58 protein-coding genes, 1 rRNA gene and 1 riboswitch (1 of these 60 cut by a window edge) are annotated in these 55,225 nt (G+C 70.3%); of the genes, 20 read left to right on the top strand and 39 right to left on the bottom strand.

What is annotated here, in order from left to right; translation table 11 throughout:
- On the bottom strand, positions 1-50 hold the 5' end (the start) of the coding sequence (locus ACZ69M_RS37730; RefSeq protein WP_470057145.1) for a thiolase family protein. It extends 1,120 nt beyond the left edge of the window; only the first 50 of its 1,170 coding nucleotides appear in the window; it begins with the start codon at positions 48-50; the stop codon falls past the left edge of the window.
- Between the two features lie 101 nt (positions 51-151).
- Here ACZ69M_RS37730 and ACZ69M_RS37725 point away from each other — a divergent pair, with 101 nt between their 5' ends.
- Complete coding sequence (locus ACZ69M_RS37725; RefSeq protein WP_470057143.1) at positions 152-613, top strand: winged helix-turn-helix transcriptional regulator; 462 nt, start codon at positions 152-154, stop codon at positions 611-613.
- Positions 614-680: 67 nt separating this feature from the next.
- Here the strand turns inward: ACZ69M_RS37725 and ACZ69M_RS37720 are convergent, their stop codons facing one another.
- From ACZ69M_RS37720 to ACZ69M_RS37710, 3 genes are read right to left on the bottom strand one after another with little or no spacing between them, the layout of a single operon-like run.
- Complete coding sequence (locus ACZ69M_RS37720) at positions 681-1,412, bottom strand: cupin domain-containing protein (RefSeq protein WP_470057141.1); 732 nt, start codon at positions 1,410-1,412, stop codon at positions 681-683.
- On the bottom strand, positions 1,409-2,350 hold the full coding sequence (locus ACZ69M_RS37715) for a DUF6807 domain-containing protein (RefSeq protein WP_470057139.1): 942 nt from the start codon (positions 2,348-2,350) through the stop codon (positions 1,409-1,411). Before ACZ69M_RS37715 ends, ACZ69M_RS37720 begins: the two co-directional genes overlap by 4 nt.
- Positions 2,347-3,549: a Gfo/Idh/MocA family protein gene (locus tag ACZ69M_RS37710; RefSeq protein ID WP_470057137.1), complete on the bottom strand. Its 1,203-nt coding sequence runs from the start codon at positions 3,547-3,549 to the stop codon at positions 2,347-2,349. The genes ACZ69M_RS37715 and ACZ69M_RS37710 overlap by 4 nt, the downstream gene beginning before the upstream one ends.
- Before the next feature lie 379 nt (positions 3,550-3,928).
- On the opposite strand from ACZ69M_RS37710, the gene ACZ69M_RS37705 reads away from it, so the two are divergent.
- A complete protein-coding gene (locus tag ACZ69M_RS37705; protein WP_352051839.1) occupies positions 3,929-4,804 on the top strand; it encodes an undecaprenyl-diphosphate phosphatase in 876 nt (291 codons plus the stop codon).
- Positions 4,805-5,003: 199 nt separating this feature from the next.
- On the opposite strand, the gene ACZ69M_RS37700 is transcribed toward ACZ69M_RS37705, so the two are convergent.
- Complete coding sequence (locus tag ACZ69M_RS37700; RefSeq protein ID WP_470057134.1) at positions 5,004-5,855, bottom strand: IS5 family transposase; 852 nt, start codon at positions 5,853-5,855, stop codon at positions 5,004-5,006.
- Between the two features lie 220 nt (positions 5,856-6,075).
- Here ACZ69M_RS37700 and ACZ69M_RS37695 point away from each other — a divergent pair, with 220 nt between their 5' ends.
- On the top strand, positions 6,076-6,858 hold the full coding sequence (locus tag ACZ69M_RS37695) for a TIGR03084 family metal-binding protein (RefSeq protein ID WP_470057133.1): 783 nt from the start codon (positions 6,076-6,078) through the stop codon (positions 6,856-6,858).
- A 160-nt stretch (positions 6,859-7,018) separates the two neighbouring features.
- Here ACZ69M_RS37695 and ACZ69M_RS37690 read toward each other — a convergent pair whose 3' ends face one another.
- Positions 7,019-7,594: a carboxymuconolactone decarboxylase family protein gene (locus ACZ69M_RS37690; RefSeq protein WP_470057131.1), complete on the bottom strand. Its 576-nt coding sequence runs from the start codon at positions 7,592-7,594 to the stop codon at positions 7,019-7,021.
- Between the two features lie 281 nt (positions 7,595-7,875).
- On the opposite strand from ACZ69M_RS37690, the gene ACZ69M_RS37685 reads away from it, so the two are divergent.
- Positions 7,876-8,160 carry a winged helix-turn-helix transcriptional regulator gene (locus ACZ69M_RS37685; protein ID WP_470057405.1) on the top strand — a complete coding sequence of 95 codons (285 nt, stop codon included), beginning with the start codon at positions 7,876-7,878 and terminating at the stop codon, positions 8,158-8,160.
- Positions 8,161-8,320: 160 nt separating this feature from the next.
- Positions 8,321-8,500, top strand: coding sequence for a hypothetical protein (locus ACZ69M_RS37680; RefSeq protein ID WP_470057129.1), 180 nt, complete (start codon positions 8,321-8,323; stop codon positions 8,498-8,500).
- Positions 8,501-8,560: 60 nt separating this feature from the next.
- On the opposite strand, the gene ACZ69M_RS37675 is transcribed toward ACZ69M_RS37680, so the two are convergent.
- The 4 genes from ACZ69M_RS37675 to ACZ69M_RS37660 all read right to left on the bottom strand — a co-directional run bounded on the left by ACZ69M_RS37675 (position 8,561) and on the right by ACZ69M_RS37660 (position 11,887).
- The gene (locus ACZ69M_RS37675; protein ID WP_470057127.1) at positions 8,561-9,301 is read right to left on the bottom strand and encodes an SDR family NAD(P)-dependent oxidoreductase; all 741 of its coding nucleotides are present in this window, start codon (positions 9,299-9,301) and stop codon (positions 8,561-8,563) included.
- Positions 9,302-9,433: 132 nt separating this feature from the next.
- A complete protein-coding gene (locus tag ACZ69M_RS37670) occupies positions 9,434-9,979 on the bottom strand; it encodes a hypothetical protein (RefSeq protein WP_470057125.1) in 546 nt (181 codons plus the stop codon).
- A gap of 201 nt (positions 9,980-10,180) precedes the next feature.
- The gene (locus ACZ69M_RS37665; RefSeq protein WP_470057124.1) at positions 10,181-10,882 is read right to left on the bottom strand and encodes a maltokinase N-terminal cap-like domain-containing protein; all 702 of its coding nucleotides are present in this window, start codon (positions 10,880-10,882) and stop codon (positions 10,181-10,183) included.
- A gap of 3 nt (positions 10,883-10,885) precedes the next feature.
- A complete protein-coding gene (locus tag ACZ69M_RS37660; RefSeq protein WP_470057122.1) occupies positions 10,886-11,887 on the bottom strand; it encodes an LLM class flavin-dependent oxidoreductase in 1,002 nt (333 codons plus the stop codon).
- A 116-nt stretch (positions 11,888-12,003) separates the two neighbouring features.
- Here ACZ69M_RS37660 and ACZ69M_RS37655 point away from each other — a divergent pair, with 116 nt between their 5' ends.
- Entirely contained in the window at positions 12,004-12,489 is a 486-nt protein-coding gene (locus ACZ69M_RS37655; RefSeq protein ID WP_470057120.1) for a nuclear transport factor 2 family protein, read from the top strand.
- A 126-nt stretch (positions 12,490-12,615) separates the two neighbouring features.
- Positions 12,616-14,223 (top strand): apolipoprotein N-acyltransferase, encoded by a 1,608-nt coding sequence (gene lnt, locus ACZ69M_RS37650; RefSeq protein ID WP_470057118.1) that lies wholly within the window; start codon positions 12,616-12,618, stop codon positions 14,221-14,223.
- Here lnt and ACZ69M_RS37645 read toward each other — a convergent pair.
- Positions 14,144-15,052 carry a Gfo/Idh/MocA family protein gene (locus ACZ69M_RS37645; protein ID WP_470057117.1) on the bottom strand — a complete coding sequence of 303 codons (909 nt, stop codon included), beginning with the start codon at positions 15,050-15,052 and terminating at the stop codon, positions 14,144-14,146. The two genes, lnt and ACZ69M_RS37645, sit on opposite strands and share 80 nt — an antisense overlap.
- A gap of 134 nt (positions 15,053-15,186) precedes the next feature.
- Here ACZ69M_RS37645 and ACZ69M_RS37640 point away from each other — a divergent pair, with 134 nt between their 5' ends.
- Positions 15,187-15,699, top strand: coding sequence for a DinB family protein (locus ACZ69M_RS37640; RefSeq protein ID WP_470057115.1), 513 nt, complete (start codon positions 15,187-15,189; stop codon positions 15,697-15,699).
- A 132-nt stretch (positions 15,700-15,831) separates the two neighbouring features.
- Positions 15,832-16,314, top strand: coding sequence for a hypothetical protein (locus ACZ69M_RS37635; protein ID WP_470057113.1), 483 nt, complete (start codon positions 15,832-15,834; stop codon positions 16,312-16,314).
- 22 nt (positions 16,315-16,336) lie between these two features.
- Here ACZ69M_RS37635 and ACZ69M_RS37630 read toward each other — a convergent pair whose 3' ends face one another.
- The 7 genes from ACZ69M_RS37630 to ACZ69M_RS37600 all read right to left on the bottom strand — a co-directional run bounded on the left by ACZ69M_RS37630 (position 16,337) and on the right by ACZ69M_RS37600 (position 22,561).
- Positions 16,337-16,936, bottom strand: coding sequence for a tetratricopeptide repeat protein (locus tag ACZ69M_RS37630; RefSeq protein ID WP_470057111.1), 600 nt, complete (start codon positions 16,934-16,936; stop codon positions 16,337-16,339).
- A 164-nt stretch (positions 16,937-17,100) separates the two neighbouring features.
- Positions 17,101-17,784 (bottom strand): uracil-DNA glycosylase, encoded by a 684-nt coding sequence (locus ACZ69M_RS37625; protein ID WP_351311953.1) that lies wholly within the window; start codon positions 17,782-17,784, stop codon positions 17,101-17,103.
- 113 nt (positions 17,785-17,897) lie between these two features.
- Positions 17,898-19,478: an ABC transporter substrate-binding protein gene (locus ACZ69M_RS37620; RefSeq protein WP_470057109.1), complete on the bottom strand. Its 1,581-nt coding sequence runs from the start codon at positions 19,476-19,478 to the stop codon at positions 17,898-17,900.
- A gap of 209 nt (positions 19,479-19,687) precedes the next feature.
- The gene (locus ACZ69M_RS37615; RefSeq protein WP_470057107.1) at positions 19,688-20,449 is read right to left on the bottom strand and encodes an SDR family oxidoreductase; all 762 of its coding nucleotides are present in this window, start codon (positions 20,447-20,449) and stop codon (positions 19,688-19,690) included.
- 16 nt (positions 20,450-20,465) lie between these two features.
- Positions 20,466-21,227, bottom strand: coding sequence for a 3-oxoacyl-ACP reductase FabG (gene fabG / locus ACZ69M_RS37610; RefSeq protein ID WP_054229082.1), 762 nt, complete (start codon positions 21,225-21,227; stop codon positions 20,466-20,468).
- A gap of 189 nt (positions 21,228-21,416) precedes the next feature.
- On the bottom strand, positions 21,417-21,800 hold the full coding sequence (locus tag ACZ69M_RS37605) for a DUF3037 domain-containing protein (protein ID WP_470057105.1): 384 nt from the start codon (positions 21,798-21,800) through the stop codon (positions 21,417-21,419).
- A complete protein-coding gene (locus ACZ69M_RS37600; protein WP_470057104.1) occupies positions 21,797-22,561 on the bottom strand; it encodes a HipA family kinase in 765 nt (254 codons plus the stop codon). Before ACZ69M_RS37600 ends, ACZ69M_RS37605 begins: the two co-directional genes overlap by 4 nt.
- Positions 22,562-22,758: 197 nt before the next feature.
- Between ACZ69M_RS37600 and ACZ69M_RS37595 the strand changes: the two genes are divergently transcribed.
- Positions 22,759-23,262 (top strand): Rieske (2Fe-2S) protein, encoded by a 504-nt coding sequence (locus ACZ69M_RS37595; protein WP_470057102.1) that lies wholly within the window; start codon positions 22,759-22,761, stop codon positions 23,260-23,262.
- An 18-nt stretch (positions 23,263-23,280) separates the two neighbouring features.
- Here ACZ69M_RS37595 and ACZ69M_RS37590 read toward each other — a convergent pair whose 3' ends face one another.
- Complete coding sequence (locus ACZ69M_RS37590) at positions 23,281-23,919, bottom strand: cysteine hydrolase family protein (protein WP_470057100.1); 639 nt, start codon at positions 23,917-23,919, stop codon at positions 23,281-23,283.
- A gap of 153 nt (positions 23,920-24,072) precedes the next feature.
- On the opposite strand from ACZ69M_RS37590, the gene ACZ69M_RS37585 reads away from it, so the two are divergent.
- Complete coding sequence (locus ACZ69M_RS37585) at positions 24,073-24,540, top strand: pyridoxamine 5'-phosphate oxidase family protein (RefSeq protein WP_470057098.1); 468 nt, start codon at positions 24,073-24,075, stop codon at positions 24,538-24,540.
- Between the two features lie 381 nt (positions 24,541-24,921).
- Here the strand turns inward: ACZ69M_RS37585 and ACZ69M_RS37580 are convergent, their stop codons facing one another.
- Positions 24,922-25,824 (bottom strand): LysR family transcriptional regulator, encoded by a 903-nt coding sequence (locus ACZ69M_RS37580; protein ID WP_470057096.1) that lies wholly within the window; start codon positions 25,822-25,824, stop codon positions 24,922-24,924.
- A 74-nt stretch (positions 25,825-25,898) separates the two neighbouring features.
- On the opposite strand from ACZ69M_RS37580, the gene ACZ69M_RS37575 reads away from it, so the two are divergent.
- Positions 25,899-26,834 (top strand): DMT family transporter, encoded by a 936-nt coding sequence (locus ACZ69M_RS37575; RefSeq protein ID WP_470057094.1) that lies wholly within the window; start codon positions 25,899-25,901, stop codon positions 26,832-26,834.
- Between the two features lie 52 nt (positions 26,835-26,886).
- On the opposite strand, the gene ACZ69M_RS37570 is transcribed toward ACZ69M_RS37575, so the two are convergent.
- Positions 26,887-28,218: an aminotransferase class I/II-fold pyridoxal phosphate-dependent enzyme gene (locus tag ACZ69M_RS37570; RefSeq protein WP_470057092.1), complete on the bottom strand. Its 1,332-nt coding sequence runs from the start codon at positions 28,216-28,218 to the stop codon at positions 26,887-26,889.
- A gap of 35 nt (positions 28,219-28,253) precedes the next feature.
- Between ACZ69M_RS37570 and ACZ69M_RS37565 the strand changes: the two genes are divergently transcribed.
- The gene (locus ACZ69M_RS37565; RefSeq protein WP_470057090.1) at positions 28,254-28,943 is read left to right on the top strand and encodes a pyridoxamine 5'-phosphate oxidase family protein; all 690 of its coding nucleotides are present in this window, start codon (positions 28,254-28,256) and stop codon (positions 28,941-28,943) included.
- Positions 28,944-29,024: 81 nt separating this feature from the next.
- Here ACZ69M_RS37565 and ACZ69M_RS37560 read toward each other — a convergent pair whose 3' ends face one another.
- From ACZ69M_RS37560 to ACZ69M_RS37550, 3 genes are all read right to left on the bottom strand, one after another.
- Positions 29,025-30,005: a DMT family transporter gene (locus ACZ69M_RS37560; protein ID WP_470057088.1), complete on the bottom strand. Its 981-nt coding sequence runs from the start codon at positions 30,003-30,005 to the stop codon at positions 29,025-29,027.
- A gap of 229 nt (positions 30,006-30,234) precedes the next feature.
- Positions 30,235-31,245, bottom strand: coding sequence for an EamA family transporter (locus ACZ69M_RS37555; protein ID WP_352053080.1), 1,011 nt, complete (start codon positions 31,243-31,245; stop codon positions 30,235-30,237).
- A gap of 46 nt (positions 31,246-31,291) precedes the next feature.
- Entirely contained in the window at positions 31,292-31,918 is a 627-nt protein-coding gene (locus ACZ69M_RS37550) for a peptidase (RefSeq protein WP_470057086.1), read from the bottom strand.
- A 209-nt stretch (positions 31,919-32,127) separates the two neighbouring features.
- Here ACZ69M_RS37550 and ACZ69M_RS37545 point away from each other — a divergent pair, with 209 nt between their 5' ends.
- Together ACZ69M_RS37545 and ACZ69M_RS37540 are read left to right on the top strand one after the other, a co-directional pair.
- Positions 32,128-32,316: a hypothetical protein gene (locus tag ACZ69M_RS37545; RefSeq protein WP_470057084.1), complete on the top strand. Its 189-nt coding sequence runs from the start codon at positions 32,128-32,130 to the stop codon at positions 32,314-32,316.
- Positions 32,317-32,426: 110 nt separating this feature from the next.
- Positions 32,427-32,855, top strand: a complete 429-nt coding sequence (locus tag ACZ69M_RS37540; protein WP_470057082.1) for a type II toxin-antitoxin system Rv0910 family toxin — start codon at positions 32,427-32,429, stop codon at positions 32,853-32,855.
- A 101-nt stretch (positions 32,856-32,956) separates the two neighbouring features.
- On the opposite strand, the gene ACZ69M_RS37535 is transcribed toward ACZ69M_RS37540, so the two are convergent.
- On the bottom strand, positions 32,957-33,610 hold the full coding sequence (locus tag ACZ69M_RS37535; RefSeq protein ID WP_470057080.1) for a PadR family transcriptional regulator: 654 nt from the start codon (positions 33,608-33,610) through the stop codon (positions 32,957-32,959).
- A 175-nt stretch (positions 33,611-33,785) separates the two neighbouring features.
- Here ACZ69M_RS37535 and ACZ69M_RS37530 point away from each other — a divergent pair, with 175 nt between their 5' ends.
- On the top strand, positions 33,786-34,601 hold the full coding sequence (locus ACZ69M_RS37530; RefSeq protein ID WP_470057078.1) for a PhzF family phenazine biosynthesis protein: 816 nt from the start codon (positions 33,786-33,788) through the stop codon (positions 34,599-34,601).
- Between the two features lie 96 nt (positions 34,602-34,697).
- Here ACZ69M_RS37530 and ACZ69M_RS37525 read toward each other — a convergent pair whose 3' ends face one another.
- Positions 34,698-35,498: a CPBP family intramembrane glutamic endopeptidase gene (locus ACZ69M_RS37525; RefSeq protein WP_067379079.1), complete on the bottom strand. Its 801-nt coding sequence runs from the start codon at positions 35,496-35,498 to the stop codon at positions 34,698-34,700.
- A gap of 199 nt (positions 35,499-35,697) precedes the next feature.
- On the opposite strand from ACZ69M_RS37525, the gene ACZ69M_RS37520 reads away from it, so the two are divergent.
- Positions 35,698-37,467: a substrate-binding and VWA domain-containing protein gene (locus ACZ69M_RS37520; protein WP_470057075.1), complete on the top strand. Its 1,770-nt coding sequence runs from the start codon at positions 35,698-35,700 to the stop codon at positions 37,465-37,467.
- A gap of 212 nt (positions 37,468-37,679) precedes the next feature.
- Here ACZ69M_RS37520 and ACZ69M_RS37515 read toward each other — a convergent pair whose 3' ends face one another.
- Positions 37,680-39,200 (bottom strand): glutamate-cysteine ligase family protein, encoded by a 1,521-nt coding sequence (locus ACZ69M_RS37515; protein ID WP_470057074.1) that lies wholly within the window; start codon positions 39,198-39,200, stop codon positions 37,680-37,682.
- A 537-nt stretch (positions 39,201-39,737) separates the two neighbouring features.
- Here ACZ69M_RS37515 and ACZ69M_RS37510 point away from each other — a divergent pair.
- Both ACZ69M_RS37510 and ACZ69M_RS37505 read left to right on the top strand, forming a co-directional pair.
- On the top strand, positions 39,738-40,322 hold the full coding sequence (locus ACZ69M_RS37510; protein ID WP_470057073.1) for a hypothetical protein: 585 nt from the start codon (positions 39,738-39,740) through the stop codon (positions 40,320-40,322).
- Between the two features lie 392 nt (positions 40,323-40,714).
- Positions 40,715-40,921 (top strand): DUF5999 family protein, encoded by a 207-nt coding sequence (locus ACZ69M_RS37505; protein WP_054229126.1) that lies wholly within the window; start codon positions 40,715-40,717, stop codon positions 40,919-40,921.
- A gap of 99 nt (positions 40,922-41,020) precedes the next feature.
- On the opposite strand, the gene gcvP is transcribed toward ACZ69M_RS37505, so the two are convergent.
- A complete protein-coding gene (gene gcvP, locus ACZ69M_RS37500; RefSeq protein ID WP_470057071.1) occupies positions 41,021-43,906 on the bottom strand; it encodes an aminomethyl-transferring glycine dehydrogenase in 2,886 nt (961 codons plus the stop codon).
- 180 nt (positions 43,907-44,086) lie between these two features.
- A riboswitch (glycine riboswitch) is annotated at positions 44,087-44,182 on the bottom strand.
- Positions 44,183-44,296: 114 nt separating this feature from the next.
- Between gcvP and ACZ69M_RS37495 the strand changes: the two genes are divergently transcribed.
- A complete protein-coding gene (locus ACZ69M_RS37495) occupies positions 44,297-44,668 on the top strand; it encodes a PRC-barrel domain-containing protein (RefSeq protein ID WP_054229128.1) in 372 nt (123 codons plus the stop codon).
- A gap of 91 nt (positions 44,669-44,759) precedes the next feature.
- On the opposite strand, the gene ACZ69M_RS37490 is transcribed toward ACZ69M_RS37495, so the two are convergent.
- The 11 genes from ACZ69M_RS37490 to rrf form a co-directional block, all read right to left on the bottom strand.
- Positions 44,760-46,154: a DNA polymerase IV gene (locus ACZ69M_RS37490; RefSeq protein WP_470057069.1), complete on the bottom strand. Its 1,395-nt coding sequence runs from the start codon at positions 46,152-46,154 to the stop codon at positions 44,760-44,762.
- A gap of 44 nt (positions 46,155-46,198) precedes the next feature.
- Positions 46,199-46,882, bottom strand: coding sequence for a MerR family transcriptional regulator (locus ACZ69M_RS37485; RefSeq protein ID WP_470057067.1), 684 nt, complete (start codon positions 46,880-46,882; stop codon positions 46,199-46,201).
- 291 nt (positions 46,883-47,173) lie between these two features.
- Positions 47,174-47,647 carry a bifunctional nuclease family protein gene (locus tag ACZ69M_RS37480; RefSeq protein WP_006123076.1) on the bottom strand — a complete coding sequence of 158 codons (474 nt, stop codon included), beginning with the start codon at positions 47,645-47,647 and terminating at the stop codon, positions 47,174-47,176.
- An 85-nt stretch (positions 47,648-47,732) separates the two neighbouring features.
- Positions 47,733-48,497 (bottom strand): transcriptional regulator FtsR, encoded by a 765-nt coding sequence (ftsR, locus tag ACZ69M_RS37475; RefSeq protein WP_470057065.1) that lies wholly within the window; start codon positions 48,495-48,497, stop codon positions 47,733-47,735.
- A gap of 42 nt (positions 48,498-48,539) precedes the next feature.
- A complete protein-coding gene (locus ACZ69M_RS37470) occupies positions 48,540-49,505 on the bottom strand; it encodes an FHA domain-containing protein (RefSeq protein ID WP_382246080.1) in 966 nt (321 codons plus the stop codon).
- Between the two features lie 61 nt (positions 49,506-49,566).
- Positions 49,567-50,409 (bottom strand): DUF881 domain-containing protein, encoded by an 843-nt coding sequence (locus ACZ69M_RS37465; RefSeq protein WP_470057062.1) that lies wholly within the window; start codon positions 50,407-50,409, stop codon positions 49,567-49,569.
- A gap of 5 nt (positions 50,410-50,414) precedes the next feature.
- A complete protein-coding gene (locus tag ACZ69M_RS37460; RefSeq protein ID WP_003988855.1) occupies positions 50,415-50,747 on the bottom strand; it encodes a small basic family protein in 333 nt (110 codons plus the stop codon).
- Positions 50,744-51,640: a DUF881 domain-containing protein gene (locus tag ACZ69M_RS37455; protein ID WP_470057060.1), complete on the bottom strand. Its 897-nt coding sequence runs from the start codon at positions 51,638-51,640 to the stop codon at positions 50,744-50,746. The genes ACZ69M_RS37460 and ACZ69M_RS37455 overlap by 4 nt, the downstream gene beginning before the upstream one ends.
- Before the next feature lie 107 nt (positions 51,641-51,747).
- The gene (locus ACZ69M_RS37450; RefSeq protein WP_352053065.1) at positions 51,748-54,243 is read right to left on the bottom strand and encodes a mannose-1-phosphate guanyltransferase; all 2,496 of its coding nucleotides are present in this window, start codon (positions 54,241-54,243) and stop codon (positions 51,748-51,750) included.
- A gap of 116 nt (positions 54,244-54,359) precedes the next feature.
- Positions 54,360-54,968: a CDP-alcohol phosphatidyltransferase family protein gene (locus ACZ69M_RS37445; protein ID WP_470057058.1), complete on the bottom strand. Its 609-nt coding sequence runs from the start codon at positions 54,966-54,968 to the stop codon at positions 54,360-54,362.
- A 166-nt stretch (positions 54,969-55,134) separates the two neighbouring features.
- Positions 55,135-55,225 (bottom strand): 5S ribosomal RNA (rrf, locus tag ACZ69M_RS37440); the annotation flags it as partial.

The raw sequence follows: 55,225 nt of genomic DNA, 5'->3' as shown, positions 1-55,225 counted from the left end.
CCCTTGCCGATGGGAGTGCGTACGGCTTCGACGATGACGGCGTCACGCATGGCTGATCTCCAAACTCACCGAGTTTGTTTTCCAAACCCACTAGGTGACTCAAGAGTAACTCAGTGGGTTGGACAAACCAACCCACCCCTAGACTGGTGGCATGAAGGACGCCCGCCCCTGTTCGATCGCCGACACCCTCGCTCTCGTCGGCGAGAAGTACTCCCTGCTGGTACTGCGCGAGGTGTCGCTCGGCGCCACCCGCTTCGACCAGCTCGTCCGCAACATCGGCGCACCGCGCGATGTGCTCACCGCCCGCCTGAAACGGCTCGTCGACGCGGGCGTGCTGGAGAAGGTCGAGTACAACGACCGCCCGAAGCGCTACGAGTACCGGCCCACCCAGGCCGGTCTGGAACTGGAACCGGTGCTGCACACGCTGATGGCGTGGGGCGACCGCCATCTCCAGGAGGGCGGATTCCGTCCCATGGTGCTGGAGCACACCTGCGGCCATGAGCTGGTCCCGCAGGTCGTGTGCCGGGAGTGCGGCGAGGTGGTCCAGCACGGCGACCTGACGGCCCACCCGCAGACCCCGGGCTGGACGGCGACGGGGCCTGCGGTGGCGTAGGGACGGGCCTGCACCGGCTCAGGGACGGGCCTGCGGTGGCACGGGCCCGGAAGAACCCCCGTAGGGGCTAATCGGTCCCCTTGTAGACGTCGAGCCGTCCGCACATCCCGAACTTGCCGTGCGCGGACGGCTGTTCGGCCCGCACGAGGGCGTCGGCGAGGTGGGAGACGTCGCCCCGCTCCAGCCGGTCGAGCTGCTCTCCCGTGGCCGCGGCGGCGGCCTCGGCACCGCGCCGCCAGCGCTCGCGCCACGCGGCGAGCCGGGGCCGCACCAGCGCGGCCGCGGCCCGGTGGAACGCGACGAGCGGCTCGGGCCCGTCCGCCGCGCGCAGCGCCCGGTAGCCCTCCAGGGCGAGGTCTCGCCGGGCCCGGGCGACCCGCTCCTGTTCCGCCTCGGGCGCATCGGCCGGGATCACCGTCGCGGCCGCGTACGTCTCGGGGTCGGTCAGGTACTCCGGAGGCAGGGTGAGCACGGCGTCACCCGCTTCGGGGAGGCCGTTGTTCTGCATGAGGACGGTGATGCGCAGGTCGTCCTCGTTGACCAGGCGATGGATGGTGCCGGGCGTGAACCACGCGACGGTGCCGGGTTCGAGCGGTGTGACCTCGTACCCGGACGTCGTCAGCGTCTGCACAGCGCCACGCCCGCCGGTGACGACGTACGCCTCCGAACAGGTCAGGTGCAGATGGGGGGTTCCGCCAAAGACTCCGTCGGGGGCGGGCCAGTCGTACACGCAGAGGTGCGAGACGGCGACGGCGCCCGGCAGCCCGGTGAACACCGGGGTCTCGTGCGCACCGCTCACCACGGGTGCTCCTCCAGGTACTTGGCGACCTCCTCGCGTTCCCAGGCCCCGTCGGCCACGACGACACGGTAGCGGCGGGTGAGGGTGGCGCCGGGAGCGAGTTCGAGCTCTTCGAAGAAGGCGAACGAGGGGGCGACGGCGGCGAACGGATCGTTGCGCACGAACCAATGGGCCGGGTGGGCGCCCCCCTCCCCGGTGTGGTCGTTCTCGGGACCGTGCGCGAAGACGAGCGTCGCGTGGCCGTCGGCACCGTCGTGCTCGCCGGAGTACGCGAGCCAGGGCGCCTGCTGCCCCATCAGGCCGGGCCCTTCGGAGTCCGGCCCGATGATCCGGCCGTCCCGGAAGGCACGCGGTCCGCGCCAGAACAGGCCCGTGTAGCCGGCCATCTCCCGCCCCGCGGTGGTCGGGCTGCCGAAGCGCAACGCCTCGTCCCGCCGGTTGGTGACCGCGGTCGTCCAGGTCAGCGCCCAGGAACCCGACGCGGGATCGACGTCGTGCACCTCGACGCGGCGCTCCTCCTCGGCCCACAGCTCACCGTCGTACGGATGCCAGGTGAGGCGCTCGGCGATGACCGCACGGCTTCCGTCCGAGACCACCTCGTCGAAGCCGGCGTGCGCCATCGACCCGACGCGCTCCGGGAGTTCGAGGTATCCCTCCCCGTGGACGTACGTGTTGCCGCCCCACAGATTGGAGCCCGACAGGTGGGAGGCCGTCATCTGGAGACCCTTGTGCCAGCGGTGGTCGTTGGGCCGGTAGTCCGTGACGATGTCACCGGCGAGCGTCCTGAGGGGGTGCAGATAGGGCTTGGGGGCCTCCCAGGCCGCCTCGGGCCGGTAGACGTAGCTCAGCAGCTCCACGCCGCTGGTCGTGTCGCTGATCGTGATGCGATCACCATGGGCGTGGACGATACGCAGCGCACCCTGCGCGGACTCGGTCATGCCGACACCTCCTGGGTCGCGGTGGACGCGGACTCGCCGGCGGACGCGGCGGGCGGCGCCCAGCCGGGCGCGCCTCCGTGCAGGGCCGTGTAGAACGGGTCCCCGGGCCCGACCTCCCCCGCGCGGACGGTCGTGTCCGTGAACGCCGACTTGTAGAGCGCGGTGATCAGTTCCAGACTCGTACGCCCGTCGGCGCCGCTGCTGCGCGGCCGCTCACCCGCGCGCATGCTCGCGACCAGCTCCCGCAGCTGCTCCAGATGCGAGCTGGGCACGTCCGTACCGAAGTCACGCCAGGCCGCCACGTCCTCGTCGGACACGTCGGGGGCCGGGGTGATCCGCCAGTTGTCGTTGCTGTGGCCGTAGAGGTGCGTGAGCTCGACGGTGGCGCGTTCGCAGTCGATACGGATGCGGCTCACCTCGTCCGGGCTCAGGACGCTGTTGACGATCGTGGCCAGCGCGCCGCTCTCGAAGCGGACGAGGGCGGTCGAGACGTCCTCCGTCTCCACGTCGTGCACCAGGCGCCCGGCCATCGCCCGCACCTCGCTCCACGGCCCCATCAGGTCCAGGAGCAGGTCCATCTGATGAATGCCGTGCCCCATCGCGGGCCCGCCGCCCTCGGTCTCCCAGCGCCCGCGCCAGGGCACGGCGTAGTACTCGGCGTTGCGGTACCAGGTGGTCTGGCAGTGCGCGACGAGCGGGCGGCCCATGGTCCGCTCGGCGATGAGGCGCCGCACGTGCCGGGAACCGGAGCCGAACCGGTGCTGGAAGACGATGGCCGCGTACGGGCCCCCGTCCTTCCCCTCCTCCGCCTCGACGGCGTCGAAGTCGGCGAGCGTCAGGACCGGCGGCTTCTCGCACCAGACCCAGGCTCCGGCGCGCAGTGCGGCGACGGTCTGGTCGCGGTGCAGGGTCGGCGGGGTGCAGATCGCGACCAGGTCCGGCCGCTGCTCCTCCAGCATGCGGTCCAGATCGGTGTACGCGTGCGGGATGCCCGCCTCGGCGCAGAACTTCTGGACGGCGTCCTCCGCGATGTCGACCGCGGCGACGATCTCCGTCTCGCCCTCCTCGGCGAGCCGGGCGAGCGCGGGAACATGGCTCCCGCGCGCGATGGCGCCCGTACCGATGACGGCGGCCCGGATACGGCGGCCCTCGAACGGGGTCGCGGGACGGTTGGGGGCGGACTCGGTGCTCTTACTCATGTACGTGATCAGCGCTCCACCGGACGTGACGTCAGACGTTGGCCAACGCATGGTGTCACCGAGACGGAACCGGCAGCAGCAAGCGCTTTCTCTTCTACTGCAACGTATGTGCCGGTCCAGCGGCAGGTCAACACCCCCGTCACCCCGTGGACAACGTTGCCCACCGGCCCGGCACAGGACCGTCACGGCCCGCCCGCCGAGTCCCGCCGCCGTCCACCCACTGCTCGTCCACCGCCCGACCACTGTCTGCGCACGAAACCCCTGTGGCCGAGCTGTCCTTGGGGGACGCTACGCTGCCACCAACACCCGTGATCACCGCGCACCGCGGCCCGGCGTGCCCGTCGCCCCTTTCCGATCAGCGCTTGGACCACCTCACTTCATGTCTTGGTTTGAATCCCTCATCCTCGGACTCGTCCAGGGGCTGACCGAATTCCTTCCCGTCTCCTCCAGTGCGCATCTGCGCCTGACAGCGGCGTTCTCCGGCTGGGAGGACCCCGGAGCGGCCTTCACCGCGATCACCCAGCTCGGCACGGAGGCGGCGGTACTGATCTACTTCCGCAAGGATGTCGGCCGGATCCTCGCGGCATGGTTCCGCTCGCTCACGAACAAGGAGATGCGCCGGAACCACGACGCCCAGATGGGCTGGCTGGTCATCGTCGGCTCCATACCCATCGGCGTGCTCGGCCTGACACTCAAGGACCAGATCGAGGGCCCGTTCCGCGATCTGCGGATCACCGCGACGATGCTCATCGTCATGGGCGTGGTCATCGGCATCGCCGACCGGCTCGCGGCGCGTGACGAGACCGGCGGGAAGCACCGGGCACCCAAGCAGCGCAAGGCCCTCGAGGACCTGAACGTCAAGGACGGCCTGCTGTACGGCGTCTGCCAGGCGATGGCCCTGATCCCCGGCGTCTCCCGGTCCGGCGCGACCATCAGCGGCGGACTCTTCATGGGCTACACCCGCGCCGCGGCGGCCCGCTACTCCTTCCTCCTCGCCATGCCGGCCGTGCTCGCCTCGGGCGCCTTCGAGGTCAAGGACGCCACCGCGAACGGCCATGTGGCGTGGGGGCCGACCATCTTCGCGACGGTGATCGCGTTCGCGGTCGGTTACGCCGTCATCGCGTGGTTCATGAAGTTCATCTCGCACAAGAGCTTCATGCCGTTCGTCTGGTACCGGATCGCGCTCGGCATCGTCATCATCGCGCTGGTCTCGACCGGCGGCCTGAGCCCCCACGCGGCCGAGTCCGCGGGCTAGGGCCTGTCGTTTGGATCAGGTCGTTTCAGGCGACGGGGCTTGATCAGTGCCGGTGTGCGTGCCCGACCCCGCGTCTGCGGCATGGTCCACCTGCCAGGCGCCTGCGGCTCGCCACCCCTCAGAGCCTGTCGGGTGGCCGGTTGATTACGCGACGGTGAGGTCTTCGGTGGTCTTGGTTCGCGCGCTCCTGCGGTGGGATTCATGGCTCCACCGCGATGACTGCCCGGCGAGCCGGACGAGCGTCAGGCGGATCATCGCGACCTTGATCACGGCCTCGGAGGTCGCGGTCGGCCGTTCGTAGTCGCGGGCCGGCCGACGGTTTCGGACCGACCAGCCGGCCGAAACCTCGCTCCACCGCCCGGCGACGGGGAAGGACCTTGAAGCCCCTGACATCATCGGTCCGCTTCACGATCTCCACGACGATGCCCAATGCGTCGCGGGCCCATGAAGGGAGCGCGCTGTCAACGGAGTTGGCGTATCCGCGGTCGGCCCACACCAAGCTGACCGTGCGGAAGGCAGCCGCGAGCCGGGCCGGCACGGTGCGGCCTCCCGCGCGGCCTTGCACGGACGCGGAAGTGACCGCGACGACCAGCAGCAGGCCCATCGTGTCGACGATCACGTGTCTCTTCCGCCCCGTCGTTCGCTTCCCCGCACCGCATCCGCGCGCCTCACCGCCCTCGCTGGTCCTGATCGACTGGGCGTCGATCACGGCGGCCGACGGCTCAGGGTCGCGTCCGGCCCCGATCCGGAGCCGGCGGCGCAGTTCATCGTGGATGCGGTCCCAGCTGCCGTCCCGGCGCCACTTGGTGAACCAGCGGTGCGCCGCGTCCCAGGGCATCAGGTCGCGCGGGAGCATCCGCCACCGGCAGCCCGAGCGCAGTACGTAGAAGACCGAGTCGAGCACCAATCGGTCTCCGTACTTACGCACCCCGCCGCCCTTCCGCAGGTTACGCACGGGAAGGAGCGGCCGGATGACCTCCCACATCTCATCGGTCAGGCCGGACGGACAGCACGGGCCGCTGACGGCCTCGGAGTTGTCGCACCGGCACACACCACGTGATCATTCCGGGGCCGTCGCCGTGCCCGGAGGGCAGATCGCAACCGTCACGCGTCTCGCATGACCAGCCGGCCCGACACGCTCTGCGCCGCCGACGAGGAAGCACGGTGGTCCCGTGGTGCCACGAGCCCCACCACCGAGTGGGCAGACTCCGGCGACATCGGAGTCTGCCCGCGCACTTCGTCTCCGCCGTTGGTCAGGACGGAGTGGCACCATGGCGCACATGTTGAACTACAACCTCGCCGTCCCCGATGCAGATGACGCCGGTGTCCTGTCCGCGCTGGTGACTGAGGGTGACGAGCTCGACGCCCTGGTCAGGGCAGTGGACGACTGGTCCATACCGACACCGGCACCGGGCTGGACGGTCGCCCACCAGATAGCCCACCTCGCGTGGGCGGACGCGAACGCACTCAGCGCCTTACGCACTCCGGACGCGTTCGGCGCCGAGCTCGGGCGGGCGGAAGCCGAAGGCAGCGGGTATGCGGACAAGGCCGCCGCCGCGGGAGCGGCCAAACCGCGGTCGGTACTTCTGGACGAGTGGCGGGCAGGTCGAGCGGAACTGGCGGCGGCACTGCGCGACACGCCATGGGACCACGCATTCCCCTGGTACATGTCGAAGGTGACCCCGGCCCTGATGGCGCCCCTTCGTCTGATGGAGACCTGGGCACACGGGCAGGACGTCTTCGATGCCGTGGGCGTGACCCACCGCCCGACGGATCGACTGCAGCACGTGGCGTCGCTGGGGGTCTTGGGACGGGCACTGTCCTTCGCCGCCGTCGGACTGCCTGAGCCGGCGGACCCCTTCCGCGTCGAGCTGACAGCACCTGACGGACGGACCTGGGCGTGGGGCCCCGAGGCTGCCGCGCAACGGGTACAGGGCGGCGCCATCGACTTCTGTCTGTGTGTCACCCGGCGTCGCCCCTGGTCCGAGACCGACATGACGGCGACCGGCGAGGACGCCCGGAAGTGGCTGGAGGTGGCGCGCGTCTTCCTCTGAAAGCGTGTCGTGGTGCCTGGGTCATGCGAGACGCGTGACGGTTGCGATCTGCTCTCCGGGCACGGCGACGGTCCCGATCACGTGGTGTGTGCCGGTGCGACAACTCCGAGGCCGTCAGCGGCCCGTGCTCGGCGTGATCAGCCGGCCACCCGACAGGCTCTCAGGCGCCCGAGCGGTCCGTCCCGGGCAGGGCGAGTGCCCAGGGTTCCGGCTCGATCCGCGCGCCGTTGGCGACGTACGCGATCGTGCGGTACCAGCCCGCGAGGACCAGCAGTTCGAGGACTTCGGGCTCGTCGAGGTGCTCCCGCAGTCCGCTCCAGGCCGCGTCGCTCACCTGGGCCGTGTCGTGCAGTTCGTCGACGGCACGGAGCAGCGCCGCCTGTCGGCCGGACCAGGCTGGATGGCCGGGTCCGCCCGTCGCCGTGAGCGCCACCTGCCGCGGGGTGAGTCCGGCCGTCTCGGCGTACGTCGCCATGTGGACGCCCCACTCGTACGCGCATCCGGAGCGGGCGGCGACGCGGGCGATGACGAGTTCTCGGTCGGCGTCGCTCAGCCGGCCATGGACGAGGAGGCCCGCGCCCAGTGCCCGCATGCGTGAGGCGAGTTCCGGGTGGCGCTCCAGCACCTTGAACAGCATCAGGGGATCACGGGCGACACCGGGCGGCATCCACCGGTGCAACGCGCGGTCGGTCCCGGGCTCGTAGGGCGGCACGACGCCGTCGATGCGCTGCTTCATGACTCCCAGCCTTGCGCTTCTGAAATCGAAGCGCAAGAGTGGGAGGCGAGCGACTCCCGGCGAGAGGTGCGCACTTGGGCACGCCACCCGCCCCGAACGATGCGCCTTCCGGCATTCCACGGCGGGGCGGTCCGGGCCCCGGCAGCCCATTCGAGGACACGGCCGCCTCACCTCCCGGCAACCCCCATCAGGACGCGGACACTCCCGCCCCCGTCAGCCCCGCATCGAGCGCTCCCCTCCCCGGCCGGCCCGTGCACGGCTCGGCCGGCGGCCGTCCCGTCATGGCGGCGCTGGATCTGCCCGGTCGGCGCTGGACACTGCGGGTCATCCGGGAACTGCACCGCAACGGCGCCCCGATCGGCTTCCGGGACCTCCAACGCCGTTGCGACGACATGTCGTCCGGCGTCCTGTCCACGCGCCTGCCGGAACTGCGCGAGGCGGGCATCGCCGCGTCGACATCGACGGCGGCGCAGCCGGCGTGGCATCGCACCGCGCTCGGCGACGACCTGGTCACCGCGATGGGGCCGCTGCTGGACTGGTCCCGTGCCTGGGCCGAACGGCGGTGATCAACGAGGCCTTCAGGGGCGCTCAGCTCCGGGCCGGTGTGGCGTCGTACGGACCGACCGAGCCCGTTCGCGTCACTCCGCGTCGGCCGTGACGAACCGCATACGGGACGAGTAGCCGCCCGGTAGCGCAGTGTCAGTCCTTGCCCCTAGGCTGGTGCGCATGTCCCCCGATTTAACGTCCTCTGGTTCCGTGCGGTCCGCTGCGGCGCTGAACGAACAGATCCGCGCCTTGTGGATGCGCGCGGGCGGCTCCCTGTCCGCCCAGGAACGCGCGGAGTACGAGTTGCTGGTCGTGAAGTGGGCGGAAGCGATACGCGGAGAGGTCGTCGAGGCCGCGTGAGATCAGGCATGGGGACCCGCACGAACTCCAAGGGCCGGTGACCGGCGCCCCTGTCGGGGCTCACCGTCCCCCGGACACCCGCAACACCGCCCCCGTCGTGTAGGAGGCATCGGGCGACATCAACCACGCGATGGCCGCGGCGACTTCCTCCGCCTGACCGACGCGGCGCAGCGGAATCGACGAGGCGGCACGCTCGGCGCGGCCCGGATCTCCGCCGCTGGCGTGCATCTCCGTGGCGATCATGCCGGGTGCGACCGCGTTGACGCGGATGCCGTCCGGGCCGAGCTCCTTGGCGAGGCCCACCGTCAGGGCGTCGACGGCGGCCTTGGTGGCCGCGTAGTGGACGAACTCACCGGGGCTGCCGAGTGTGGCCGCCGTCGAGGACACATTGACGATGACGCCGCTCCCCCAGGCCGCCATGGACCGGGCGGCCCGCCGCGAACACAGCAGCGCGCCCAGCAGGTTGACGTCCACCACACGCCGTAGATCGGCGGGGTCGGTGTCCGCGAGCCTGCCGAGCGGACCGGTCACACCGGCGTTGTTCACCAATCCCGTCACCGGCCCCAGCCGGTCCGCAGCCGTGTCGAAGAGCCGCTCGACGTCGTCCTCGTCGGAGGTGTCCACGCGTACCGTGACGCAGCGGGCCCCCGCCGCGCGGACGGCGCTCGCCGTCCACTCCGCGGCGGCACCGTCGCGCACGTACCCCACCGCCACATCGTGTCCGTCCGCCGCGAGACGCGCGCACGTCGCGGCCCCGATCCCCCGGCTGCCGCCCGTGACGACGGTGACATGGCGTGTCATACGTGCCTCCTGGTGGCGAACGGGCAACCCGGGTCCGTAGCGAGCCCGTTCTCGTCTTCGATCACTCTACGATCGGGGACGCACCGCCGGGCAAGGGGTGAGGGTACGCCAACACGCCCTCGTGGATACGTCCTAGGCGGCGGGGTACGCAGCGACGTACGGCACGCGGAACACACGGCCTCGGGGCCCTCGCAGCCCCGGGACGCCCTGCCACAGCACGGCCCCGTGCGCGCGCTCCCAGCCCGCGGTCGCCCGGGACCGCGCCCACTGGCCCAGGGCAAAGGTGACCAGCATGACCGGCGGCAGCACTTGATGGGACGCCAGGCCGATGAACAGCAACCAGCAGGCCATGACACCCGCGAATCCCGCCGTGCGCCACAGCGACAGACGCCGCACCGCGTCCTGCCCGTCGCGCGGTGCGGCGACGCTCTCGATCGACGCGGCATCGTCGTAGGTGCGGCGCAGCCGGGAGGGGAGACGAAGACACATCGGCAGCAGCAGCACGGACACGGAAACGATCGCTGTCGCTCCCACCATCAGCGTCGCGCGGTCCTGAGCCGTGCCGACCAGGGCAAGAAGCACCGCTTCGGACAGCACCGCGCCCGCGGCCATCATCAGCGCGGAGACCCGCTCCAGATACACCACACGTATCAGCCCGTCGCGCGCGTCACCAGCCACCGTCGTACCCCTCTCACCACCCGGACGCCCCCACGGGCAGGCAAGATCCAACTCCGGGCGGAACGCGAGGTCAATACGCGAGAGTTCGAGAATGCGCGGTCTTGACCACCGCTTGGCCGAAGCGCGGCCGAGTCGGCGAGCATCGCGTTCGACCGACCGCCCGGGTGGGAGAGGGGGCTACACCGGCGTACGGGAGTCCGGTCAACGCGTCGTGTCGCGCAGGACGACGAACAGGCCGCGGCTCTCGTCGCCGTTCTTCGCGCGCCAGTCGGCGACGACATGTCCTCGGGCCGACCTGGCCGCGGGGGAATGGGCAGCCTGCGTGTCCGGCCGGAGGACGCGCATGACGTCGATGGTCACGGCGCCCGCCGGCTGAGGGTGCGGCCCGGCTTCTTCCTTGGTTTCCACCATGATGGCGGTGCCGTGCTGCCGGTCGTCGACGGCTGTCGACGCGATCACGGTGGAGAAGCCGACCTCAGTGAAGTGGCTCGTGACGGAGGGGGCGGGAGTGTCGGTCTCGCTCTGCGCCTGCGGCTCGGCGCGGCCCTGGAGGAGATCGAGCAGTTGAGCGACGAGGACCGGGTCATGGGTCCCGTCGTACACCCACCGCCGTCCCAACACCCCGTGCTCGGACGTGCCGATGAGTGCCCGATCGGCTCCGTCGAGCGGCGCCCCGCGGTAGCTGAGCGGCACGTGGTAGGAGCGCGGTCGCTCGCCGGAGTTGTCCGTGACCACCATGAACTCGATTCCCACCTCCCCTTGGGGATCATCGAGCCGGAAACCACCGGCCTTGGTCAGGTGCGGCTCACTCGCCGTGCCGATGTACCACGGCTGCCTGGGAAGCCAGGCGGCCAGGAGCTCCAGCTTGCTGGGCGTCATCGTGGTCTTGTAGATCACAGCCATACTTCAAGAACGTCGCCCGTCGGCATGAGGTTCCACCATGACGTGCTGCTTGACGAGTTCGTACGACCTCAGTCGGTCGGCCAACGCGTAGACGGGCGTCACCAGCATGAGTTCGTCCGCACCCGTCAGATCCGCCAGGTCCGTCAGCTGCTTCGCGACGGTCCCGGGTGAGCCGTGTGCCTGATGCGCACGGAAGCTCGTCAGCACCCGCGTTTCTTGCGCGGTGAACGAGTGGGCCGCTGCTTCTTCGGGCGTGGGGAAGGGAATGTCGCCTCGCCCCTTGAGGAGTCCGGCCTTGACGACATCCATCGGGCCGGCCAGCCGGGCCGCCTCCTCATCGGTCTCGGCGCATACCGTTTCCACGCAGACCAGCACGCGCGGGCGAGCGCACCAGCGGGAGGGGGAGAAACGCTCGCGGTAGTGGCTGAGCGCGGCCAGGGTGTGGTCGGGACGAATGTGATGGGCGAAGGCGATCGGCAGCCCGAGTTCCGCGGCGAGCGCGGCGCCGGCCGTGCTCGAGGACAGCAGCCATGGCTCCGGGAGCGGGCCGAGCGCGACTTCGTCCACCAGGAAACGCAAAGTCGCCGACACGTCGTCGCGGTACTCCTCGTCCGTCGTCGGACCGGCCCCGCGGCGCAGGGCCCGCGCCGTGGAATCGTCGAAGGTACCCGGGCCGCGGCCGATGCCCAGGTCGATCCGGCCCGTGTGCAGTGCGGACAGCGTGCCGAACTGCTCCGCGAGCATGATCGGGGCGTGGTTCGGAGCGAGAACGCCCCCGGAGCCGAGACGGATGGACGACGTCAACGCGGCCGCGTGGGCGGTCAGGACGACGGGCGGGAACGCTCCGATGGCCGGAGAATGGTGATGCTCGGCGTACCAGAGTCGCAGGTAACCGAGGTCTTCGAGGCGCCGGACGAACTCGGTGGTGTCTCGTAACGTGTCGGTGGCTCGGGTGCCCGACTGGACCATGGCCACTTCGAGCGCGCTGAGCGGTACGGGGATCATCCGGTCAGTATAGAAATCGCCCATCTGTACCAACTCCCGTTGCTTGCGAGGCGGAGTTATGCACCTGTTGGCGCACGCCCCTTGGCTGCGCACTCCCCGTGGCCAACACTGAGCCGATGACGCAGCGTGTGGAGCTCGCGACCGTGATGGACCGATTCGCCGTGGACGGACTCGTCACCGAGTACGCGGTGGCCGTCGACGACGGCGACTGGGAGGCGTACCGGAGGCTGTTCGCACCGGACGGACGCGCCGACTACCGCTCGGCCGGCGGTATCGAGGGCGGCGCCGACGAGGTCGCGGGTTGGCTCGCGCAGAGCATGGAGCTCTTCCCCATGCGCCAGCATCTGATCGTGAACCGGCGGCTGCGGTTCGGGTCGCTGGACCAGGAAACGGGCGACACGGCCCGGGTCCAGGCGGACTACATCAATCCGATGCGGTTCGCGGGCCTCGACAGTGGGTCCACCGCGCCCGACTTCGTGTGCGGCGGCCGGTACGCCTTCGGACTGGTGCGTACGGACCTGGGCTGGCGCCTGCGCGAGGTCGTCGTCCAGGAGAAATGGCGCCGCGCGCCGCAGCCGGGCCGGGAACCCGCCGCCACCTGACCGGACGCGCCGACCGCAAGCCGCCCGAGCAGCGCGCCTGGCCGGAAAGCCCTGACGGGACGCCCTCTGTCGGAGATCGTCGCCGACGCGCACACTGGAGGCATCCCCCGGGGAGGGAGGCCCTGCATGAAGCGGCCCGAGCGTTGGCCCGAGCGTTGGCTGGGCAGTGGGCCCGATCTGTGGCTCGCCTCCCCGTGGCGGCGCGCGATCGTCGCCGTACTGGCCGGCGCCCTGCCGATGCTCGCCTTCCCCGCCCCTTCGTGGTGGTGGTTCGCCTACGTCGCGCTGGTGCCCTGGATCCTGCTGGCCCGCGCGGCCCCGACGGGCAGGCGGGCCGCCTGCGACGGCTGGCTCGGCGGGCTGGGTTTCATGCTGGCGGTGCACCACTGGCTGCTGCCGAGTCTGAACGTCTTCACGGTCGTCATAGCGGCACTGCTCGGCGCGCTGTGGGCGCCCTGGGGCTGGCTCGTCCGGCGGTTCCTCGGCGGGGTGCCCTCGGCGGGGCGGGTCGGGGCAGCGCTCCTCGTCCTGCCGTCGGGGTGGCTGATGGTCGAGCTCGTCCGGTCCTGGCAGGGCCTCGGCGGGCCGTGGGGACTGCTCGGGTCCAGCCAGTGGCAGGTCGGGCCCGCGCTGCGGCTCGCGTCGGTCGGCGGGGTGTGGCTGCTCAGCTTCCTGGTGGTCGCCGTCAATGTGGCGGTCGCGGTACTGGTCGCGGTGCGTGAGTCCCGTGTGCCCGCCGTCGCCGGACTGGTCGCGACGGCCGCCGTGACCTCGGCGACCTGGGTGTGGTCGCCGCGCCCGGACGTGACGGGGCAGGTCCGGATCGCCGTCGTACAGCCCGGGGTGATCGGCGGCGCGGACAGCGCCGAGGCGCGTTTCTCACGCGAGGAGGCCCTCACCCGCACCCTCGCCGGACAGGATCCCGACCTCGTCGTCTGGGGCGAGAGCAGCGTCGGCTTCGACCTCGCGGACCGCCCCGACCTGGCGAACCGGCTCGCCGCGCTGTCCCGGCTGACCGGCGCCGACATCATGGTGAACGTCGACGCGCACCGCTCCGACCGGCCCGGGATCTACAAGAGTTCGGTCCTGGTGGGACCCCAGGGCCCGACCGGCGACCGCTACGACAAGATGCGGCTCGTCCCCTTCGGCGAGTACATACCCGCGCGTTCCCTCCTCGGCTGGGCGACCTCGGTCGGGAAAGCGGCGGGCGAGGACCGCAGGAAGGGCACCGAGCAGGTCGTGATGAACGTCGGGCACGGACTGCGCGTCGGCCCGCTGGTCTGCTTCGAGACCGCCTTCCCCGACATGAGCCGCCATCTCGCCCAGGACGGCGCCGGGGTGCTCCTCGCACAGTCCTCGACCTCGACCTTCCAGCACAGCTGGGCCCCCGAACAGCACGCCTCGCTCGCCGCGCTGAGGGCCGCCGAGACCGGCCGCCCGATGGTGCACGCGACGCTGACCGGCGTCTCCGCCGTCTACGGCCCGAGCGGCGAGCGGATCGGCTCCTGGCTCGGCACGGACGCGAGCGCGGCGGTGGTGTACGACGTACCGCTCGCGCGCGGTGTCACCCCGTACGTCCGGTTCGGCGACTGGCCGGTGCACGCGGCACTGCTGATCCTGGCGGCCCTGTGTGCGACGGAGGGCTTCCGGGCGTTCACCCGGCGGTCCGCTCCTGAACCGCTCGTACCACCCGCTCGCACAGTTCATGAGTCGCCAGCGCGTCACGGGCGCTGAGTACCTTGCCGGCGCGCACCGCGTCGAGGAAGGCGAGCACGCCCTGCTCGATGCCGCGCTGCCGGGCCACCGGCACCCAGTCCCCGCGCCGCCGCACCGAAGGCTGCCCCTTGTGGTCGATCACCTCCGAGAGGTTGACCACCTGACGCTTGGTGTCCTGCCCCGAGACCTCGAGGATCTCCTCCGCCGAGCCGCTCAGCCGGTTCATCACGCCGAGCGCCGTGAAGCCGTCCCCGGCGAGTTGCAGCACGACGTGGTGGACCAGGCCGCCCTCGACCCGGGCCCGCACGGTCACGTCGTCGATCGGTCCCGGCGCCAGGAACCGCAGCGTGTCCACGACGTGGATGAAGTCGTCGAGGACCATCGTGCGCACGTCCTCGGGCAGTCCTATGCGGTTCTTCTGCATCAGGATCAGGTCGCGGGGGTGATCGGCGCACTGCGTGTACCCGGGCGCGTGACGCCGGTTGAAGCCGACGGCGAGGCTGACGTTGCGCTCCTCCGCGAGCCGCACCAGACGCTCGGAGTCGGCGAGTTCGTACGCGAGCGGCTTGTCGACGAAGGTCGGCACGCCCGCTTCCAGCAGCCGCGTCACGATCTCGGGGTGCGCGACGGTGGCCGCGTGCACGAAAGCCGCGTCGAGGTTCTGCGCCAGCAGATCCGACAGGTCGGTGTGCCGCTGCTCCGGCGGCAGGTGGAGGCTGTCGCCGACCCGGGCCAGGGTCGCGGGCGTCCGTGTCTGCAGATGCAGCTCGACCCCCGGCTGGACAGCGAGCACCGGCAGGTACGCCTTCTGCGCGATGTCGCCGAGTCCGATGCAGCCGACCTTCACGGGAGTCTCCTTCAGTTACGACGCGGGCCTCGCCGGAAGCATACGGCCGCCGTGGCAGGCGGGCAGGGGCCCGGCAACCGTCGGGAGTAGGAAAATCCCTGGTGAACGGCCGTGCCCTGGATGAAAATACGGGCATGACGAAGCAGCGCACCGAACCCGCCACCAACGCCGGCGAACGGTCCATGCTGGAGGGCTGGCTCGACTACCACCGCGAGACCCTGGAGATGAAGTGCGCGGGCCTCGACGACGCCCAGCTCAAGACCGCCTCGGTCGAACCCTCCGAGTTGTCCCTGCTCGGTCTGGTGCGACACATGGCGGACGTGGAGCGCGGCTGGTTCCGCAAGGTTCTGGTGGGCGACGATCCGGGGCCGATCTACTACAGCGAGGAGGACCGGGACGGAGAGTTCCATCTCACCGACGCGGACACCTGGGACGAGGCGTACGCCACCTGGCAGGCCGAGATCGGGATCGCCCGGCGCAACGCGGCTCGTTTCACGCTGGACGACGCCTGCGAGGGCAAGAGCAAGTTCACCGAGGACCCCATCAACCTACGGTGGATCTACACCCACATGATCGAGGAGTACGCGCGTCACAACGGTCACGCGGATCTGATCCGGGAGCGGATCGACGGCGCCACGGGTGAGTGAGGCAGGGTGATGCGGCGTCGGGTCACCTTGCGGACACCGACGCCCTCCGCAGGGGCGGAAGGATCACCCGTGTGGGGCAACCTCCGCTTGTCAGCTCCCCCAAAGCGGGCCGGACGCAGCAGAGTTGAGCGGGTGCATCGAACGACGACCGCCGCAACGCTCCTGGTCACCGTGGCCACCGCCGCGCTCTCCGGCTGTGTGACCGTCCAGCGACCGCCCGCTCCCACCCTGCCGACCGCGCCGTCCCGGCCGTCGCCACCGCGTCCCGACGGCAAGGCCGGGCCGCAGGTCGTGCAGGCACCGGCGCGCGAGGCGCTGGAACTCATCGGGCCGTCCCGGAAGCCGTCACCGAGCTCTCCGGCGCCGCACCGCAGACCCGTCCCGGCGCCCGCCGCCCCGCAGGCCCCTGCGCGCCACCCGGGCGCCGCCCATCACCCACACCCAGGGCCTCACCCCCACCCAGGGCCCCACAGGCCCGCGCCTCGCACCGAGGTCCCGCCCGTCGCCTCCGAGCAGCCGAACAACACGGACGTGTGTGCCCTCGGCCGGAAATACGGAGGCTGGAAGGCGGACAGTCCGGAGGCGGTCATCTGCAAGGGGTCGTACGGGCATTGACCACGGCCGGTGTCCGCATGCTCTAGGGGCACTGTCTCGGCGGCCCCAGGGTCTCCCCTCCGGACCCGCCGAAGGGACCGGGCCGCTCGACGGTGCCGGGCCGCTCGACCGCGCCGGGGTCCTCCCCCGGCCCCCCGCGCGACGGGCCCGCCCCGTCGAGTCTCAGCTCCAGACGGCCGATCGCCGCGCGTACGCCGTCGCCGTAACGGTCGTTCCCGAGGGCTCCGGCCGCGCCCCGGGCGCGGCGCAGATGGCTGCGGGCGGCTTCGGAGCGGCCGAGTTTCACATAGTCGGCCGCCAGGTTCAGATGCAGCGACGGATAGAACGCGCGCGCCGCGAGCGACCGGTGGCGCTCGGCGACGTCGCCGTCGCTGAGTTCCTCGGCGGCCGACAACGCCCGCAGGTCCCAGGCCAGTTCGTCCGCGGGGTCGTCCTGCGTGTCCGCCAGGTAGTGCGCCAGGGTGCAGCGGTGCAGGGGGTCGCCGTCCTCGCCGATCTCCCCCCACAGGTCCAGGAAACGCCCCCGAGCCTCCTCACGGTCGCCACCGTGGTGCAGCATGACGACCTGGCCGATCCGGGTCATCATGGCGTCCGGCGCCGCCTGCTCCTGTTGCTCCGCCACCGCGTCCTCCAGGCTCGTCGCTGTCCCTTCCGACGCTAACCGGACACACTGACAATGACGCTCAGGCGCCCCCGGACACCACTGAGCCGCCCCGGTGACGGCCGGACCGGACGCCCCACCCGGCCCGACCGCTTTCCGGTCCCGGTCCCGGTCCCGGTCCCGGATCAGCCGAGGTTCGGAATCCGCCAGTCGATCGGCTCGTGGCCCTGCCCGGCGACCGCCTCGTTGATCTGCGTGAAGGGGCGGGAGCCGAAGAACTTCTTCGCGGAGAGCGGCGACGGGTGCGCGCCCTTCACCACGATGTGCCGCTTCTCGTCGATGAGCGGGAGCTTCTTCTGCGCGTAGTTGCCCCACAGGACGAAGACCGCCGGGTCGGGCCGGTCGGCCACGGCACGGATCACCGCGTCCGTGAACTTCTCCCAGCCCTTGCCCTTGTGCGAGTTGGCCTCACCGGAGCGCACGGTCAGCACCGCGTTCAGCAGCAGGACGCCCTGCTCGGCCCACGGCATCAGATAGCCGTTGTCCGGGATCGGGGTGCCCAGCTCCTCCTTCATCTCCTTGTAGATGTTGCGCAGCGAGGGCGGGGTCTTCACCCCCGGGCGCACCGAGAAGCACAGGCCGTGGCCCTGGCCCTCGCCGTGGTACGGGTCCTGGCCGAGGATCAGTACCTTCACCCGCTCGTACGGAGTCGCCTCCAGCGCCGCGAAGACCTCCTCGCGCGGAGGGTAGACGGGACCACCCGCACGCTCCTCCTCGACGAACTCGGTGAGTTCCTTGAAGTAGGGCTGCTGCAGTTCGTCACCCAGGACGCCGCGCCAGGACTCGGGCAGCATGGCGGTGTCGGTCACGTCAAGTTCCTCCGATGTGCGGTCACTTCCAGGTCTCAGAACCTACAGGCGACCACTGACAATCGGCCCCGCACCCCGTAGGACCACGCTACCCGCCCGGTCCTGCCCGTGACCTACCAGCTGGTCTTGCGGTGCAGCTCCCACATCATCATGATCGTCGAGGGGTCCAGGGCCTGCTCCCCGCCCGAGATCTCCTCGCTCGCCGCCACGAACTGCTTGCCCTGCCACAGCGGCAGCAGCCGTGCGTCGTCGACGAGGATCTGCTGGGCCGCCTCGAACTCCTTGACCACCGCTCCACGGTCGCTCTCGCGGCGCGAGGCGGGCAGGAGGGTGTCGGTGATCCGGGGCGCCGGATAGGGCGTGCCGAGCGCGTTCTGCCGGCCCACGAAGGGCGCGATGAAGTTCTCGGCATCCGGGAAGTCCGGGAACCAGCCGCGCCCGAACACCGGGTACTCGCCCTTGCGGTAACCCTCCTCGTACGTCTTCCAGGGGCGCCCGTTGAGCGACACGCGGAACAGACCGGACTCCTCCAGCTGCCTCTTGATCTCCTGGAACTCCGGGGCGGTCTCGGAGCCGTAGCGGTCCGTGGTGTACCAGAGGGTGAGGGGGACGCGCTCGGTGATGCCCGCCTCCGAGAGGATCTGCCGGGCCTTGGAGGAACTGGGGTCCCCGTAGTCGTCGAAAAAGCCCGTGGTGTGACCGGTCAGGCCCGCGGGGACCATCGAGTACAGCGGGTCGACCGTGTCCTTGTAGACCTTGTGCGCGATCGCCGCACGGTCGATGACCTGGGCGACCGCCTTGCGCACCGCGAGCTTCTCCGCCCACGGATCCTTCGGGTTGAACACCAGGTAGCTGATCTCCATGCCCGCGCCCTCGACGAGCTGAAGGCCGTTGTCCGCTCCCTTGCTCCGGAGCGAGACGATGTCCTTGGAGGCCAGGCCGCGGAACGTGACGTCGATCTTCTTGTCCTTGAGGGCGTCGACCATCTGCCCCGAGTCCTGGAAGTAGCGGATCGTGACCGCGTCGTTCTTGAACTCGGCGAACCCCTTGTAGTGGTCGTTCCTGACGAGTTCGGCCTGCTTGCCGTCCTCGTAGGAGCGCAGGCTGTACGGCCCGGACCCGAAGACCTTGCCGTCCTTGCGCAGCGAGTGCGCGGGGTAGTCGTCGGGGTCGACGATCGACATGGCCGGGGTGGCGAGGACGAACGGGAAGGTCGCGTCCGATTTGTTCAGGTGGAAGACGAGTTCGCGCGCGTTCAGTACCTGGATACGGTCGAGGCTGCCGAGGAGGCCGGCGGGGCCGCCGGGCAGGTTGATCTTCTTGATCCGGTCGATCGAGTACTTGACGGCCTGGGCGTCCAGGGTGTCGCCGTCGGAGAACTTCATGCCGGCGCGCAGCTTGCAGCGGTACACGAGGTTCGAGCTGTCCGCGAACCCACAGCTCTGGGCGGCGTCGGGCTGGGGCGTGGTGGCCCCGGAGGGATAGCTCAGCAGCGTCTGGTAGATGTTGCGGAACAGTTCCCAGGAGCCGTCCCAGGAGGCGGCCGGATCCAGCGTGCTCGGGGCACTGGTGGTGCCCACGACGATCGGTCCCTTGTCGTCGGACGACGCCGAGGACAGGACGCCACACCCGGCCACCAGGGTGATGGACGTGACCGCCGCCAGTTGCCGCAGACATGGGTTCCGCTTGAACACGCGCACGCTCCTCGATCTGCCGTACCAAGGGTCGGCAGACCATACCGCAGCGTCACACCGGTGGATCCGTGTTCCTGGCAGGGCACTTGATCAGCGCGTTTGTGACTACGTTGTCATTTGGCTGTACGTCTTCATACGTCGACGCGAGCGCCGATTTCGTCCATCAGCGCCCGCGTCGATGCTCCGTTCGTCCCGTCTCGGGCCTCCGGTCAGCCCACTCCGGCGTTCAGGAAGATGCCGCCGTCGACGACGAGGGTCTGACCGGTGATCCAGTCCGACTGCGACGAGGTGAGGAAGGCGGCGGCGCCTCCGATGTCGGAGGGCACACCGAGCCGGCCGAGCGGGTAGGACGCGGCCGCCTCCGCCTCCCTGCCTTCGTACAGGGCCTGCGCGAACTTGGTCTTGACGACGGCGGGCGCGATCGCGTTGACCCGCACCTTCGGCGCGAACTCGTGCGCCAGCTGCACGGTCAGGTTGATCATGGCGGCCTTGCTCATGCCGTACGCGCCGATGAAGGGCGAGGGGGCGATGCCGGCGACGGACGCGATGTTGACGATCGCGCCGCCGTTCTCGCTCTGCCAGGCCTTCCAGGTCAGCTGGGCGAAGCCGAGCGCCGAGACGACGTTGGTCTCGAAGACCTTGCGTGCCACGTCCAGGTCCAGGTCGGCCATCGGGCCGAACACGGGGTTCGTACCTGCGTTGTTGACCAGGTAGTCGACGCGGCCGAAGGCCTCCATCGTGCGCTCGACGACCGTGGCCTGGTGGGCCAGGTCGTGCGCCTTGCCGGCGACGCCGATGACGCGCTCGGCACCGAGTGCCTCGACGGCCTCCTTCAGGGCGTCCTCGTTGCGGCCCGTGATGCACACGCGGTCACCGCGGGCGACGAGGGCCTCCGCGACGCCGTAGCCGATGCCGCGGCTCGCGCCCGTGATGAGCGCGACCTTGCCGGAGAGTTCGGGGAGTGTGGTCATGTCGTGCCCTCCGGCGTCAGTTGAGCGGTCCGCCGGCCACGTACAGGACCTGGCCGGAGACGAATCCGGCGGCCTCGCCGGTGAAGAAGGCGATCGCGTTGGCGATGTCGTCGGGGTTGCCGACGCGCTGCACGGGGATCTGGGTGGCGGCCGCGGCCTGGAAGTCCTCGAAGCCCATGCCGACGCGCTCGGCGGTGGCCGCCGTCATGTCGGTGGCGATGAAGCCGGGCGCGACGGCGTTGGCGGTGACGCCGAACTTGCCGAGCTCGATGGCGAGGGTCTTGGTGAGGCCCTGGAGACCGGCCTTGGCGGCGGAGTAGTTGGCCTGGCCGCGGTTGCCGAGCGCCGAGGACGACGACAGGTTGACGATCCGGCCGAACTTGGCGTCCACCATGTACTTCTGGCAGGCCTTGGCCATCAGGAAGGCGCCACGCAGGTGCACGTTCATGACCGTGTCCCAGTCGGACGCGGCCATCTTGAACAGCAGGTTGTCGCGGAGCACGCCCGCGTTGTTCACCAGGACGGTCGGCGCACCGAGCTCCTCGGCGATCCGCGCGACCGCGGCCTCGACCTGGGCCTCGTCGGAGACGTCGCAGCCGACCGCGAGGGCCTTGCCACCGGCGGCGGTGATCTTCTCGACGGTGTCCTTGCACGCGGCCTCGTCGAGGTCGATCACCGCGACGGCGCGGCCCTCGGCGGCCAGTCGTACGGCGGTGGCGGCGCCGATGCCGCGCGCGGCACCGGTGACTACGGCGACACGCTGCTCAGTGGTGGACATTGCTGGTTCTCCTCGCCCTTGAAAAGCCCTGCGGCTTGAAATGCCCTGCGGTGGAACGTCCTGCGATGGAATGTCCTGCGGCTCACACGGTACGCCCGTCCGGTGAGCGACCGCTTAGTACCTTCAGTAGACGTGACGCTAGAAGCCCTGGCACCCGGTGTCAACGGCACACCACGCGGGTGTGATCCATTACCTGACCAGCAACTGGAGCAACCGCTCCGTCTCGGCCTCCGGATCGGCGGTGAGTCCGGTGTGCACGGGCCCCGGCTGCACGACCGTGGAGCGGGGCGCGATCAGCCAGCGAAAGCGCCGTCCGGCGTCGTCACCAGCCGCCTGACCTGCCGCTTTACCACCCGCACAGATCCCTTCGACCGCCCGCAGCGCGGCCCGTACGCCGGCCACGTCGGCCTCCGGGTCCAGGACAAGCAGCTTGGTCTCGTCCAGATGGGTGCGCACCCCGACGAAGGACTTGGCGCGGCAGTACACCAGTACGCCCGCGTTGAAGCACTCGCCGCGCTCGACGCGCGGCACCACGCGCAGCAGCGCGTACTCGAAGACGTCCCGCTCGCTCACTTGTCCCCCCCGAAGCCCTTGATGCGCCCCTCGATCACGCCGGCCCGCGCCAGCAGCGGCTGCGCGTAGGCACGTCGCAGGGCGTCCGGCGAGTCGAAGCCGGGTTCGTCGGCCAGCCATGCGTCGGGGATCTCCGCCGTCACCTCGGCCAGCAGGTCCTCGGTCACCAGCGGCGCCAGTTCGGCCGCGGCGGAGGCGATGTCCGGGCCGAAGGGCACGAGCGCGTGGTCGGAGGCGTCGTAGGGCTTGGCCGCGGAGGTCGCCGCGCCCGGCCAGTGGTGGTGCCAGATCATGGTGGCGCCGTGGTCGATGAGCCACAGGTCGCCGTGCCACATCAGCAGATTGGGGTTGCGCCAGGAACGGTCGACGTTGTTGACCAGCGCGTCGAACCAGACGATCCGCCCGGCCTCCTCGGGGCTCACCTCGAAGGCGAGGGAGTCGAAGCCGATCGCGCCGGGGAGGAAGTCCATCCCGAGGTTCGGTCCGCCGCTCGACTTGAGCAGCTCCTGCACTTCCTGGTCCGGCTCCCCGAGCCCCAGGACCGGATCGAGGCCGAGTGTCACCAGGCCGGGCACGCGCAGGCCGAGCCGGCGGGCGAGTTCACCGCAGACGACCTCCGCGACGAGCGTCTTGCGCCCCTGCCCCGCGCCGGTGAACTTCATGACGTACGTCCCGAGATCGTCGGCCTCGACGAGCCCCGGCAGCGAGCCGCCCTCACGCAGGGGCGTGATGTAGCGGGTCACGATGACTTCCTTGAGCATCGCCCCAGGCTACTGGGGTGGTCACGGTCACCGGACGCGACCCGTGGGCGCCCGCGGCGGCGGTGTCCCGAGCAGATCGGCGCGGCTGTCGAACCGCTGTCGATTCGGTCAAGAACTCCTCAGCTCCTGAACAGGGCAGACGGGCGGACCGTACCTCTGTACGGATCACCATCACGTCCGTTGAAGGGAATGTCAGCATGACCAGCGAATCGCTTCACCCCGTTCCGGCCCCGGCCCGCCGCACCGTCGTGGCGGCGGTCGGCACGGCGGGACTCGCCGTCGCGCTGACCGCGTGCGGGTCGGACAACAAGTCCTCCGACTCCACCAGCTCCAACTCCGGCTCCAGCTCCGGCGCGAGCGCGAGCAGCGGGGGTACGGGCGGGGGCGACAACGCCGCGGCGGGCAACGCGGGCGGCACGGTCCTCGCCAAGACCACCGACATCCCGGAGGGCGGCGGCAAGGTCTTCGAGTCCCAGGGCGTCGTCGTCACCCAGCCGACCGCGGGCACCTACAAGGCCTTCTCCTCCAAGTGCACCCACCAGGGCTGTGCGGTGAAGGGCATCGCCGACAACGTGATCACCTGCCCGTGCCACAACAGCCAGTTCTCCGCGACCGACGGCAGCGTGAAGAAGGGGCCCGCGACGCAGCCGCTGGCCGCCGCCAACATCACCGTGGACGGGGACTCGATCAAGCTCGCGTGACGCGGCCGGGGCCGCGCCTCAGCGGCGCGGCCTCTCGAAGCAGGCCAGCACGTCATCGGTCGCCGTGATCGTGGCGACCAGGGCGAGCGTGTTGCGGATCAGCGCGGGGGTGTAGTCGGAAGGCACCCCCGCGATCGCGTCCGCGGGCACCACGGCGTTGTAGCCGCGGTTCACGGCGTCGAACACCGTGTTGGGGACGGCCACATTGGCGGAGACTCCGGTCACGACGAGGGTGCGACAGCCCAGGTTGCGCAGCAGCGCGTCGACGTCGGTGCCCGCGAGCGGGGACAGGCCGTGCAGGCGACGTACGACGAAGTCCTCCTCGGCGACCTCGATCGGCGGCGCGACGCGGACCGCGGTGGTGCCCGACAGCTGTTGCACGGGCAGCCGTTCGGCCGCGTGGAACAGGCGGGCGTTGCGGTTGGCCCCCCGCCCGTCGGGCCGTCGCTCGGCGATCGCGTGGATCACCTGGACTCCTGCGCGGTGGGCACCGGCCACCAGCCGGGCGATGTTCGCGAGCGCCCCCGACGACCGGGCCTCCTTGGCGAGTTCGGGCAGTGCGCTGTCCGAGCCGACGACCCCCTGCTGGCATTCCACGGTGAGCAGAACGGTCCCGTCCGGGTCGAGGAGTGTGCTGAGCTGTTCACGCGGCGGCATGACTCCCCTTGTCGTCGAGGGTCGGGCGGGCGAGCGTAACGAGCATTGCGCAAGGACGGAAGACGGCCCATGCTTTTCTGACGCACTGTCAGAGGATCTCTGTCGACGCAGAAGATCGACGCATCAGGTCGACATGAAAGAAGAGGTGACCGCATGACCGTCACTCAGCGCAGGGGTCGGAAGATCATGATGACCCCCGGCGAGCTGGACGAGTTCCTCACCACCCAGCGCACCTGCCGCGTCGCCACGGTGTCGAGGGACGGCGCCCCCCACGTGAGCGCGCTCTGGTTCGTCTGGGACGGCACCTCGCTGTGGCTGTACTCCGTGGTACGCAGCAAGCGCTGGACGGAGCTGAGCCGCGACCCACGGGTCGCGGTGGTGATCGACACCGGTGAGGACTACGGGGAGCTGCGCGGCGTCGAGCTGTCCGGCGCGGTGGAGTTCGTGGGCGAGGTCCCGCGCACCGGGGAGCTGTGCGCCGAACTCGACGTCCCCGAGATCTTGTTCGCCCGCAAGAACTTCGGCCTGGAGGAGATGCCGCACGACGGCCGCCACGCGTGGGCCCGGCTGACGCCGACGGCCATAGCCTCCTGGGACTTCCGCAAGCTGCCGCCGCTCTAGGCCCTGTCGTCGCATTCCCGTCTGCCCCGCGACGCCCTGCACGCGCCCCCCGAGTTCTCGGCTTCGCTCGAACAGGGAGGGACCCCCTTCGCCGTACCGGGCACAGACCCAGGTACATCCAGTACGAGGGCCGGTGCCCGGCACGCCGACAGCACGCACCTGACGCCGCAGGGCCACGTCCTCCGGGCGGACGACGGGAATGTGACGACAGGACCCAGGGCAGGGGCGGGCGCGGCCACGCCACCGCGGAGCTCCCCTCAGCCGCCCCGCACCGCGCGAGCCGTCGACAGCACCCATCGCTGCGGGGCCACAGCAGCGGCCCCGCAGACCTACGTGTCCGGGCCGCCCCGCCACCGCGCAGGTCACCGCTCAGGTCACCGCTCAGCCGATGCTCTCCCCCGCCGCCCGCAGCGCCGCGACCGCCGCCCTGATCGACGGACGGCGGTCGGCGTCCGCGCGCCAGATCACGTAGACATGCCGCCGGACGGCCTGCCGCAGCGGCACCGTGACGACTCCGTCCGGCATCGGATGGCGCCCGAGCAGCGGCGCGATGCAGACGCCGAGCCCCGCGGCGACCAGGGCGAGCTGGGTGTGCGTCTCGGCGGCGCGATGGCCGATGTGCGGCTCGACGCCCCGGGAGCGCAACGTGAACATCAGCCACTCGTGGCAGAACTCGCCCTCGCCCCAGGTGATCCACTCGTCGTCGGCGAAGTCGCCGAGGTCGACCTCCGCGCGGTCCGCGAGCCGGTGGCCGACCGGCATCGCCACGTCGGCCGGGTCGTCGAGGATCGGGGCCTTGACCAGGCCGTCGGGCAGCGGCATCGGCTTGTTGTACCAGTCGAGCACCACCGCCAGATCGAGGTCGCCGCGGATCACTCCGGCAACCCCGGCCTCGGGCTCCAGCTCGCTGGAGCGCACCCGCAGCCCGGGGTGATCGGCGCGCAGCGCGGCGAGCGCGGTGGGGAACAGGCCGCGCGCGGCGGTCGGAAACGCGGAGAGCCGCAGCTCACCGACGACCTGACCGCGCTGGGCCTCCAGGTCGGACTGGGCGAGCTCGACCTGCGACAGGATGCGCGCGGCATGCTCGGCCAGCAGCCGCCCGGCATCCGTGAGACGCACCCCGCGCCCGTTCTTCGCGAGCAGCTGCTGCCCCACCTCGCGCTCCAGCTTGGACATCTGCTGGGACACGGCCGACGTCGTGACGTGCAGCCCCTCCGCCGCACCACTCACCGAGCCGTGCCGAGCGAGGGCGTCGAGGGTGCGCAGACGCTCCAGATTCAACATGTAAGCAATACTACGAGATACCGCTCGATAAATCTCGCTTGTGCTACGAGATGGTCTGCTTCATCGTTACGTCCATGACCGCCGTGACCACTCCCCGAACCGACACCCCGACCGCCGCGACCCCCCGCCGTCGCACCGCCCTCGACTGGCGCATCCGCTTCGGCGCCCTCTCCCTGATCTGGGGTTTCAGCTTTCTGCTCATCAAGGTCGGCACGGAGGGCTACGCGCCGTTCCAAGTCACCTTCGGACGGCTGCTGTTCGGGACGGCGGTGCTCGCGGCGGCGATGGCGGTGAAGCGGGAGCGGCTGCCGCGCGGGGCCCGCACCTGGGGCCATCTCGCGGTCGCGGCCTTCCTGCTCAACGCACTGCCGTTCTCGCTCTTCGCCTACTCCGAGCTGACGATCCCGTCCACGCTCGCGGGCATCTGCAACGCGACCTCGCCCCTGTGGGGCATGGCCCTGTCCCTGGTCGCCCTCTCCGAGGACCGTCCGACCCGGCGCAGGGTCGCCGGTCTCGGCCTCGGTTTTCTCGGCGTCCTGACGGTCCTCGGCATCTGGCAGGGCTTCCACGGCCTGGACGCCACGGGCACGCTGATGGCCCTGCTGGCCTCGCTGAGCTACCCGATCGGCTGGATCTACGTCCGCCGCACCCTGGCCGGCACCGGCCACTCGCATCTGTCGATGACCGGCGCCCAACTACTGCTCGCCACTGCCCAACTGGCCCTCGTCACCCCACTGTTCACCACGCTGCCGAGTCACTTCCCGGTCGTCCCGCTGCTCGCGATCGCCGCCCTGGGGGCCCTCGGCACGGGCCTGGCCATGCTCGTCCAGTACGGCATCGTCGCCGAGGTCGGCCCGACGACGGCCCAGATGGTCACGTACTTCATCCCGGTGATCGCCACCGCCGCGGGCGTCGCGATCCTCGGCGAGTCGCTGAGCTGGTCCACGCCGGTCGGCGCGGTGATCGTCCTCGCCGGCGCCGCGCTCACCCAGGCCGGGCCGCGCCGCTGACCGAGCCCTCAGGGCGTACGGACCGACCCACACCCAGCCGCGTACGGACCACTCACACGTAGCCGCGTGCGGGCGCCGGTCCGACGGCGGAGGCGACGGCGTCCGCCAGCGGCTCGATGTCGTCCGGCGTCAGACTCGAGACGGTGATCCGTATGCCGGGCGGCGCGCTCATCCGGAAGCGCGCCCCGGGCGCGACCGCCCAGCCGGCGTGCAGCAACCGCGCGACCGCTCCGGTCTCGTCCGGGACGGGGATCCACACGTTCATCCCGCTGCGCCCGTACGCCTCGATGCCATGCCGCTTCAGGGCGTCGATCAGCGCGTCCCGGCGCCGCCCGTACGCCGCCGCCACGGCCGTGACGTCCACCGCGCCGTTCACCCACAGGTGCAAGACCGCCCGTTGCAGCAGGTGGCTCACCCAGCCGGGCCCCAGCCGCTGCCGCCCGTGCACCCGGTCCATGGTGACGGGGTCTCCGGTGAGGACGGCGAGCCGCAGGTCGGGGCCGTAGGCCTTGGCGACGGAGCGCACGAAGGCCCAGTCGCGGGTCACCCCGGCCAGGGGGTGCAGCGGCAGGTCGACGATCCGATGCCCGTGGTCGTCCTCGACGAGCAGGACGTCCGGGTGCTCCTTCAGCACGGAGCGCAGGGCACGGGCGCGTGCGGCGCCCACCGCGGCGCCGGTCGGGTTCTGCGCCCGGTCCGTGACGATCAGCGCGCGGGCACCGGCCTCCAGGGCATGGCGTACGTCGTCGGGGACCGGGCCCTCGTCGTCGACGCGCACCGGGACCGTGCGCAGCCCGAGGGCCGGGGCGAGGTCGAACACGCTGCCCCAGCCGGGATCCTCGACGGCGACGGCGTCCCCGGGCTTGAGATGGGCCGCCAGCACGCGCTCGATGGCGTCGAGCGATCCGGAGGTGACGACGACGGGCCCGCCGGGCACGCCGTCCGCGTCGAGGTCGGCGCGCGCGAGCCGCTCCAGCTCCGCCTCGACGGCGGCCTCCCCGTACATCACGGGATCCCGGTCCGACCGTCCCGCCGCCGCGGCGAACGCCTCGGCGAGGGCGGGCAGCAGTGCCGGGTCGGGGTTGCCGTCGGCCACGTTCCGCACGCCCTCCGGCACCTCGACCCGGATGTAGTCGCGTCCCGTCGTGGCGGGCTTCGAGCGGATCCGGCTGCCTCTCCGCCCCGCGGTCTCGATCACCCCGCGTTCACGCAGGGTGCGATAGGCGGCGGCGACGGTGTTGGGATTCACCCCGAGCCGCTCCGCCAACTCCCGCATGGGTGGCAGCAGTTGCCCGGGTTCGAGGTCCCCGCTGCCGACCGCACGCTCGACGCTCGCGGAAATGTCCGCTGCGCGACGCCCTTCGATCAGATACTCTTCTAGCACAAAGAAGATTATGCACTAGTGCAATGGAGAGCGCAATGTCGGAGACGAGCACTCAGCCCGGGACGACGCGGCCCGCCGCCTACACCCCGACCGATCGCACCGTCCCCACCCGTTCCAAGGAGCGCGCCGCGTACGACCACGAACTGGTCCACGCGATACTCGACGAGGGGTACGTCTGCCACCTCGGCTTCGTCCGGGACGGCGCCCCGGTCGTGCTCCCCACCCTCTACGGACGGGTCGGCGAGCGCCTCTACGTACACGGCTCGACGGGTTCGCGCCCGCTGCGGATGGCCGGTCAGGCCGACCCCGGGCTGCCCGTCTGCCTGACCGTGACCCATGTCGACGGTCTGGTCCTGGCCCGCTCCGCCTTCCACCACTCGATGAACTACCGCTCCGTGGTGGTGCACGGCATCGCCCACCAGGTGACGGACCCGGACGAGAAGCGGGAGGCCCTGGACGCGCTGGTCGACCAGGTCGTCCCGGGCCGTTCGTACGACTCGCGCCCAGCCAACGCCAAGGAGCTCGCCGCCACCGCCGTGATCCGCCTCGATCTGAACGAGGTCTCCGCGAAGCTGCGCACCGGCGGCCCGAACGACGACGCGGAGGACCTCACCCTCCCCCACTGGACCGGGGTCGTCCCCCTCACCAAGGGACACGGCACCCCGATCCCCGCCGACGACCTGGCCCCCGGCATCGAGCTCCCCGACTACCTCACGACCCTGTGACGCCGAGGCGGCCGAGGCACCGGGCGGGGTCACCCCCGGCGCCTCGGCCTCATGCCTCGGTCCTCATACCTGCCGCATCCCTCAGACGAGCGCCCGTTCCTCCTCGGGCACGCTCCGGGTGTCGCCCCGGATACCGCGCGTCTCGGCCACCGCGAGCCCCGCGACCGAACCCAGCATCAACAGGGTGCCCGCGAGTGTCGTCATGGTCAGTCGTTCGCCGAGCAGACCGACGGCCAGCACGGCCGCGCTCACCGGCTCCAGGAGCATGATCACGGAGACGGTCGCGGACCGGACCACGGCGGCGCCCGCGAAGAACAGGGCGTAGGCCAGCGCCGTGGGGACGGCGGCGATATAGACCACCAGGGCCAGCACGTGGGCCGGTTGGGCGGTGTGCGGGACCAGCCCCTCGGCCAGGCCGAGCGGCAGCAGGCAGACGGTGGTGACGGCGAACGTCCACACCGTCGTACCGGAGCCGTCGGCGCGGCCGTCGCGTCCCCACCACCGGGTGAGCAGCGTCATCGTGGAGTATCCGGCCGCGGACACGACCGCGAGCACGACGCCCCAGGGCCGCACCGTGGCGCCGCCGGCGCCCAGTGCGAGCACCGCGAGCCCGCCGAGCGCCCCGGCGACTGCGGCGCTTCCGCCGCGCCCGAGCCGCTCCCCCAGGGTCAGTCGCGCGCCCAGGGCGATGAGCACGGGCCCGGCGCCCAGGGTGACGACGGTCGCCACCGCGAGTCCGGTGGCCTCGACGGCGGCGAAGTAGGCGGTCTGGAAGACGGCGAGTCCAAGGCCCGTGACACCGATCCGCAGGACCTTGCGGCCGAGCGGCTCCCGGGTGGCCGGCGCGACCCGTCGGCGCCACCGCCGGTGCCGCGGCAGGCGCGCGGCGAGCAGCAGCACGAGCCCGCCCGCGCAGCGCCAGAAGGAGAGGGCGATCGGCCCCATGTCACTGGCCTGGTAGACCAGTGACGCGGCCGCGCCCGCGGTGCCCCAGGCGGCACCGGCGACGATCAGATAGAGGAGGCCTCGCCCGAGGGGCAGGCCGGAAGCAGCTTGCGACACGTGTTTCTCTCCGCGGATACGCGCGGCCGCGCACAAGGCAGCCGCGCAGAAGTTCGGGAAGGACCACGTCGCAGCCCGTGCCCAGCGGGCAGGGGCGTACGGGAAGGTCCTCGGACTTCTTCTGCGGGCAGCGCCGTGCCACCCGGCACCAGGCCGGGTGGGAACTCCGGAGAGCCCGCCTCAGGCGGCAGGAGGCGGCAGAACGAGCGTCGAAGGCATGGCCAGCACCCTAGACGGCGGTTCCGTGGATCGACAAATCCCTCTCGGCGTCGCTCCCGCCGCTCGCGACCGGCCCGTCCGAGGGTTTCGCGGGCGCCGACGACTGCGCGATGAACGCGCCGATCAGCACCACCGCACCGCCGAGGATCTGCGGCGCCGAGAGATGTTCGCCGAGCAGGACCCAGGCGAGCACGGTCGCGATGACCGCCTCCAGGCAGGCCACGACGCCCGCGACCTGCGGGGAGAGCCTGCGCACGGAGAGCACTCCGGTGACGTAGGCGACGACGGTCGCGATCAGCACGATCCAGCCGAGCAGCAAGGAGGCGGCGACGGAGGTGCCGTTCATGTCCGCGCTGCCCCCGAGCAGCGACCAGTCCATGGTCCAGGGACGTGCGACGACCGTCAGCACGAGGGTGCCGACGAGCAGGCCGTACGCGATGACGCCGAGGGGGTCCGGTGCCTCCTCGCCCGCGTCGCTGCCCTGGTCGGACAGGACGAAGTAACCGACCTGGCAGCAGGCGGCGCACAGCGCGAGCAGCAGTCCGACGGCGTCGAAGCTCAGTCCGGACCACACCTGGACGACACAGGCGAGCCCGCCGACCGCGAGGACGACCCCGAGCGCCGCGGCGCGTGTCACGGGCCGGCGCTGCACGAACCGCACCCAGCCGAGCACGAGCGCCGGCGCCAGGTACTCGACGAGCAGGGCGACACCGACGGGGATACGGGAGATCGCGGCGAAGTAGCAGGCCTGGACGCCCGCCACGGCGAGCAGTCCGAACCCGACGAGCAGGGCGGGGCGCCGCCGTACGAGAGCGCGATGGCGCACGGCCAGCGGCAGCATCAACAGGGCGGCGCCCGCGACCCGCAGCCACACCACGTGCAGCGGGTCGAGCCCCGATTCGATCAGCGGCTTCGCCGCGACACCCGATCCGCCGAAGGCGACCGCCGACGCGAGCGCGAGGCCCAGCCCGACGCCCTTCCCACGGTTGTCCTGACTGCCCTGAGAGGTATGCACCGGCACATGATGACAGGCGACGACATGAGCGTCACCCCCGATGACACCTGTCTCAACGATTGGACTGGCAGCCCGGGTCGCCGCCGACGTACCTCTCGAGGTCGAGGCGGAACTCGCACGCGAACTCGTCCTCGACGTCGAAGGTGTTCTCGATGCGCAGAAGCAGCGCCCGGGCGTCCACGCCGGCCCGTCGCAGGACCTCGACGGCCCGCGACTGCGGATCGGTGACGATCGAGGCGAGCAGATCGAGACAGCGGGCCCGTTCGTCGCCCCGCCGTTCGGCACGCTCGCACGCGCTCTCCATGGCTCCGGCCGCCATCGGCGACCAGCCCGCCTCGGCCACGACCCGCGACCAGCCCGCCTCGGCGACGACCGGAACCGCCCCCGAATCCTCGACGCCGCTCTGCCAGCGCAGCCCGTAGCCGATGCTGCGCTGCACGAGATAGCCGAGCAGCCGCGCGACCTGCGGGGCGCCGTCGAAGGCGGCGCGCACCTGGGGGTCGGCCTCCAGCAGTGAGTGCAGCAGATGAGCGGTGTCGATCTGCCGGTCGCCGTCCCGCAGCGCCCGCCTGCGTGCGCCGGAGACCACCGACGCCAGCTCGGCACTGAGTCCGGCGTCGGGTTCCGTGCGGTGGGAGCCGCTCTCGGCGGCGGGCTGCTGGGGGATACGCGGTGGCACAACCCCTACCCCATCAGTCCCGGCGACCCGGGTCATCCTCGGTGGGCAGCATCTTCACGTCCCACACAGGGTGGGCTTCCGCGAGCACGTTCTCCTCCTTACGGATGACTTCGCACCGTTTCACCCCCGATTTCCCCCTCAGGGCGCGCGCCGCCTTGCTTCGCGCCCCGTACGCAACCGCGCCGCTTCGGCTCTCGTCCCTCAGTGGCATGGAGCGCAGGTGCCGGCCGGCCGCTCTCCCCGCGGTCGACGGCAGGCAGTACGCGTACCGGGTGCACGCCCCCGAGGATGCGCCGCTCGCCGACCTGTTCCGGGAGGCGTGGCGCTGTCACGACGAGGGGCCCTTCCCGCGCGCCTGGGACCTGTTCGACGCGGCGGTGATACGCCAGGTCGGCTGAGTTCACAATTCCTGACGGTTCATCAGTATTGAATGTTCCGAGGGCTGCGGCTACGTTCCGCGACACCGTAGCTGCGCCGGGCGCAGCGCCTGACACGAAGGGGTGGTCGCATGGCCGAAGTCAGCGCGGAAGCACGCATCGAGGCGCCTGCCGAGAAGGTCTGGGCGCAGCTCACGGACTTCTCCTCGTACGGCGAGTGGAACTCGACCCACACCAACTTCCCCAAGGGTGGCCCCTCCTCACTCGAGGTCGGCGGCACCTTCCAGGAGAACATGAAGCTCATGGGGTTCCCGGCCGAGGTCGAGTGGACCATCGAGGAACTGGAGCCCGCCCGCACCCTGGCCATCCGCGGCAAGGGTCCGATGGCGGTGACCGTCGCCACCCGCTACACACTGACCCCCGACGGCGACGCCACCTCGGTGCGGATCGACGGGGAGTTCACCGGCGCGGCCGTCTCGCTGATGGCGGGCAAGCTCAAGGACTCGGCTACGGCCGCCCTCAACGAATCGCTGCGCAAGCTGGCCGGACTGGTGACCTGAGTCCCGCACCTGCCCCGGGACCCGCACCCAGCCCCCGTACATCGACAGGCGCCCCGCGGAAACACTTCCACGGGGCGCCGTCAGATACCACAGCATGCCCGTCAGTCCTCGTCGGCGAGGATCAGGTACAGCTTCTTGCGCGCTTCGTTGATGACCGCCAGCGCCTTGTCGCGCTGGTCCTTGCTGCCGGCCTTCCAGACCTGACCGAAGGCCTCCATGAGACCGAAGCCGGCCTGTCGGATCTCGTGCAGCGTCTCCCAGTCGACCCCGCGCCCGGCCTCTTCCCACGGCGCCTCGGGACCCGCCTCGGCCGCTTCGCGGCCTTCGTCGGTGAGCGAGAACAGCTTCTTGCCGCCCTCGGCCGCGCTGGTGATGAGGCCCTCGTCCTCCAGCAACTGGAGGGTCGGGTAGACCGAACCCGGGCTGGGCTTCCATGCCCCGCCGCTGCGCTCGGCGATCTCCTGGATCATCTCGTAGCCGTGCATGGGCCGGTCCTTGAGAAGGGCCAGGATCGACGCGCGTACGTCACCGCGCCGCGCCCTGCCGCCCGGACCGCCCCGGCCGCCGCGCCGGCCACCCCAGGGGCCCGGCCCGAAGCCGAACCCGGGGCCGCCGGGGCCACCACCCGGACCACCCGGACCGAAGGGCCCGAAAGCCCCACGCCGCCCTTCGAAGCGGCCCCGGTCACGCGGACCGGGCCCACCGTGTCGGCCATGTCCACGTTCGAATCCAAATTCCTGTCCTTGGGGACGCATCGCCATCACTCCATTCGTTCGTTGATCGGTCGCGATGCGTCAACGATATATCGGAATAGCTCGCCTGACAAGGCTCGAGGATCCGGGCAGGTCAGGGGGCCGGACCGCCACAACCGGTCCAGATCCACGGAATTGGCCTTGTCCCGCGGCCCGCTCGGGCCGCTAGCGTCGGGGCATGCGGATTCGAATCGTCGACGCCTTCACCGACCGTCCCTTCGCGGGCAACCCGGCCGGGGTCCTCCTTCTCGACCACGACACCTTCCCCGAGGACAGCCGGCTCCAGAGCGTCGCCCTGGAGGTCAACCACGCGGAGACGGCCTTCGCGCACCGCCTTCCCGAGGGCGGCGACGCCGACTGGGCGCTGCGCTGGTTCACCCCCGTCGCCGAGGTCGCGATGTGCGGGCACGCGACCCTCGCCACCGCACACGTCCTGCGCACCACGGGCGCCCACACGGGACCGGTGCGGTTCGCCACGCTCAGCGGCGTACTCATCGCCACGCCCCACGAGGACGGTTCCCTGACGCTGGACTTCCCCACCGCCCCGCTCACCCCGGTCGAGGTCCCGGACGGCGTCGCCGAGGCCCTGGGCGCCGAGCCGCTCACGACCTTCGACACCGGCCCGAACACCGGCGACCTGCTGATCGAAGTCGCCGACGAGAAGACGGTCCGGGGACTCACCCCCGACCACAAGGCCCTCGCCCTGTACTCCGAGCGCGGCATCATCGCGACCGCCTGCGCCGAAGACCCCTCCCAGGGCTACGACTTCGTCTCGCGCTGCTTCTTCCCGAACATCGGCATCGACGAGGACCCGGTCACGGGCAGCGCCCACACCGCCCTCGCGCCCTACTGGTCCGAGCGCCTCGGCCGCCCCGGCCTCACCGGCCTGCAGGCCTCCCCGCGCTCCGGCCTCGTCCACACCGAGCTGCGCGGCGGCCGTACGCTCCTCACGGGCCACGCGGTCACGGTCATCGAGGGCGAGCTCCTCGCGTAGCGACGCACGAAGAAGCCGTACAAGAAAGGGGCGTACGAGACTCTCGTACGCCCCTATCGGAGCCGCTCAGGCCGTCGGACCCGCTCACACCATCGCTCAGGCGGTCGGCAGCCAGCCCACCTTCCCCGCCAGCAGCGCGTATCCCACGAACGCCCCGATGTCGAGCAGCGAGTGCGCCACCACGAGCGGTCCGACCCGGCCCCACCGCCGGTACAGGTAGACGAAGACCACACCCATCGCCATGTTCCCGATGAAGCCGCCGATGCCCTGATAGAGGTGATACGAGCCGCGCAGCACCGCGCTCGCCACCAGCGCGGTCCCCGGCGTCCAGCCCAGCTGCCCGAGCCGGCGCAGCAGGTACCCGACGACGATGACCTCCTCCAGTACGGCGTTCTGCACGGCCGACAGGATCAGGACCGGGTACTTCCACCACACGTCGGGCAGCGCTTCCGGCACCACGGTCAGGTTGGCGCCGAACCCCCGGGCCGCCAGGTAGAAGGCGATGCCCGTGCTACCGATCACCGCCGCGATCGCGGCCCCCCGCCCGAGGTCGGGCCAGGGCCGCGTACGGTCGAACCCGATCACGCGCAGTCCCTTGCCCTCCCTCATCAGGAAGTGCGCGACCAGGGCGACCGGGACCAGGGCCGACGCGATGCCGAACAGCTGCCAGGCCAGATCCAGCCAGGGGCGACCCGGCGCGGCCGAAGCGTTGAGGGTGGCTGCCTGATCCTTGAGACCCCCCGGTTTGGTGACCGACCCGACAAAGCTGATCAGCGCGGACACTCCGCTGGCCCCGAGCGACAGGCCCAGGACGAGCAGTGTTTCGTCCCGGAAAATCCGTCGCGTCAGCCGCTCCTCGGGGAAAGAATCGGCCACCGACCCCGCCTCCACCTGCACTCCCGCCTCCAGTTGAGTAATCCCGCCTCATCCCCATCTTCGCCCCGCTAGGGTCTCGAAAGAAGTTGCGAAGATCGTGCGCGACAGGCCGTCGGGGGGACGGACGCCGTACGGGCGTGCCTCCCCCTCGCCTTCTGCCTCACAGCCGTTTCTACGGCTTTCTCGCGACTCCGGCTCATCCAGGGAGGGCACCACCGTCATGGGACGTCACAGCTTGCCCGATGCGTACGGGGCGGGCGCGGCCGACCCCCGTCCACGCGCACGCCGCCGTACGGTGGCCATCGCGACGGCGTTGGTGCTCACGGTCGCCGCGGGCACGGCGGTCGCGGTCCGCGGTGGTCTGCTCTCCTTCGGCTCGTCCTGCCGGGACGACGCCGTACCCCTCAAGCTCGCCGCGTCCCCGGACATGGCGCCCGCTCTCAGGGCCGTCGCCGAACACGCCCGCGACCACAACATCACCTCCGACGGCCACTGCATCGCCGTGACCGTGACGGCGCGCGAGTCGTACAAGGTCGCCGACGCACTGAGGTCGGGCAACAAGTCCGACGTCCAGGCGTGGGTGCCTGACTCCGCCCTGTGGGTGAACCGGGTCAGTGGCGAGAGCAACGCGACCCGGGTGACCGCGGCGGGCAGCGTGGCCTCCTCGCCGGTCGGCGTCGCGATGGTCCCGTCGGCCGCGAAGTCGCTGGGGTGGCCCGAGAAGACGTACACCTGGACCGAGTTGGCGGGCGCCGCGCTGCGGGACGACCGGCTGAGGCTCGGTGCGGCCGACCCGGTGCGCAGCGCGGCCGGCCTGCTCGCGCTGACCCAGCTCAACACCGCCGCGGCCACCATCAAGGGAGGTGACACCCAGGCGGCGGCCATGGCGAAGACGCTCTCCCAGCGCACGTCCGACAGCGACAGCCAGGTCCTGGCCACCCTCCCGCGCGACTCCTCCGGCACCGAGCAGGGCAATCCGCGACGCAACCAGGCGCTGATCCTCTCCGAGCAGTCGGCGTTCGCGTACAACTCCTCGGCCGGCGGCGGCGCCGGGCTCGACCTCTTCTACCCCGAGGACGGGTCGCCGCGGCTGGACTACCCGTTCACCCTGGTCGACGAGTCACGGCTGAACACCGACACGAGCCGTGCCGCCCTTCGGTTCATGACGCTGCTCGGCGAGTCGGACGGGCGGCGGATCCTGGAGCGGTACGGGTTCCGCACGGACGACGAGAAGGTCTCGCCCGCGCTGGTCGCCAAGGCCGGGGGGCGGGCCCCGCAGCCGTTCGCGCGCGCCGCGCCCGAACCCACCCCGGCGAAGGCGGTCGACGAGGCACTCGGCACGTGGACGATCACGGTGCAGAGCGCCCGGATCACCACGGTCGTCGACGCCTCCGCGTCCATGGCGCAGCCGGTGCCGGGCACCGGCCAGTCCCGTATGGACGTCACCAGGGCGTCCCTGCTGCAGGCCCTCGCGACGTTCACCTCGGAGGACGAGGTCGGGCTGTGGAAGTTCTCCACCCGCCTGGACGGCGACCGCGACTACCGGGTGCTCGTGCCCACACAACGCCTGGGCGACCGCCAGGGCAACGGCACCCAGCGGGACAGGCTGTCGGCGGCGTTCAGCTCCCTGTCTCCCGTCCCGAACGGCGCGACGGGCTTGTACGACACCACGCTCGCCGCGTACAAGGCGGCCACCTCCTCCTACGTCAAGGGGAAGTTCAACGCGCTGGTGCTGCTGACCGACGGCGTCAACCAGGACCCGGGAAGCATCTCGCGCTCCGCCCTCGTCACCCAACTGCAGAAGCTCACCGACCCACAGCGCCCGGTGCCGCTGATCGCCATCGCCGTGGGTCCGGACGCCGACAAGGCGGAGGTCCAGGAGATCGCCAAGGCGACGGGCGGCTCCGGCCAGCAGGTCAACGACCCCACGCAGATCCACTCGGTGATCCTCAGGGCCATCGTGGCGGCGGGCAGCCAGAGCCAGGGCTGACGCCCCGAAAAAAGCCACCGTCACAGCCCGCCCGGGGCGTCGCCGCAGGCCATCTGGCCGGGGGCGCAGCGACGCACCCACAGACACGCCATCCCGGTCCAGGAACCCCCGGACAGGCCATCCGTCCCAACCACACCCACTACAGGCCTGCATCGGGGACACCGACTCGGGGAGCTCATCCCCACACCCCCGATACGACCGGGCCGCCCCGATCAGCCCAGCGGTACCGGCTCCGGCAGTCCCACCGGCCAGGTGTGCACGGGCTCACCGAGGTGCATCAGCTCGCCGTAGCGCCGGGTGGTCGCGGCCAGCGCGGCGTCCCTCGCGAGACCCTTCTCCAACGCCTGGTGGAAGGTGGCCGCCTGCCAGGTCGCACCGTTGGCACGCAGCCGGCACCGGTCCTCGATCACCCCCAGGTAGTAGTCCCGGTCGGCCGGCTCGACGCCCCACGCGTCCAGCCCCGCCGCGGCGAGCGGCAGCAGTTCGTCACGGACCAGGTGCACGGCCTCGACCTTCGCGGTGGTACCCCCGTACCGTCCCCGCCGCGGCCACTCCAGCCGCGCGTCGATGCCATGGCGGCAGGCCGCGTCGAAGTTGGCCGCCGCGGACTCGAACGACAGCCGTGTCCACACGGGCCGCGCCTCCTCGGCGAGCGCACGCACGACCCCGTAGTAGAACGCCGCGTTGGCGACGACATCGGTGACGGTGGGACCGGCGGGCAGCACCCGGTTCTCGACGCGCAGGTGCGGGACTCCGTCGGCGACGTCGTACACGGGCCGGTTCCAGCGGTAGACCGTGCCGTTGTGCAGCACGAGTTCGGCGAGCCTGGGAATGCCTCCGGCGTCGAGGACCGCGAGGGGGTCCTCCCCGTCACTGATGGGCAGCAGAGGCGGGAAGAAGCGCAGGTTCTCCTCGAAGAGGTCGTACGCCGAGGAGATCCACCGCTCGCCGAACCAGGTGCGCGGACGCACCCCCTGCGCCTGGAGCTCGGGCGGGCGGGTGTCGGTGGACTGCTGGAACAGCGGCGGCCGCGACTCGCGCCACAGCTCACGGCCGAACAGGAAGGGCGAGTTGGCACCGATCGCGACCTGCACGGCGGCAACGGCCTGCGCCGCGTTCCACACGTCCGCGAAGCGCGCCGGGGTGACCTGGAGGTGCAACTGCACGGAGGTGCAAGCGGCCTCGGGTGCGATGGACTTCGAGGTACAGACGAGGCGCTCCACCCCGTCGATGTCGAGCACGAAGTCCTCGCCACGGGCGGCCACGATCTGATCGTTGAGCAGGGTGTAGCGATCGACGTCCGACAGGTTCGAGGAGACCAGGTCGTCACGGTCGAGCGTCGGTAGAATCCCGATCATCATGATTCCCGCGTCGAGTTCGCCGGCCTTTCGATGGGCATATGCGAGCGACGTGTGCAGCTCCTCGGCGAGCCGGTCGAATACCCGCCCGTCCAATCGATGTGGGGCTATGTTGACTTCCAGGTTGAACATGGCAAGTTCTGTTTGAAAGTCTCGGCTCGCAATCCTTTCGAGTACTTGCGCATTCATCATCCTGGGCATGCCGTCGGGCCCGGCGAGATTCAGTTCGATCTCCAGTCCCATGAGATTCTTCGGGCGATCGAACCGCTTCTCCTCCAGCAGCCGCGCCAGCCCCGTCAGACACTCCCGGAGCTTGCCTCGGTAGTGCTGGCGATCGGACAGGTCGAACGACGCTGCCACGACCTTCTCTCCCATCGAAGCGTCCCTCCTCGAATGGGCAGGCCGATCCTCCGGCCCCTGCCGTCCCGGAGGATGATGCCCAGGCAACACGATCGATAACGCCCTCTACAGCCTCGTCGACCGCTACCCTGGTACCCGTTGTCCGGAGGCACATTCACGGGGCATGAACCAGAGCACAGTTTCAGCCTGACACGATCTCGTGAAAAACGCCGACGAGAATCGGCCGACCGCTCCGGCAAAGCAATCCGAGGTCACCGGCGGGCCCCGACACAGAATCGGGATGAACGTCTCGTTTCGTCGACCGAATATCGCCTTGCTCTTCATATTCAGGACAGCTAGATGAAACACCATCTGAACACGTGTCGTATAAACTCCGCAAACGAGGCGGAGAGTTGGCGCTCGCGGTCCCAGGTCCTGTCGTCGAGGTGACATGCGGCAGGCGACATCCTGTCGGCAGATCCAGACCCCTCGCCCCTCCGACCCCGAGAGCTGACAGCGCCGTCCGCCCCGGCCCTCGCGCCACTGTGCCTGTCGAATGAGAGGCGACCCACCATGCCGCTGCATGTCCCCCCGGCTCCCTCGCCCGCCCTGCGCACCGTCCTCACGGCACTCGGTTCCCCCACCGCAGTCCGCGAGGCCCGCACCCCGTCCCTACGCATGGCCCAGGGACCCGTCACCCCCGAACTCCCGTTGCCCGTACACGTTCTGGACCGCATCGCACCGGCCGGCGCCTCCACCACCCGGCTCGCCGGATGGCGCTTCCTGATCCGCTGCGGCGAGCGGTCGGTGGCCGCGGCCGACACCATGCTCACTGCCGACGGCTGGGCCTTCTCGCACTTCTTCGAAGGCCCCTACATCGCCTCCACCGAGCGCGCCCTGCGTCACGCCGAGAACATGAGCCAGCCGTACCAGCCGCGGCTGCTGTCCGTTCCCGAGCTCTACATGCTCACCCTCTGGCTGCACGGCGACTGCGCCGCGGACGGCGCCACCGGGCACCCGGCCGCCACCGATCTCCTGGTGCCGCTGGCGCCCGCGCCGCCCGGTATCGCCGCGCATCGCCCGCACCGCGTCGCCGAACTCCTCCCGGTCCTCACACACCGGCTCTCTCCCGCCCCACTGCTCAGCTCGCCCGCCTGATCACCCACCCGGAGAAGCACACCAAGCGCAACGCCCCGTGCCCCGCTACCGTTGTCCCGGTCGCGGGGCACGCTGCCGCCCGAACCCGTCCGCTCGTTCGGGCCCCACAGCGCTCGTACGAGGGACAACGCCCCCTCCACCCCGACCGGACTAGCCCCATCCGGCCACCGCGAACCCCCCGAAGGGACCGTGCAGTTGGACTGAACCGTCCGCACGGGTGACGCGTCTCCAACCTGTGAGGAGCGCTGCTGCGAAATCCCTGCGGATTGACGCCCGTAGGGCAACACTGGGTTCCAAACACACGCCACCGGGGGGCGGCCATGAGCACTTCAAGCCGCGGGAAAGACACCACAGTCACCACTCATCTCTCATCCCAGCGAAAGATCCCATCCATGTGCCAGCACCAGCCACCGTGTCCGACAGCCGAATCAGCCGACCGGGAGTCCGCCCGTCTCGTGGCGCACCACCCGGAGCAGGGATGGAGCCTGCTGTGCAACGGCGTTCTGCTCTTCGAGGACACCGGTGAGCTCCTGCCCGACGGCCAGATCATCGCCCCGCACCGCCCCCAGGGCAGCGAGCACGTGATGACGGCCGCCTGAGCCGCACAACCGGGTGGCGGTGACCACCGCCCGGACATGGAGAGGGGCCGGCCCGGAGACGTGATCTCCGAACCGGCCCCGACGCGTATCCGAGGGTGACTACTCTTCGTAAGCGTCCAGCGGCGGGCAGGAACAGACCAGGTTCCGGTCGCCGTACGCCTGGTCGATGCGGCGCACCGGCGGCCAGTACTTGTCCGCGGCCGAGACACCGGCCGGGAAGACGGCCTCCTCGCGGGTGTACTCGTGCTTCCACTCGCCACCGAGCGCGGCGGCGGTGTGCGGCGCGTTCCGCAGCGGGTTGTCCTCGGCCGCCCAGACGCCCGAGCCGACCTTGTCGATCTCCGCACGAATGGCGATCATCGCGTCGCAGAACCGGTCGAGCTCGATCAGGTCCTCGGACTCGGTGGGCTCGATCATCAGCGTGCCGGCCACCGGGAAGGACATCGTCGGCGCGTGGAAGCCGTAGTCGATGAGCCGCTTGGCGATGTCGTCGACGCTGACGCCCGTCGCCTTGGTCAGCGGCCGCAGATCGATGATGCACTCGTGCGCGACGAGCCCGCCGGGACCGGTGTAGAGCACCGGGAAGTGCGGCTCCAGGCGCTTGGCGATGTAGTTCGCGGACAGCACCGCCACCTGCGTGGCCCGCTTGAGGCCCTCGCCGCCCATGAGACGGACGTACGCCCAGGAGATGGGCAGAATGCCCGCCGAGCCCCAGGGAGCGGCGGAGATCGGTCCCACGCCGGTCTCTGGGCCGGCCGCGGGCTGCAGCGGGTGGTTCGGCAGGTACGGCGCCAGGTGCGCGCGTACGCCGACCGGGCCCACGCCCGGACCGCCGCCGCCGTGCGGGATGCAGAACGTCTTGTGCAGGTTCAGGTGGGAGACGTCACCGCCGAAGTGGCCCGGCTTGGCGAGGCCCACCAGCGCGTTGAGGTTGGCGCCGTCGACGTACACCTGCCCGCCCGCCTCGTGCACCTGCGCGCAGATGTCGGCGACGTGCTCCTCGAACACACCGTGCGTCGAGGGGTAGGTGATCATCAGCACCGCGAGCTCGTCGCGGTGCTGCTCGATCTTCGCGCGCAGGTCCTCGACGTCGATCTCGCCGTCCTCGGCGGTCTTCACGACGACGACCTTCATGCCGGCCATCACGGCGCTCGCGGCGTTCGTGCCGTGCGCGGAGGACGGGATCAGGCAGACCGTGCGCTGGTCATCGCCGTTGGCCCGGTGGTAGCCGCGTACGGCCAGCAACCCGGCCAGCTCGCCCTGGGAGCCCGCGTTCGGCTGGAGCGACACCTTGTCGTACCCGGTGACCTCGGCGAGCCGCTCCTCCAGCTCCTGGATGAGGGTGAGATAGCCCTGCGCCTGCTCGGCGGGCACGAAGGGGTGCAGCTGGCCGAACTCGGGCCAGGTGACGGGCTCCATCTCGGTGGTCGCGTTGAGCTTCATGGTGCACGAGCCCAGCGGGATCATGCCGCGGTCGAGCGCGTAGTCGCGGTCGGACAGCTTGCGCAGGTAGCGCAGCATCGCGGTCTCGGAGCGGTACTGGTGGAAGACCGGGTGCGTGAGGTAGTCGTCGGTGCGCAGCAGCGCCGCGGGCAGCGTGTCCTCGGCGACGGCGTCCAGGGCCTCGATGTCACCGTCGACGCCGAACGCGGTCCAGACGGCGCCCACCTGCTTGCGGGCGGTGGTCTCGTCGCACGCGATCGACACGTGGTCGGCGTCGACGAGGTGGAGGTTGACACCTCCGTCGCGCGCGCCCGCCACGACCTCGGCGGCGCGGCCCGGCACCCGCGCGGTCAGCGTGTCGAAGTAGGCGCCGTGCACCACCTCGACCCCGCCGGCCGTCAGGCCCGCGGCGAGGATCGTGGCGTACCGGTGCGTACGCCGCGCGATGGTCCGCAGCCCCTCGGGACCGTGGTAGACGGCGTACATGCCGGCCATCACCGCGAGCAGCACCTGCGCCGTGCAGATGTTGCTGGTCGCCTTCTCGCGGCGGATGTGCTGCTCCCGCGTCTGCAGGGCGAGCCGGTACGCCTTGTGTCCGTCGGCGTCCACGGAGACACCCACCAGCCGGCCGGGCAGGCTGCGCGCGAACTTCTCACGCACCGCCATGTATCCGGCGTGCGGACCGCCGAAGCCCATCGGCACGCCGAAGCGCTGGGTCGTACCGATCGCGATGTCGGCGCCGAGCTCACCGGGCGAGGCGAGCAGCGTGAGGGCGAGCAGGTCGGCGGCGACCGTGACGACCGCGCCGAGCTCGTGCGCCTGCTCGATGACGGGCTTCAGGTCGCGTACGGCACCGGAGGCGCCCGGGTACTGGATCAGCACGCCGTTGATCTCACGCCCGGCGATCTCGGCCGGGATGCCCTCGCCCAGGTCGGCGACGACGACCTCGACGCCGGTCGGCTCCGCGCGGGTCTCGATGACGGCGACGGTCTGCGGCAGGGTGTCCGCGTCGACCAGGAAGAGGCCCTTCTTGTTCTTGCCCATGCGCCGGGACAGCGACATCGCCTCGGCGGCGGCGGTGCCCTCGTCGAGCAGCGAGGCGCCGGAGGTGGGCAGCCCGGTCAGCTCGGCGACGACGGTCTGGAAGTTCAGCAGCGCTTCGAGCCGCCCCTGGGAGATCTCCGGCTGGTACGGCGTGTACGCGGTGTACCAGGCCGGGTTCTCCATGACGTTGCGCAGGATCACCGGCGGCGTGAACGTGCCGTAGTAGCCGAGGCCGATCATCGAGTCGAGCACCTGGTTGCGGTCCGCGAGGGAGCGCAGCTCGGCCAGTACCTCGGCCTCGGTGCGCGCGCCCGGCAGCTCCAGCGCCTCGGCGTTCTTGATGACGTCCGGCACCGCGGCGGCCGTCAGCTCGTCGAGCGAGCCGTACCCGACCTGCGCGAGCATCTTGGCCCGCGCCTCGGGGTCGGGCCCGATGTGGCGCTGCTCGAAGGGGATTCCCTGTTCGAGCTCGGAGAGCGGAATGCGATGGGCGGTCATTGCGGAGGCCTCCTGGTCTGACACGACCTTCGAGGGGCACCACGGCGCGGGTACCCCGACGGCCTCCCCCTCTGTCATCTCAACCTGAGAGCTTCACCGGCCCGCCCGCTCGCTGCGACCCGGCTTTCACCGTCGGTGAGGGCGGAGGCCTTCGACACCCGCCCTGCTTTCCAGAGTGACCTCGTCCGTGCGGTACGTGTGCCTGAGAGATTCCGGGGAGGATTTGCTCCTTCGGCGCCTCCGATGATGTCTGGAGGACTCTCCCGCACGGGGTCAGCAGCCGCTTGCCAGCCTACCAGCGAGGAGAACGCACGAGCTTTCGAGTGGCCACCTTCCCGAATGTGCTCTTTTGTAGTGCTTACGGATGAGTTGCTAGCGAGTGGAGGGACCGTGCAGACCGACATCGATCCGCGCAACCTGATCGGCCGCAAGGCGCTCGACCGCAACGGCGCCAAAATCGGCACGGTCGACGAGGTCTATCTCGACGACGCGACCGGCGTCCCGGAGTGGGCCGCCATACGGACGGGCCTGTTCAGCAGGGACGCCTTCGTCCCGCTGGAGCCCAGCGAAGTCGTCGAGGGCACCCTGCGTGTCCCCTTCGACCGCGCCCTGATCAAGGACGCCCCCGACTTCGGCGTGGGCCGCCACCTCTCTCCCGAACAGGAACTCCAGCTCTACCACCACTACGGCCTGGACGTGACGCCCCCGCCCCCACCCCCGGACCGCGACTTCGGCCGCCTGGCAGGCACGGACGAGGGGTGACTTCTCGGATCGGGCCCCGCCGACGCGCCCCGCGAGGGGCGCGGGGAACTGCGCGGCCCGCCACGAACAACCCGCGACGGCCGAACCGACCTCACCCCCCACGGCGATCGCACACGGCCCCCCTCACCAACGGCAACGGATCAGCCGACTCCAACGCGACATCATCCGTACGAAACGTCCGCACGCGCCCCGGCTCGGAGTAAGGCGTCTCGAACCGCACGGTCACCCTCCCGAGCCCACTCCCCTGCACCCATCCGTGCCCGTACTCCGCATGCCGCACGTCATGCCCCGCAGGCCACCGGCGCTCGGCAGGCGGCGTCTGCTCGGCAGCCACTTCCCCCGCCCCCTCCTCGTCCGGATGCTCCAGCACCGCCGCCTCCCCCGCGGCGGACTCCGCCTCCGCTTGCGCCTGAGCCTGGGCCTGGGCGAACAGGTCCTCCTGCGTGTAGTCCGCGAGCCCCGAGACGCCGACCCCCAGCAGCCGCACGCCCCCGGTCGTGTCCACCGCCTCCAGAAGCCGCGCGGCAGCCTCCCGTACGACACCGGGGTCGTCCGTCGGCCCGCGCAGCGTCTCCGACCGGGTCAGCGTCGAGAAGTCGTACCTCCGCACCTTCAGCACGATGGTCCGCCCGGACAGCCCCGCATCCCGCAACCGCCGCACACACCGGTCGGCGAGCCGCTGGACCTCCATGCCGACCCGCATCCGGTCGTGGATGTCCACGTCGTACGTGTCCTCCACCGACACGGACTTCGTCTCCCGCTCGGCCACCACGGGCCGCTCGTCGTGCGCCAGCGCCATCGCGTACAGCGCGTGCCCGTGCGCCTTCCCCACCAGCCGCACGAGTTCGTCCTCGCCCGCTTCGGCGATCTCGTCGACCGTGGTGATCCCGGCCCGGCGCAGATGGTCCCCGGTCGCGGGCCCGACACCCGGCAGCGTCCGCACCGACATCGGCCCCAGCAGCGCGCGCTCCGTCCCAGGTTCTATGACCACGAGACCGTCGGGCTTCGCCTGCTCCGAAGCGATCTTGGCGAGCATCTTGGACGCGGCGAGCCCCACCGAACCCGTCAGCCCCGTGACGGCCCGGATGTCCGCGCGCAGCTTCGCCCCGACCAGCCGCGCGGAAGCCTCGTCCCAGGCCGCTTCCCCCGCCTCCAGATCGACGAACGCCTCGTCCAGGCTCAGCGGCTCCACCAGCGGCGACAACGCCCCCAGCAGCCCCATCACCTGCTCGCTGACCTCCCGGTAGAGCGTGAAGCGGGGCACGAGATACGCGGCGTTCGGCGCCAGCCGCCGCGCCTGGGCCATGGGCATCGCCGAGTGCACCCCGAAGACCCGCGCCTCGTACGAGGCGGTCGAGACGACTCCGCGGGGTCCGAGCCCGCCCACGACGACGGCCTTCCCGCGCAGGCTCGGCTTGGACGCCTGCTCCGCCGAGGCGAAGAAGGCATCCATGTCGAGATGCAGGATCGTAGGCGCGGTTCTCACATGTCCGATGCTGCCCTACGCCACTGACAATGCCGCTGCGGACCTCAGACGGCCCGATTGCGCCGGCGCGCCAGCTCGTCCGTCGGGTTGTGCCCGACGAGCGTCTCGCCCGTGTCCACACGCTCCCCGTGCAACTGCGAGAGCGCGCTCTCGACGTCCCGCCACACCACGCCCACGGCGATCCCGAAGACGCCCTGACCGCCCTGCAACAGGGCGTGGACCTCGTCGGGCGAGGAGCATTCGTAGACGGTCGCGCCATCGCTCATCAGCGTCATCCGCTCCAGGTCCCGGAAGCCGCGTTCCCTGAGGTGCTGGACCGTGGTGCGGATGTTCTGCAACGACACTCCCGTGTCGAGGAACCGCTTCACGATCTTCAGGACGACGACATCCCGGAAGCTGTAGAGCCGCTGGGTCCCCGACCCATAGGCGGGCCGCACGCTCGGTTCCACCAGACCTGTCCTGGCCCAGTAGTCCAACTGCCGGTAGGTGATGCCCGCGGCGGCACACGCCGTAGGACCGCGGTAGCCGATCTCCTCGGCAGCCGCCCCGCCCTCACCGGACTCACCAGACACCGCTGTCGGCCGCTGCGGAATGTGATCGGCCGCGCTGCCGTGATGGGGGTACCCCCTGCTCGAGCTGAGCCGAGAGCTTGGGGGAGGGTACGGGCCGCTCTCCCCCAGACTTCGTCCGGGGGCACCCCCAGCCGTACCGTCGCCGCTGCTTCTCACGCCGACCTCCGTCCTTGACCTGCCCTCTCGACGGTAGGCAGTCACCGGGGGTGCGTCAACGATCGCCACACTCGGCACGCCGAGTGATAATCACCCTAGGAGTGGTTTCCCGTGTCCCACCGCGGGGAAAGGCTAGCCGAATGCTCTCGGAGCGGGCCGCAGCGCGCCCCACGGGCCACGGGCAATTGCCGCCCCGGAGTCCTGCGATCCAGCGGCTTGCCAGGGGGTGTGCGCCACTGCCTGCTCCCGAGCCCGGGTGTCCGACCGCCCACCCTCGGGCGATCGGTCCACTCACTGGCTGTTGGTCCCGAAGTCCTCGGGCGAGATCTGGTCGAGGAACTCGCGGAACTTCTCCACCTCGTCCTCCTGCTCGTCCGGGATCGCGATGCCGGCGTCGTCGAGCACACCGTCACTGCCGTAGATCGGCGTCCCGGTGCGCAGCGCCAGCGCTATGGCGTCGGACGGACGGGCACTGACCTCGACCCCGCTGGCGAACACCAGCTCCGCGTAGAAGACCCCCTCGCGCAGATCAGTGATGCGCACCTCGGTGAGCTCCTGGCCGACGGCTTCCAGCACGTCCTTGAACAGGTCGTGGGTCAGCGGTCGCGCGGGGGCCATGCCCTGCTGGGCGAAGGCGATCGCCGTCGCCTCCCCCGGTCCGATCCAGATGGGGAGGTAGCGGTCGCCTCCCACTTCACGCAGGAGCACGATCGGTTGGTTGGAGGGCATTTCGACCCGGACACCTACGACATCGAGCTCGTTCACACAGCAACCCTAGGCCGTGCCCGGGATGTTTGGGTAGTCGGGCACAGAACGGGGGGCCGATCCGGACGCCCGGCGGCACTTCGAGTCAGGGCAGCCGGACGCCCAGCGCGGTCTGCACCAGCGCCGCGTGCAGCTTCACCGTGAGCCCCGCCAGCTCCTTCGTACGGGCCTCGGCGTGCGCCCTGGTCTGCGGATTGCGGTGGCGCCGCAAAGGGGCCACCACCTGGTCCACGAGCCCCGCGTCACGTTCGGCCGCGGCCTTCATCGCGCGCAAATGGCGCGGCTCGATCCCGAACCGCCCGAGCTCGACGACGAGCACGGCGACCGTCACCGCCTCAGCGTCATATGCCCCGTCCGCGAGCGGGGCAAGGAGTCCGTACGACTCCCACTCCTGAAGCTCCTGCTCGCCGATCTCGGCGGCGGCCAGCAGCTCCGCACGGCCCACCCGGGCCGCTGTGGGTGCCTCGGGCTCCCCGAAGAGGTCACCGAGCCCACCGAACGGCTCCCCGTCACCGGATTCGCGCTGCCGCCCCACGGACGGCAGCCGCACCGGCTCCCCACGCTCCAGCGCGTCCAGATGCTCGCGGATCACCTTCAACGGCAGATAGTGGTCCCGCTGCATCCGCAGTACGTGCCCCAGGCGCTCGACGTCCGCCTGGCTGAACTTGCGATACCCCGAGGGGGTCCGCTGCGGCTCGATGAGCCCCTCCGACTCCAGGAACCGGATCTTGGAGATCGTGACTTCGGGGAACTCGTCGCGCAGCGTGTTCAGCACCGAGCCGATGCTCATCAGCCCACTGTCCGCTGCGGCGGTACCGCTCCCGGCACCGCCGCTCGGTGATCGAAGCATGGACCTTCCTGAGGGTCCCCCCGGACGGAGTCCGGGGGAGGGTCAGATGCCTCGCTGGCTCGCGTAGAAGACCAGCCGGTACTTGCCGATCTGCACCTCGTCACCGTTCGACAGCGGGACCGAGTCGATTCGCTCCCTGTTGACGTACGTACCGTTCAGGCTGCCCACGTCGGCGACCGTGAACGAGCCGTCCGCGGCGCGACGGAACTCCACATGGCGACGCGACACGGTCACGTCGTCCAGGAAGATGTCGCTCTGTGGATGACGCCCGGCCGTGGTCAGGTCGCTGTCCAGCAGGAAGCGGCTGCCCGAGTTCGGACCGCGGCGCACCACCAGGAGCGCCGAACCGAGCGGCAGCGCGTCGACGGCCGCCTGCGCCTCCGGAGAGAGCGTCGGCATCTGCGTCTGGCCGGTGACCTCGGCGTCGTAGGCCTCGATGCCCGAGATGGAGATCGTGGACGTGGTCTCGGACGGACGCTCCGGGACCGCACCGGGTCGCAGCGGCGCACCGCAGTTGGAGCAGAAGCGGCTGTTCTCCGCGTTGCGGTTACCGCACCTCGTACACACCAGGGCCGACATGGACGGATCCTCCTGCCGCGGCTGCCCCCCAGGGGCATGGGACGCGTACGGGTCGGAGGCGAACCCTCCACCCGCACTTGAGGCTGACGGTTCCCCGAAACCTATGCGTCCGGACTGGGCAGGGTCAACAGACGGCGCGCCCTGACCACCGGGAATGTCACCGACCTGGTCCCGGAACAGCGGGCGGTCGCCGCTCTGGCCCTCCGCGTCTCCATGGCGTGGTGCACGGTGTCGGGCAGTCGCGTTGTCGCTGCCCTCTCCTCGTGCGCTCTTGCCGAACAACTTCGCAAACAACTTCACGGGCGATTCCCCTTGACCGAAACAGACCCGCCCGTGGGGCAGGACGAACACTGATTGAACACACCGGTCGACCCGGACATCCTCACAACGTCCGTATCCACCAGACAGTTTCCACCACGCACCACCCATTCGGTGCGCCGACCCCCCGCAACCTCATGCCCTCGCCGGACGTCGCCCATGCACCCCCGGTTCACTGGGAGGACGACCGAGCGTAGTCAGGCTGCTTCGCAGCCCGCAAGGCATCCACAATGATCTTCGTCGCACGCTCCACCGTGACGGTGGCCTGCTCCTTCTCGAGAGTCTGCACCACACCTCCGGGGATGTTGAGCGCCGGCTCAAGGTCCTGCGGCTTACCGATGACCTTGAAACGATAGGGCTGGGTGATCTTGTTCCCGTCGACGCTCACGCCCTTGCCGGAGTCGGCCAGATAGGTACTGGCGACGACCCGTACACCGTTCACCTGGATCGCCTCCGCACCGGCGGCGCGCAGCTCCTGGATCGCGTCAAGCAGCATGTCCGCCTTGACCGTCCCCTTCGTGTCGTTGATCGTCAGCGTGATGCCGGGTCCCTGCGCCGCCACCGTGCCCGCCAGAATGCCGAGTTGCTTCTCCTTCTCGGCGGTCTGCTTGCGGGCCTCCGCGGCCTGGTTCGAGCTGTTCTCCAGCTCGGTGCGCTGATCTTCGAGACCCTGCTTCTCGTCTTCTAGACGCTGCGTACGGTTGTCGAGTTCATCGAGGATGCGTACGAGATCTTCTTGACGCGCGCCGCGCAGGGCGCTGCCGCTGTCGCTGTTGGAGGCCACCTGAACGGCCAGACCGAAGCCGAGGCCGAACAGCAGCACGGCGACGATGAGTTGCGCCCGCGTGACCCGTGGCGGCCACACCCCCTTCACCAGCCGCTGCCGGCCGGTGAGCGACGGCTCGTCCTTCTCGTCACGCTGCTCGGGCTCCGAACTCTCGGGAGCCGCGGCCGGGACCTCTTCGGGAAGCTCCCTGCGCAGCCGGTTCTCGGGTGTCTCGCCTTCGTTGCTCATCGGCCTCACGCCCGGAAGACATGCCGGCGGATCGCCGCGGCGTTGGAGAAGATGCGGATGCCGAGGACGACCACGACGCCGGTGGAGAGTTGGGCGCCCACACCCAACTTGTCGCCCAGGAAGACGATCAGTGCGGCCACGACCACGTTCGACAGGAAGGAGACCACGAAGACCTTGTCGTCGAAGATGCCGTCGAGCATCGCCCGCAGCCCTCCGAAGACGGCGTCCAGCGCCGCCACGACGGCGATCGGAAGGTAAGGCTCGACGACCGCCGGAACCTCGGGCCGGACCAACAATCCAGCCACGACTCCCACGACGAGGCCCAGTACGGCGATCACGATGTGCCCTTCTCTGTGCTCGGCTGTGCTGTACGTACGATCACACTCGGTGCGGCGGACAACTGGACGTCCTTTTCGACGGAAATGGCGGTCCGGATGCCGTAGTTCTCCTGCAGGGCGTGCAGATACAGGCCGTCGGCACCGTTCTGGAACCTGGTGCTGAGCCGCTCGCCGTCCCCCACCGCCAGCACCGTGTAGGGCGGCACCAGCGGCTTGTTGTCGACCAGTATCGCGTCACCCGCCGCCCTGATCGCCGACAGTGCCGTCAGCCGCTGCCCGTTGATCGAGACGGCCTCCGCGCCGGACTCCCAGAGCCCGTTGACGACCCGCTGCATGTCACGGTCGCGAACGCGCCCGGTGTCGGAGAACCCGCTGGTCTCCCGAGGATTCCCGTCGCCGCCCTCGGTGGCTTCCTTGGCATCGTCCACGACGAGCTTCACACCGGGCCCGTGGACGGCGACGGCACCCGACAGGACGCCCACCAGATCGGCCTGACCGCTGCCACCCTGCTTCTTCAGCGCCTCGTTCTGCCGGGCGCTCACATCGTCGCGCAGGGTGTCGACGCCGCTCTCGAGCTTGTCCGCGGCCGCGGTCTCTCGCTCGACGCGGTCGATGAGCTCCTGGCGCTCCTTGGCGACGACCGGTGCCGCGATCCGCGCGTTCGCCGCGCCCACGGTCACCACCAGGGCCGCGAGGACGAGACCGGCCGCGAGGCCCAGCTTCGCCCGCACCGTCTTCGGCATGCCACCGGCACCCTCGGTCTGCCTACGGGCGGCGGCCTCGGCATATCCGTCGTCGAGGCTGTGATCCATGACGTTGGTGAGCAGCGACATGGAGGCGTCCGGGCGCGGGGGGCGCGGAGGTGTGCTCCGAATGGGGGGCTGCTGCGGCATGCCGCACATCGTCGCACGTCGTGGGCGCTACCTCCGAATGGCCCCACCGGCGTGCCGGACAGGCCCCTTTGGGGGCACTTGTCCGGCACGCACGTGTGCTGTCCGTTTCAGCGACCTGCGCTGTCCACGACGGCAGCCCACTCGTCGAGCAGGGCCTCCGCAGACGCGTCGTCAGGCCCCTCCGCCCACAGATGCGTCACCGCCTCGGCGGGGTCGGGAAGCACCATCACCCAGCGCCCGTCCGTCTCCACGACCCGCACGCCGTCGGTCGTGTCCACGAACCGGTCCCCGGCCGCCTCCACGACCCGGCGCATCACCAGGCCCTTGACGGCCCAAGGAGTGGCCAGGTCGCGCTTGAGGACGTGCGCCCGCGGAATACGCGCGTCGATCTGGCTCAGCGTGAGCTGCGTCCGCGCCACCAGCCCGATCAGTCGTACGAAAGCCGCCGCGCCGTCGAAGACGCTGCTGAACTCCGGAATGATGAATCCGCCGCGCCCGTCACCGCCGAAGATCGTCGACTCCTCGCGTCCGACCCTCGTCAGATCGTCCGGAGACGTCGTCGTCCACTCCACCTGCGTCCCGTGGTACGCCGCCACCTGCTCGGCGATCCGCGTGGTGGTCACCGGCAGCGCCACCCGCCCACTGCGCCGCTCCGCGGCCACCAGGTCGAGCATGACCAGCAGGGCCCGGTCGTCCTCGACGATCCGTCCCTTCTCGTCGACGAGCGAGAGCCGCTCGCCCACCGGGTCGAAACGCACCCCGAACGCGGCCCGCGCGGACGCGACGATCTCGCCCAGCCGCACCAGACCGGCCCGCCGCGTGTCCGTCGTCTCCGTGGGCCTCGATTCGTCGAGACCGGGATTGATGGTCAGGGAGTCCACACCGAGCTTGCCCAACAGACTGGGCAACACCAGCCCCGCACTGCCGTTCGAGGCGTCCACGACCACCTTCAGACCGGATTCGGTGATACCGGTGGTGTCGACATTCCTGAGCAGTGATCCGGTGTACGAGTCGAAGACGCTGGCCGGGAAGTGCAGATCTCCGATCTCCCCCGGGAACGCACGCCGGTACTCCTGCCGCGCGAACACCCGGTCCAGCTTGCGCTGGCCGCCTTGCGACAGGTCGGCACCCTGTCCGTCGAAGAACATGATGTCGACGGAGTCCGGGACCCCGGGCGTCGTACGGATCATGATCCCGCCCGCACTGCCCCTGGCGGTCTGCTGACGAGCCACTGGCAGCGGTACGTTCTCCAGATCGCGTACGTCGATGGCGCTGGCCTGCAGCGCCGAGATGACCGCCCGCTTCAGCGCACGGGCGCCTCGGGAGTGGTCGCGGGCCGTGGTGACGGTGGAGCCCTTCTTGAGCGTCGTCGCATACGCCCCCGCCAGGCGCACGGCGAGCTCCGGAGTGATCTCCACGTTCAGGATTCCGGTGACACCGCGCGCGCCGAAGAGATGCGCCTGACCGCGCGACTCCCAGATCACCGAGGTGTTGACGAAGGCGCCGGCCTCGATGGTCTTGAACGGATAGACGCGTACGTTTCCCTGGATGATCGATTCTTCACCGACGAGGCATTCGTCGCCGATGACAGCGCCGTCCTCGATCCTCGCGGCCCGCATGATGTCGGTGTTCTTCCCGATCACGCAGCCCCGCAAATTGCTGTGCTGGCCGATGTACACGTTGTCGTGGACCACGGCCCGGTGCAGAAAGGCCCCACTCTTGACGACGACGTTGGAGCCGACGACGGTGTGCTCGCGGATTTCGGCGTCCGCTTCGACCTTGGCGTAGTCGCCGATGTAGAGCGGGCCGCGCAGTACGGCGTCGGGGTGCACTTCGGCGCCTTCGGCGACCCATACGCCCGGGGAGATCTCGAAACCGTCGATCTCGACGTCGACCTTGCCCTCGAGGACGTCAGCCTGCGCTTTCACATAGCTCTCGTGGGTGCCGACGTCCTCCCAGTAGCCCTCGGCGATATAGCCGAAGACCGGCTTGCCCTCCTTCATCAGCTGAGGAAAGACATCGCCGGACCAGTCGACCGAGACATCGGCCTCGACGTAGTCGAAGACTTCGGGCTCCATCACGTAGATACCCGTGTTGACGGTGTCGGAGAAGACCTGGCCCCAGGTGGGTTTCTCCAGGAAGCGCTCGACCTTGCCCTCTTCGTCCACGATGGTGATGCCGAATTCAAGGGGGTTCGGCACACGCGTCAGACAGACGGTGACCATCGCACCCTTTTCCTTGTGGAAATTGATGAGGTCGGTGAGATCGAAGTCGGTCAGGGCGTCACCGGAGATCACCAGGAAGGTGTCGTCCTTCAACGCCTCCTCGGCGTTCTTGACGCTCCCGGCAGTACCGAGTGGCTTCTCCTCATTGGCATAGGTGAGCTCCATACCGAGCTCCTCGCCGTCACCGAAGTAGTTCTTGACCAGCGAGGCCAAGAACTGGACAGTAACGACGGTCTCATTGAGCCCATGCCTTTTGAGCAGCCGCAGCACGTGCTCCATGATCGGGCGGTTCACCACCGGCAGGAGCGGCTTGGGCATGCTTGAGGTCATGGGACGAAGGCGTGTGCCTTCGCCTCCGGCCATCACGACGGCCTTCATGTCGGAAGCGTCCTCCTTGAAGAGACGACGGTCTGGCCGACTTCACCCGTCCTGATTGTCCCGCAGCTTTCGAGTGCGGGCCATCCGGGAGCTTCAACTGCCCCATCGGGCCGAGCTCAATCGGCCATGGCGTCCGCCCTGAGAAGCCGGCGGACCTGGACCACGTAGAGGACTCCTGCCCACCAATAGAGGGTTGTACCCCACCCGGCGAACGCCCATCCGAAAATCGCGGCGAGTGACGCGAGCCATCCGCTTCCGTCGCTGAGCAGCAACAGAGGGAAGGCGTACATCAGGTTGAAGGTGGCCGCCTTCCCAAGGAAGTTCACCTGCAGCGGCGGATAGCCGTGACGCCGGAGGACTGCCACGACCACCAGCAGAACCAGCTCACGCGCCAGCAGCACAGACGTCAACCACAGCGGCAGAATCTCACGCCAGGTGAGCCCCACAAGAGTGGACAGAATGTAGAGCCGGTCCGCCGCGGGATCGAGCAGCCGGCCGAGGCTGCTGATTTGATTCCAGCGCCGCGCGAGCTTCCCGTCGAGATAGTCAGTGACGCCGCTCAACATGAGCACGAGCAGCGCCCAGCCGTCACTCTTGGGGCCGCCGAACTCGGGCCGGAGGATCAGCCACAGGAAGACGGGTACGCCGACGAGGCGCGCCATGCTGAGGATGTTCGGGATGGTGAGGACCCGGTCCGTCTGGACGCGGGTCTCCTGGACCTCCACCCGGGGGCCTCCTGTGGGAAACGAGCCAACGATGCCCCCTGACCTTACCCGCAGCGCTCGCGTCGAGGTGCGGAGGGGTGGCGGAGCCACCGCGAAAACGGACCTGGCCCTGAACGCAGAAAACCCCCGTACCGATTTCCCGGTACGGGGGTTCTCCCTACAATTTGTTCGGCGGCGTCCTACTCTCCCACAGGGTCCCCCCTGCAGTACCATCGGCGCTGTGAGGCTTAGCTTCCGGGTTCGGAATGTAACCGGGC

This window comes from Streptomyces sp. NPDC107454, from assembly GCF_055582885.1.
Note: the sequence above shows the minus strand (reverse complement) of the source record. Positions and strands in the feature narration are given on the sequence as shown.

Excerpts from the sequence above, each read along its gene's own strand:
- ACZ69M_RS37725 (WP_470057143.1), top strand. The coding sequence starts at position 152 with ATGAAGGACGCCCGCCCCTGTTCGATCGCCGACACCCTCGCTCTCGTC.
- ACZ69M_RS37715 (WP_470057139.1), bottom strand. The coding sequence starts at position 2,350 with ATGACCGAGTCCGCGCAGGGTGCGCTGCGTATCGTCCACGCCCATGGT.
- ACZ69M_RS37710 (WP_470057137.1), bottom strand. The coding sequence starts at position 3,549 with ATGAGTAAGAGCACCGAGTCCGCCCCCAACCGTCCCGCGACCCCGTTC.
- ACZ69M_RS37705 (WP_352051839.1), top strand. The coding sequence starts at position 3,929 with ATGTCTTGGTTTGAATCCCTCATCCTCGGACTCGTCCAGGGGCTGACC.
- ACZ69M_RS37695 (WP_470057133.1), top strand. The coding sequence starts at position 6,076 with ATGGCGCACATGTTGAACTACAACCTCGCCGTCCCCGATGCAGATGAC.
- ACZ69M_RS37690 (WP_470057131.1), bottom strand. The coding sequence starts at position 7,594 with ATGAAGCAGCGCATCGACGGCGTCGTGCCGCCCTACGAGCCCGGGACC.
- ACZ69M_RS37685 (WP_470057405.1), top strand. The coding sequence starts at position 7,876 with ATGGCGGCGCTGGATCTGCCCGGTCGGCGCTGGACACTGCGGGTCATC.
- ACZ69M_RS37680 (WP_470057129.1), top strand. The coding sequence starts at position 8,321 with ATGTCCCCCGATTTAACGTCCTCTGGTTCCGTGCGGTCCGCTGCGGCG.
- ACZ69M_RS37675 (WP_470057127.1), bottom strand. The coding sequence starts at position 9,301 with ATGACACGCCATGTCACCGTCGTCACGGGCGGCAGCCGGGGGATCGGG.
- ACZ69M_RS37665 (WP_470057124.1), bottom strand. The coding sequence starts at position 10,882 with ATGGCTGTGATCTACAAGACCACGATGACGCCCAGCAAGCTGGAGCTC.
- ACZ69M_RS37660 (WP_470057122.1), bottom strand. The coding sequence starts at position 11,887 with ATGATCCCCGTACCGCTCAGCGCGCTCGAAGTGGCCATGGTCCAGTCG.
- ACZ69M_RS37655 (WP_470057120.1), top strand. The coding sequence starts at position 12,004 with ATGACGCAGCGTGTGGAGCTCGCGACCGTGATGGACCGATTCGCCGTG.
- lnt (WP_470057118.1), top strand. The coding sequence starts at position 12,616 with ATGAAGCGGCCCGAGCGTTGGCCCGAGCGTTGGCTGGGCAGTGGGCCC.
- ACZ69M_RS37640 (WP_470057115.1), top strand. The coding sequence starts at position 15,187 with ATGACGAAGCAGCGCACCGAACCCGCCACCAACGCCGGCGAACGGTCC.
- ACZ69M_RS37615 (WP_470057107.1), bottom strand. The coding sequence starts at position 20,449 with ATGACCACACTCCCCGAACTCTCCGGCAAGGTCGCGCTCATCACGGGC.
- fabG (WP_054229082.1), bottom strand. The coding sequence starts at position 21,227 with ATGTCCACCACTGAGCAGCGTGTCGCCGTAGTCACCGGTGCCGCGCGC.
- ACZ69M_RS37600 (WP_470057104.1), bottom strand. The coding sequence starts at position 22,561 with ATGCTCAAGGAAGTCATCGTGACCCGCTACATCACGCCCCTGCGTGAG.
- ACZ69M_RS37595 (WP_470057102.1), top strand. The coding sequence starts at position 22,759 with ATGACCAGCGAATCGCTTCACCCCGTTCCGGCCCCGGCCCGCCGCACC.
- ACZ69M_RS37590 (WP_470057100.1), bottom strand. The coding sequence starts at position 23,919 with ATGCCGCCGCGTGAACAGCTCAGCACACTCCTCGACCCGGACGGGACC.
- ACZ69M_RS37585 (WP_470057098.1), top strand. The coding sequence starts at position 24,073 with ATGACCGTCACTCAGCGCAGGGGTCGGAAGATCATGATGACCCCCGGC.
- ACZ69M_RS37580 (WP_470057096.1), bottom strand. The coding sequence starts at position 25,824 with ATGTTGAATCTGGAGCGTCTGCGCACCCTCGACGCCCTCGCTCGGCAC.
- ACZ69M_RS37575 (WP_470057094.1), top strand. The coding sequence starts at position 25,899 with ATGACCGCCGTGACCACTCCCCGAACCGACACCCCGACCGCCGCGACC.
- ACZ69M_RS37565 (WP_470057090.1), top strand. The coding sequence starts at position 28,254 with ATGTCGGAGACGAGCACTCAGCCCGGGACGACGCGGCCCGCCGCCTAC.
- ACZ69M_RS37545 (WP_470057084.1), top strand. The coding sequence starts at position 32,128 with ATGGAGCGCAGGTGCCGGCCGGCCGCTCTCCCCGCGGTCGACGGCAGG.
- ACZ69M_RS37540 (WP_470057082.1), top strand. The coding sequence starts at position 32,427 with ATGGCCGAAGTCAGCGCGGAAGCACGCATCGAGGCGCCTGCCGAGAAG.
- ACZ69M_RS37535 (WP_470057080.1), bottom strand. The coding sequence starts at position 33,610 with ATGCGTCCCCAAGGACAGGAATTTGGATTCGAACGTGGACATGGCCGA.
- ACZ69M_RS37530 (WP_470057078.1), top strand. The coding sequence starts at position 33,786 with ATGCGGATTCGAATCGTCGACGCCTTCACCGACCGTCCCTTCGCGGGC.
- ACZ69M_RS37520 (WP_470057075.1), top strand. The coding sequence starts at position 35,698 with ATGGGACGTCACAGCTTGCCCGATGCGTACGGGGCGGGCGCGGCCGAC.
- ACZ69M_RS37515 (WP_470057074.1), bottom strand. The coding sequence starts at position 39,200 with ATGGGAGAGAAGGTCGTGGCAGCGTCGTTCGACCTGTCCGATCGCCAG.
- ACZ69M_RS37510 (WP_470057073.1), top strand. The coding sequence starts at position 39,738 with ATGCCGCTGCATGTCCCCCCGGCTCCCTCGCCCGCCCTGCGCACCGTC.
- ACZ69M_RS37505 (WP_054229126.1), top strand. The coding sequence starts at position 40,715 with ATGTGCCAGCACCAGCCACCGTGTCCGACAGCCGAATCAGCCGACCGG.
- gcvP (WP_470057071.1), bottom strand. The coding sequence starts at position 43,906 with ATGACCGCCCATCGCATTCCGCTCTCCGAGCTCGAACAGGGAATCCCC.
- ftsR (WP_470057065.1), bottom strand. The coding sequence starts at position 48,497 with ATGCTTCGATCACCGAGCGGCGGTGCCGGGAGCGGTACCGCCGCAGCG.
- ACZ69M_RS37470 (WP_382246080.1), bottom strand. The coding sequence starts at position 49,505 with ATGGGTGGTGCGTGGTGGAAACTGTCTGGTGGATACGGACGTTGTGAG.
- ACZ69M_RS37465 (WP_470057062.1), bottom strand. The coding sequence starts at position 50,409 with ATGAGCAACGAAGGCGAGACACCCGAGAACCGGCTGCGCAGGGAGCTT.
- ACZ69M_RS37455 (WP_470057060.1), bottom strand. The coding sequence starts at position 51,640 with ATGCCGCAGCAGCCCCCCATTCGGAGCACACCTCCGCGCCCCCCGCGC.
- ACZ69M_RS37450 (WP_352053065.1), bottom strand. The coding sequence starts at position 54,243 with ATGAAGGCCGTCGTGATGGCCGGAGGCGAAGGCACACGCCTTCGTCCC.